This is a genomic window from Paracidovorax anthurii, from assembly GCF_003269065.1.
GTDB classification, from domain to species: domain Bacteria; phylum Pseudomonadota; class Gammaproteobacteria; order Burkholderiales; family Burkholderiaceae_C; genus Paracidovorax; species Paracidovorax anthurii.
This window is the reverse complement of record NZ_QLTA01000002.1, coordinates 1-55,197: the sequence shown is the minus strand read 5'-3', so window position 1 is coordinate 55,197 and position 55,197 is coordinate 1. Positions and strand designations below refer to the sequence as shown.

The 55,197-nt window shown below is 66.3% G+C and carries 60 protein-coding genes and 1 pseudogene; 40 read left to right on the top strand and 21 right to left on the bottom strand.

The window, feature by feature from the left end:
* Window positions 1–107 precede the first annotated feature (107 nt).
* The 17 genes from AX018_RS24555 to AX018_RS24535 form a co-directional block, all read right to left on the bottom strand.
* A complete protein-coding gene (locus AX018_RS24555) occupies window positions 108–416 on the bottom strand; it encodes a hypothetical protein (protein ID WP_146749194.1) in 309 nt (102 codons plus the stop codon).
* 1 nt (window position 417) lies between these two features.
* Window positions 418–942: a phage virion morphogenesis protein gene (locus tag AX018_RS01370; RefSeq protein ID WP_111875466.1), complete on the bottom strand. Its 525-nt coding sequence runs from the start codon at window positions 940–942 to the stop codon at window positions 418–420.
* Window positions 943–1,048: 106 nt separating this feature from the next.
* Window positions 1,049–2,251: a phage minor head protein gene (locus tag AX018_RS01365; RefSeq protein WP_111875465.1), complete on the bottom strand. Its 1,203-nt coding sequence runs from the start codon at window positions 2,249–2,251 to the stop codon at window positions 1,049–1,051.
* Entirely contained in the window at window positions 2,244–3,755 is a 1,512-nt protein-coding gene (locus AX018_RS01360) for a DUF935 domain-containing protein (protein ID WP_111875464.1), read from the bottom strand. Before AX018_RS01360 ends, AX018_RS01365 begins: the two co-directional genes overlap by 8 nt.
* Window positions 3,752–5,224: a terminase large subunit domain-containing protein gene (locus AX018_RS01355; protein ID WP_111875463.1), complete on the bottom strand. Its 1,473-nt coding sequence runs from the start codon at window positions 5,222–5,224 to the stop codon at window positions 3,752–3,754. Before AX018_RS01355 ends, AX018_RS01360 begins: the two co-directional genes overlap by 4 nt.
* Complete coding sequence (locus tag AX018_RS24550) at window positions 5,224–5,442, bottom strand: hypothetical protein (RefSeq protein WP_146749193.1); 219 nt, start codon at window positions 5,440–5,442, stop codon at window positions 5,224–5,226. Before AX018_RS24550 ends, AX018_RS01355 begins: the two co-directional genes overlap by 1 nt.
* Window positions 5,442–5,987 carry a phage protein Gp27 family protein gene (locus AX018_RS01350; protein ID WP_111875462.1) on the bottom strand — a complete coding sequence of 182 codons (546 nt, stop codon included), beginning with the start codon at window positions 5,985–5,987 and terminating at the stop codon, window positions 5,442–5,444. Before AX018_RS01350 ends, AX018_RS24550 begins: the two co-directional genes overlap by 1 nt.
* Window positions 5,988–5,992: 5 nt before the next feature.
* Complete coding sequence (locus tag AX018_RS01345) at window positions 5,993–6,304, bottom strand: hypothetical protein (RefSeq protein ID WP_111875461.1); 312 nt, start codon at window positions 6,302–6,304, stop codon at window positions 5,993–5,995.
* Window positions 6,301–6,648 (bottom strand): hypothetical protein, encoded by a 348-nt coding sequence (locus AX018_RS01340; RefSeq protein WP_111875460.1) that lies wholly within the window; start codon window positions 6,646–6,648, stop codon window positions 6,301–6,303. Before AX018_RS01340 ends, AX018_RS01345 begins: the two co-directional genes overlap by 4 nt.
* Entirely contained in the window at window positions 6,638–7,222 is a 585-nt protein-coding gene (locus AX018_RS01335; RefSeq protein ID WP_111875459.1) for a DUF2514 domain-containing protein, read from the bottom strand. Before AX018_RS01335 ends, AX018_RS01340 begins: the two co-directional genes overlap by 11 nt.
* Complete coding sequence (locus AX018_RS01330) at window positions 7,219–7,752, bottom strand: lysozyme (RefSeq protein ID WP_111875458.1); 534 nt, start codon at window positions 7,750–7,752, stop codon at window positions 7,219–7,221. The genes AX018_RS01335 and AX018_RS01330 overlap by 4 nt, the downstream gene beginning before the upstream one ends.
* 162 nt (window positions 7,753–7,914) lie before the next feature.
* Window positions 7,915–8,166 carry a hypothetical protein gene (locus tag AX018_RS01325; protein ID WP_111875457.1) on the bottom strand — a complete coding sequence of 84 codons (252 nt, stop codon included), beginning with the start codon at window positions 8,164–8,166 and terminating at the stop codon, window positions 7,915–7,917.
* Between the two features lie 3 nt (window positions 8,167–8,169).
* Complete coding sequence (locus tag AX018_RS01320; RefSeq protein WP_111875456.1) at window positions 8,170–8,526, bottom strand: DUF2513 domain-containing protein; 357 nt, start codon at window positions 8,524–8,526, stop codon at window positions 8,170–8,172.
* Complete coding sequence (locus tag AX018_RS01315; RefSeq protein WP_111875455.1) at window positions 8,523–8,717, bottom strand: hypothetical protein; 195 nt, start codon at window positions 8,715–8,717, stop codon at window positions 8,523–8,525. The genes AX018_RS01320 and AX018_RS01315 overlap by 4 nt, the downstream gene beginning before the upstream one ends.
* Window positions 8,718–8,782: 65 nt before the next feature.
* Window positions 8,783–9,304, bottom strand: coding sequence for a DUF4124 domain-containing protein (locus AX018_RS24545; RefSeq protein WP_146749192.1), 522 nt, complete (start codon window positions 9,302–9,304; stop codon window positions 8,783–8,785).
* Window positions 9,301–9,705, bottom strand: coding sequence for a hypothetical protein (locus tag AX018_RS24540; RefSeq protein WP_146749191.1), 405 nt, complete (start codon window positions 9,703–9,705; stop codon window positions 9,301–9,303). Before AX018_RS24540 ends, AX018_RS24545 begins: the two co-directional genes overlap by 4 nt.
* A 2-nt stretch (window positions 9,706–9,707) precedes the next feature.
* On the bottom strand, window positions 9,708–10,115 hold the full coding sequence (locus AX018_RS24535; RefSeq protein WP_146749190.1) for a helix-turn-helix domain-containing protein: 408 nt from the start codon (window positions 10,113–10,115) through the stop codon (window positions 9,708–9,710).
* 99 nt (window positions 10,116–10,214) lie between these two features.
* Between AX018_RS24535 and AX018_RS01310 the strand changes: the two genes are divergently transcribed.
* The 34 genes from AX018_RS01310 to AX018_RS01150 all read left to right on the top strand — a co-directional run bounded on the left by AX018_RS01310 (window position 10,215) and on the right by AX018_RS01150 (window position 38,058).
* Window positions 10,215–10,454 carry a helix-turn-helix domain-containing protein gene (locus AX018_RS01310; RefSeq protein WP_111875454.1) on the top strand — a complete coding sequence of 80 codons (240 nt, stop codon included), beginning with the start codon at window positions 10,215–10,217 and terminating at the stop codon, window positions 10,452–10,454.
* Window positions 10,451–10,729: a hypothetical protein gene (locus AX018_RS01305; protein ID WP_111875453.1), complete on the top strand. Its 279-nt coding sequence runs from the start codon at window positions 10,451–10,453 to the stop codon at window positions 10,727–10,729. Before AX018_RS01310 ends, AX018_RS01305 begins: the two co-directional genes overlap by 4 nt.
* A complete protein-coding gene (locus AX018_RS01300) occupies window positions 10,726–11,061 on the top strand; it encodes a winged helix-turn-helix domain-containing protein (protein WP_111875452.1) in 336 nt (111 codons plus the stop codon). Before AX018_RS01305 ends, AX018_RS01300 begins: the two co-directional genes overlap by 4 nt.
* Window positions 11,062–11,084: 23 nt before the next feature.
* Complete coding sequence (locus AX018_RS01295; RefSeq protein WP_146749189.1) at window positions 11,085–12,119, top strand: hypothetical protein; 1,035 nt, start codon at window positions 11,085–11,087, stop codon at window positions 12,117–12,119.
* A 39-nt stretch (window positions 12,120–12,158) separates the two neighbouring features.
* Window positions 12,159–13,961, top strand: a complete 1,803-nt coding sequence (locus AX018_RS01290; RefSeq protein WP_170146158.1) for an integrase catalytic domain-containing protein — start codon at window positions 12,159–12,161, stop codon at window positions 13,959–13,961.
* Complete coding sequence (locus AX018_RS01285) at window positions 13,961–14,977, top strand: ExeA family protein (RefSeq protein WP_111875449.1); 1,017 nt, start codon at window positions 13,961–13,963, stop codon at window positions 14,975–14,977. Before AX018_RS01290 ends, AX018_RS01285 begins: the two co-directional genes overlap by 1 nt.
* 2 nt (window positions 14,978–14,979) lie before the next feature.
* Entirely contained in the window at window positions 14,980–15,288 is a 309-nt protein-coding gene (locus AX018_RS24530) for a hypothetical protein (protein WP_146749188.1), read from the top strand.
* Between the two features lie 175 nt (window positions 15,289–15,463).
* On the top strand, window positions 15,464–15,676 hold the full coding sequence (locus AX018_RS01280) for a hypothetical protein (protein ID WP_111875448.1): 213 nt from the start codon (window positions 15,464–15,466) through the stop codon (window positions 15,674–15,676).
* Window positions 15,673–15,861: a hypothetical protein gene (locus AX018_RS24525; RefSeq protein WP_146749187.1), complete on the top strand. Its 189-nt coding sequence runs from the start codon at window positions 15,673–15,675 to the stop codon at window positions 15,859–15,861. Before AX018_RS01280 ends, AX018_RS24525 begins: the two co-directional genes overlap by 4 nt.
* Window positions 15,862–15,872: 11 nt before the next feature.
* Window positions 15,873–16,133 (top strand): hypothetical protein, encoded by a 261-nt coding sequence (locus AX018_RS01275; protein WP_146749186.1) that lies wholly within the window; start codon window positions 15,873–15,875, stop codon window positions 16,131–16,133.
* 15 nt (window positions 16,134–16,148) lie between these two features.
* Window positions 16,149–16,763 carry a DUF3164 family protein gene (locus AX018_RS01270; RefSeq protein WP_111875446.1) on the top strand — a complete coding sequence of 205 codons (615 nt, stop codon included), beginning with the start codon at window positions 16,149–16,151 and terminating at the stop codon, window positions 16,761–16,763.
* Window positions 16,760–17,140 carry a DUF2528 family protein gene (locus tag AX018_RS01265; RefSeq protein ID WP_111875445.1) on the top strand — a complete coding sequence of 127 codons (381 nt, stop codon included), beginning with the start codon at window positions 16,760–16,762 and terminating at the stop codon, window positions 17,138–17,140. Before AX018_RS01270 ends, AX018_RS01265 begins: the two co-directional genes overlap by 4 nt.
* Window positions 17,137–17,745: a hypothetical protein gene (locus AX018_RS24520; RefSeq protein ID WP_146749185.1), complete on the top strand. Its 609-nt coding sequence runs from the start codon at window positions 17,137–17,139 to the stop codon at window positions 17,743–17,745. Before AX018_RS01265 ends, AX018_RS24520 begins: the two co-directional genes overlap by 4 nt.
* Window positions 17,742–18,173: a hypothetical protein gene (locus AX018_RS25115; protein WP_170146155.1), complete on the top strand. Its 432-nt coding sequence runs from the start codon at window positions 17,742–17,744 to the stop codon at window positions 18,171–18,173. Before AX018_RS24520 ends, AX018_RS25115 begins: the two co-directional genes overlap by 4 nt.
* 9 nt (window positions 18,174–18,182) lie before the next feature.
* Complete coding sequence (locus AX018_RS01245) at window positions 18,183–19,076, top strand: recombination-associated protein RdgC (RefSeq protein ID WP_111875442.1); 894 nt, start codon at window positions 18,183–18,185, stop codon at window positions 19,074–19,076.
* Window positions 19,073–19,561 carry a hypothetical protein gene (locus AX018_RS01240; RefSeq protein WP_146749184.1) on the top strand — a complete coding sequence of 163 codons (489 nt, stop codon included), beginning with the start codon at window positions 19,073–19,075 and terminating at the stop codon, window positions 19,559–19,561. The genes AX018_RS01245 and AX018_RS01240 overlap by 4 nt, the downstream gene beginning before the upstream one ends.
* Window positions 19,558–19,809, top strand: a complete 252-nt coding sequence (locus tag AX018_RS01235) for a hypothetical protein (RefSeq protein WP_111875440.1) — start codon at window positions 19,558–19,560, stop codon at window positions 19,807–19,809. The genes AX018_RS01240 and AX018_RS01235 overlap by 4 nt, the downstream gene beginning before the upstream one ends.
* Window position 19,810: 1 nt before the next feature.
* The gene (locus AX018_RS01230; RefSeq protein WP_111875439.1) at window positions 19,811–20,254 is read left to right on the top strand and encodes a regulatory protein GemA; all 444 of its coding nucleotides are present in this window, start codon (window positions 19,811–19,813) and stop codon (window positions 20,252–20,254) included.
* Entirely contained in the window at window positions 20,247–20,678 is a 432-nt protein-coding gene (locus tag AX018_RS01225; RefSeq protein ID WP_111875438.1) for a Mor transcription activator family protein, read from the top strand. The genes AX018_RS01230 and AX018_RS01225 overlap by 8 nt, the downstream gene beginning before the upstream one ends.
* Before the next feature lie 47 nt (window positions 20,679–20,725).
* Complete coding sequence (locus AX018_RS01220; RefSeq protein ID WP_146749183.1) at window positions 20,726–21,901, top strand: peptidase; 1,176 nt, start codon at window positions 20,726–20,728, stop codon at window positions 21,899–21,901.
* A gap of 34 nt (window positions 21,902–21,935) precedes the next feature.
* Complete coding sequence (locus tag AX018_RS01215; protein WP_111875436.1) at window positions 21,936–22,874, top strand: major capsid protein; 939 nt, start codon at window positions 21,936–21,938, stop codon at window positions 22,872–22,874.
* Window positions 22,874–23,362 (top strand): hypothetical protein, encoded by a 489-nt coding sequence (locus AX018_RS01210; RefSeq protein ID WP_111875435.1) that lies wholly within the window; start codon window positions 22,874–22,876, stop codon window positions 23,360–23,362. Before AX018_RS01215 ends, AX018_RS01210 begins: the two co-directional genes overlap by 1 nt.
* Window positions 23,352–23,678 (top strand): capsid cement protein, encoded by a 327-nt coding sequence (locus tag AX018_RS01205; protein ID WP_111875434.1) that lies wholly within the window; start codon window positions 23,352–23,354, stop codon window positions 23,676–23,678. Before AX018_RS01210 ends, AX018_RS01205 begins: the two co-directional genes overlap by 11 nt.
* 5 nt (window positions 23,679–23,683) lie before the next feature.
* Window positions 23,684–24,190: a phage protein Gp36 family protein gene (locus AX018_RS01200; protein ID WP_111875433.1), complete on the top strand. Its 507-nt coding sequence runs from the start codon at window positions 23,684–23,686 to the stop codon at window positions 24,188–24,190.
* The gene (locus tag AX018_RS01195; RefSeq protein WP_111875432.1) at window positions 24,190–24,654 is read left to right on the top strand and encodes a phage tail terminator protein; all 465 of its coding nucleotides are present in this window, start codon (window positions 24,190–24,192) and stop codon (window positions 24,652–24,654) included. Before AX018_RS01200 ends, AX018_RS01195 begins: the two co-directional genes overlap by 1 nt.
* An 18-nt stretch (window positions 24,655–24,672) precedes the next feature.
* Window positions 24,673–25,440, top strand: a complete 768-nt coding sequence (locus tag AX018_RS01190) for a phage tail tube protein (RefSeq protein ID WP_111875431.1) — start codon at window positions 24,673–24,675, stop codon at window positions 25,438–25,440.
* 88 nt (window positions 25,441–25,528) lie between these two features.
* Window positions 25,529–28,912 carry a tape measure protein gene (locus AX018_RS01185; protein ID WP_111875430.1) on the top strand — a complete coding sequence of 1,128 codons (3,384 nt, stop codon included), beginning with the start codon at window positions 25,529–25,531 and terminating at the stop codon, window positions 28,910–28,912.
* A complete protein-coding gene (locus AX018_RS01180; protein WP_111875429.1) occupies window positions 28,912–29,334 on the top strand; it encodes a hypothetical protein in 423 nt (140 codons plus the stop codon). Before AX018_RS01185 ends, AX018_RS01180 begins: the two co-directional genes overlap by 1 nt.
* Window position 29,335: 1 nt before the next feature.
* The gene (locus AX018_RS01175) at window positions 29,336–32,938 is read left to right on the top strand and encodes a hypothetical protein (protein ID WP_111875428.1); all 3,603 of its coding nucleotides are present in this window, start codon (window positions 29,336–29,338) and stop codon (window positions 32,936–32,938) included.
* Between the two features lie 8 nt (window positions 32,939–32,946).
* Window positions 32,947–34,113, top strand: a complete 1,167-nt coding sequence (locus AX018_RS01170; protein ID WP_111875427.1) for a hypothetical protein — start codon at window positions 32,947–32,949, stop codon at window positions 34,111–34,113.
* Window positions 34,114–34,139: 26 nt separating this feature from the next.
* A complete protein-coding gene (locus tag AX018_RS25400) occupies window positions 34,140–35,516 on the top strand; it encodes a hypothetical protein (RefSeq protein ID WP_211322344.1) in 1,377 nt (458 codons plus the stop codon).
* Entirely contained in the window at window positions 35,513–35,941 is a 429-nt protein-coding gene (locus AX018_RS01160) for a hypothetical protein (protein WP_111875426.1), read from the top strand. Before AX018_RS25400 ends, AX018_RS01160 begins: the two co-directional genes overlap by 4 nt.
* A gap of 10 nt (window positions 35,942–35,951) precedes the next feature.
* Window positions 35,952–37,844, top strand: coding sequence for a hypothetical protein (locus AX018_RS01155; RefSeq protein WP_111875425.1), 1,893 nt, complete (start codon window positions 35,952–35,954; stop codon window positions 37,842–37,844).
* On the top strand, window positions 37,834–38,058 hold the full coding sequence (locus AX018_RS01150) for a hypothetical protein (protein WP_211322343.1): 225 nt from the start codon (window positions 37,834–37,836) through the stop codon (window positions 38,056–38,058). The genes AX018_RS01155 and AX018_RS01150 overlap by 11 nt, the downstream gene beginning before the upstream one ends.
* On the opposite strand, the gene AX018_RS01145 is transcribed toward AX018_RS01150, so the two are convergent.
* Window positions 38,055–38,291, bottom strand: coding sequence for a hypothetical protein (locus AX018_RS01145; RefSeq protein WP_111875424.1), 237 nt, complete (start codon window positions 38,289–38,291; stop codon window positions 38,055–38,057). The genes AX018_RS01150 and AX018_RS01145 overlap by 4 nt on opposite strands.
* Window positions 38,292–38,422: 131 nt before the next feature.
* On the opposite strand from AX018_RS01145, the pseudogene AX018_RS01140 reads away from it, so the two are divergent.
* From AX018_RS01140 to AX018_RS01125, 4 genes and pseudogenes are all read left to right on the top strand, one after another.
* Window positions 38,423–39,046 (top strand): annotated as a pseudogene (locus AX018_RS01140) (substrate-binding domain-containing protein); the annotation flags it as partial.
* Between the two features lie 194 nt (window positions 39,047–39,240).
* Window positions 39,241–40,101 (top strand): putative hydro-lyase, encoded by an 861-nt coding sequence (locus AX018_RS01135; protein ID WP_111875423.1) that lies wholly within the window; start codon window positions 39,241–39,243, stop codon window positions 40,099–40,101.
* A 45-nt stretch (window positions 40,102–40,146) separates the two neighbouring features.
* Complete coding sequence (locus AX018_RS01130) at window positions 40,147–41,394, top strand: MFS transporter (protein ID WP_111875422.1); 1,248 nt, start codon at window positions 40,147–40,149, stop codon at window positions 41,392–41,394.
* A 118-nt stretch (window positions 41,395–41,512) separates the two neighbouring features.
* On the top strand, window positions 41,513–43,135 hold the full coding sequence (locus AX018_RS01125) for a methyl-accepting chemotaxis protein (RefSeq protein ID WP_111875664.1): 1,623 nt from the start codon (window positions 41,513–41,515) through the stop codon (window positions 43,133–43,135).
* A 123-nt stretch (window positions 43,136–43,258) separates the two neighbouring features.
* Here AX018_RS01125 and AX018_RS01120 read toward each other — a convergent pair whose 3' ends face one another.
* Window positions 43,259–44,686 (bottom strand): diaminobutyrate--2-oxoglutarate transaminase, encoded by a 1,428-nt coding sequence (locus tag AX018_RS01120; RefSeq protein WP_111875421.1) that lies wholly within the window; start codon window positions 44,684–44,686, stop codon window positions 43,259–43,261.
* A 274-nt stretch (window positions 44,687–44,960) separates the two neighbouring features.
* On the opposite strand from AX018_RS01120, the gene AX018_RS01115 reads away from it, so the two are divergent.
* Complete coding sequence (locus AX018_RS01115; protein ID WP_111875420.1) at window positions 44,961–46,637, top strand: cyclic peptide export ABC transporter; 1,677 nt, start codon at window positions 44,961–44,963, stop codon at window positions 46,635–46,637.
* Between the two features lie 9 nt (window positions 46,638–46,646).
* On the opposite strand, the gene fhuF is transcribed toward AX018_RS01115, so the two are convergent.
* Window positions 46,647–47,498, bottom strand: coding sequence for a siderophore-iron reductase FhuF (gene fhuF / locus AX018_RS01110; RefSeq protein ID WP_146749182.1), 852 nt, complete (start codon window positions 47,496–47,498; stop codon window positions 46,647–46,649).
* Between the two features lie 696 nt (window positions 47,499–48,194).
* Here fhuF and AX018_RS01105 point away from each other — a divergent pair.
* Window positions 48,195–50,357: a TonB-dependent receptor gene (locus AX018_RS01105; RefSeq protein WP_111875418.1), complete on the top strand. Its 2,163-nt coding sequence runs from the start codon at window positions 48,195–48,197 to the stop codon at window positions 50,355–50,357.
* A gap of 232 nt (window positions 50,358–50,589) precedes the next feature.
* Here the strand turns inward: AX018_RS01105 and AX018_RS01100 are convergent, their stop codons facing one another.
* Window positions 50,590–55,191 carry a non-ribosomal peptide synthetase gene (locus AX018_RS01100; protein ID WP_281269530.1) on the bottom strand — a complete coding sequence of 1,534 codons (4,602 nt, stop codon included), beginning with the start codon at window positions 55,189–55,191 and terminating at the stop codon, window positions 50,590–50,592.
* Between the last annotated feature and the right edge of the window lie 6 nt (window positions 55,192–55,197).

Below are 55,197 nucleotides of genomic sequence, written 5' to 3'. Positions count from 1 at the left end.
GCTGAAAGTTTCTTTCCTGTGGGAAAACTGGCGGGGCAAAAGGAAATCAGCGCTGAAAAGGTTATCACCTGGCGAGCTACCTGCCCCGGTGTCGCGTCGCAGAGTCGTCAGAACGGGATCTCGTCTGCCCCATCGCCCACCTGCATCAGTCTTGGCAGTTGTCGATCAGCGAACACCAGCCCGCCCAGCGTGACGTGCGTTGGTACGGCCACCGTACGGGCTGCGGTCACAACCTCCATCACGGCGAACATGCGGCCGGGATGAGTCCGGGCCAGCCTCAGCGCCTCTTCTTCGGCCACTTCGCGTGAGGGATGCAGCACGGTGGGCCGGCGATCGGGTGGCAGGCGTTGACAGCCGCGGAAAGGCTCCCATTGATCGTGATCGGAGACTTCCAGGATCAAACAGGGATTGCTCATATCAGCCCTCCATCAGGTAAGACCGCACCAGATTGACGATGTTGGCCTTGTCGTCGGCCGACGCGCCGAGGAATGGGCGACCGGGAATGTCGCCCCATGGAATGGGAAAGCTGCCGTTGCGGGTGGCGTAGATGCCAAAGCCGAACTCGCCGGACTTGGCGCCGTAGTGAAAGGTGCCGGCGTACACCATGGGGCTACCGATAGAAACGGCATCACCGCTGGGCAACTGGTAGTTGATGGTGGTGCCCAGCATGCGCGTTTCGCCCGTGCCCGGCTTCTTGCCGGCGACCTTCTTTGCCGCCGTCTTGGGGGCGAACATCGAGCCGTAGCGCGCCAACGTCAGCGGGCTGTTGGGCGCCCATGCCGAGCCATCTGGCGCGGTGGCCGAGGCGAAGCGGCCCTTGGTGGACTCCACCATGTCTTCGCCGATCTCAGCCAGCACGGGGCGCATGTCCTGTGCCCGCCCCACCAGCTCGTGCAGATAGTCCAGACCGCTGCGGTCGGTCAGTTCGATCAATTGCGGCATCGCGGCCCCCCGGATAAAATCGAAGCGCCTTGCACGGCATCAACCCCCGGGTGTTCAAACCCGGATTCGTCCACAGACGTTCTAGGTTGGGGAGTGCAAGGTTTTTTCATTTGGCGGTCTTGATCACCAGACTGCTGAGCTGCAGAGAGCGGTTGCGCTTGCCCGCCAGCACTTCCCACACCGCACGAAACGTTTCCCCACCGATGGCCTTGGTCGCCACCACGGTGGGGTTGCCTTGTCGCGACATCTCGCCCGGGCGCAGCTGGTCCGGGTCGTTGAGCACGCTCTCGATCTGCGCGAAGTCCTCGGGCACCGGCGGGCGCTGGCCACCACCATCGAAGCCATGCGACGCCTGCACGTGGCGGGGCGCATCCGCGGGCAGCAGCAGCGTGTAGCCCTGCGTGTCCACATCCGTGGCCTTGGCGAGCCAGTCAGGGCGCTCCACGAAGCCCAGCCAGAGGGGATCACGGCGCTGCCGGTCGCCGAGCACGTCGCGCACGAAGTCGGGCACCAGTTGCTCGGCGTTGATGTAGCGGTTCACGTCGCGCGAGAGCGCGGTGCTGATCGCCGGGGGATAGCTGATCAGCTTCTCCTGCACAAAAGCGCGCAGATCGTCGTCCGTGCGGGCGCCGGGCGCATAGTCCCAGCCCTCATCGATGCCGGCCTCCGCGCCCGTGCGTGGGTCGATCGCATCCCAGCCAGCTGGCGGAGCGATGGCGTCGCTTTCAGTGGGCGCTGCGGCGGCCACCACGCGGCATTTGCAACCCCAGCCATTCGGCGGGAAGTGCGTCGTCCAGAAGGGATGGTCATGGCGCAGCGTGAGCCGCATGTCGCCCCATCGCTTGTGGAGAGGCCGCGGATGCGACACGCTGTCGTTGTGCACATACCGCCAGAACGGGCGCCGGGACAGCAAGGCCGGGTCCAATAGCTGAGCGCGGCGCCCCGCGGCATAGGACGTGGCCACGTTGGTCTGGTAGATCACCCGGGTGCGCCACGCCTCGCCGGCCTGGCTGCCCTCGCCGGTCCAGCCCGTCCAACCGCGCTGCGCGACGATGCTTGCGAACTGCTTTCGGAACTCGCCGATGCTGCCGCCCTGCACGGCCTTGTCCATCGCCTGGCGCAGATCCGCCAGCAGATCCGCCCGGGCCGTGCCGGCCACCATGAACGCCCTGTCATGCGCCGCGCGCTGAATGTCGCGCCAAGTCTCGCTGGGCAGATTGAGCTTGCGGCGAAAGAAGTCGATCTGCTCCTGGAACTGCTGGCGCACTCCGTCGACCGTGAACCGGGCACCGTCTCCGATCTCAGCCATTGGCGGCCTCCCTCGCGACCTGGTCGCGGCCCTGCAGGTGGGCCAGTTCGAAAGCCAAGGCCATCAGCTCGGTCAGCGCGTCGGTCGGCAGCTCACTGAACGCATCCAGCAGGGCCGCCTGCAGCTGCTCTGCGTCGCTGTACGAATCCACCAGTTGGCGCACCTGGCCGACCCACTGCGCCACGATGGGAGCGGCTGCGGCCGAGAGCGTGGTGACCGTCGCGTCTGCCACGGCGGCCGTAGCCGCCGCTTCCGCGAATTCGACGGAGGCCGCACCTTGCGGAACGGATTGCAGGCCGGGAAGCGGAGCTTCTTCGATGTCGCCGGGCTCCAGCTTGTAGGTGCGCATCCAGTACTGCCGCGAGAAGTTGACGCCTGCGCCCTTGAGCGTGGAGTCGCGCTCGGCCTGCTGGGTGTTGACGGCCTTCTCTTCGTACAACTCCACGGTTGGTGCAGGAGCGCTCTCGCCCTCGTTGAGGTCCGTGACCCAGCGCAGCATCTGATTGAGCGTGGCCTCCACCATGCGGGCGTCACCGTCGCGGATTGCGTCCGCCACTTCCAGGCCCGCCATGGCACTCGCGTGCGTGCTGCTGGCCTCGGTGCTCTGGTTCTGCCCCAAGAGCGCGATGCTGACCTCGCTGCGGCAGAACATCAGCAGCTCTTTGTACAGGTCCGCGCTCGCGCCCTTGTCGCCAGCCTCCAGGATGTCGATGCTGGAGTCATCGGGAATGGCGGCCACGGCGTCCTGGATCATGGCCTCTAGCTTGTCCAGCATCGCGACGACTTCCGGGCCCGGCGTGCCCCGCGGCTGCTTACCGACCAGCCATGGGGTGCCATATTTCTCGGTGAAGGTCACCCAGAACTTGAGCCCCCCGCGCTTGAACACGGTCGGCCAGAAGCACATGGAAAGGTCCGCGAACCCGTATGGGTTGGCATAGCTCGCCTCCTGGCGGGCCAGCAGAAACTTGCGCGGCTCCAGCGCCTCGCCATGCAATGGCTGTTCGCTGGATCGGAAGCGCAGTTGCGCCTGGCTGTCGAAGGTAAACCACTCGCCCGGCTTGCCGACGACATCCAGCGGCATCAACGCTCCGCTGCGGTAGCCCCACATCAGCTCCATCGGCTGCCAGCCGTACAGCACGCCGTCCAGCAGCTCGTTCATGACGCGGTCCATGTCCAAGGCCGCGAACAGGTCTTCGGCCCGCCGCGTGGCGCGCGCGCCGGCCTTGCCAGAGACCACGCGCCGCTCCAAGGCCTTCACCGAGGCCTTGCGCCGGCGGATGCAGCCGCCCACGTGGGCATCGCTGCGCAGGTCACGGTAGACGCGCATGTCCTTGCCCTGCCGCTTGAGGATCGGGTCCGGGTTGGGCAGCAGGAACGAGAAGCCCGCCACGTCCATGGAACGGGCGCGCGTGGCGATTTCTTCGCCCAGCGTGGCGGTGCGGCGCCGGGACTCGGCGAACGAGACGAACTCGGTGGGGGTGACGTAGATGCCTTGCTTCTTCATTCGTGATAGCCCTCCAGGGGCACGCCCAGGCGGCTGCGGCGCGGGCGGCTCTCGACATGCACCGGCCCCCAGTCCATCCGCGCGGCGGCGTGCGAGTAGATGCAGGCCATGGTGCTGTCGCCGTGGCCGATGGCCTTATCCGTGGAATCGGGCATGCGCGGCACGCCGCGCACCAGGCGGATGGCGCGATGGCCCTGCAGCAGGCCGTCGTGCTTAGGGACCAGGAGGGTGCCGTCTTCCAGCGCGGCCTTGTAGGGCGGCATGTTGTCGCGGTACCAGCCTTCGGTGGGCATCAACCGCTGCACCACGGAACCGTACTTGTCGTGAGCGGCCTCGCCCACGTAGCTGCCGTTGCCCCGGCTGTCGATCACCATGCCGCACTTGCGCGGCAGGGCATCGCCGATGGTGAAGAACACCTGCAACTGCTGGTTGTACGGCACGTTCTGCATCTCCACGAGGAAGGGGATGCGCTGGTGCAGGTTGGTCTCGATTTCGTTGGGTGCGATCGACGAAAGGTCGCCCGTTCGCGCGAAGTCCATGCCGAGGGCATGGCGCAGGCCCGTCTCGAACTTGAGCAGCGGCTGCAGCACGTCGCCGATCCAGTCACCCATGATCCGCTTGCGCAGCTCTGGCGTTGCGTTGTTGAAATCCTGGGTGCCCGTGAAGCGAACGACGGGCCACTCGCGCATCCGGCTCTCCACCAGCGCGCGCGTCAGCCAGCTGCCACCCCCCTGGGCGGGGATGCAGAACAGCTCCTCGTCTTCGTTGGGCCGGTAGCGGTCGATGGTGGCCTTGCGCCATGCTGCCTCGGCCTCGCTCGACCACACACGGCCCGTGACCGCGCAGATCTTGCGATACAGGCCATCGCGCAGCGCATCGTCCAGCGTCACGCGGTGCAGGCTGTAGTCGTAGCGGCCCGCGCGCACGTCGTTGATCAGCTCGGCGAACGGGTTGTCGGCCCCGTCGTGCGTGCTGATGATGCGGATCTGGCCACCCCACATCGTCATGGCCATAGCCGCCTTGAGCAGCTCCTTGATGTCATCGACGAATGCGGCCTCATCGATCACCAGGCGCTCCCCTGGCCGCCCCTTGGAACGCAGGTTGCGCGGGTTGCTGGTGAAGGCCTGGATCATGTGCCCGCTGTCGAACTTGATCGTGTACGTGAGGATTTGCTTGTCCTCTTCTTCGATCACTGACTCTTCGATCTGCCCAGCCGCAGCGTTGAACGCCTTCGCCCACGTGGCGCAGTCGTTGATGAACCCCGCCGTCATGTCCTTGTTGTAGGAGATGTAGTAGACGTTTGCTCCGCTCGCGCTTGCGGCATACAGCACGTCGTCGGCCGCCTCGGCGTAGCTGATGCCGATGCGGCGCGACTTCTCGATGATCTTCACTGGCGACTGGTCGGCAATCCAGTCCACCTGGTACTGCATCAGGATGCGCGTGGCCTGGGCGACGGCTGTCTGCTCCATCACGCCGCCTTCCGTACCAGGGCAGAGACGCGGTGAAGCATTGGACGACAGCAGCGCGCAGCGTGCGCAGCAACACGCCGTCGATCGCTCTTGATGAACTCGTCAAGGATGATCACCGTACCCGCGCGTTGGGGCTGGCTGTAGTGCTCCATGGCTTCCAGCCACAGATGTTGATATTCAGACAGGCCAATACGGCGTGCGCGCGAGATCACCAGCATCACAGCGCTCCCGCGATCGCCTTACGCAAGGCTTCCACACCCGCGTCGGAAAGCCCCTGCTGCTTGGCCGTGGCTGTCGCCGTGGCGCTGGCATCCTCCAGCGCTTTGCGACGCGCCTCGGCCTCAATGGCCGCGCGTGCTTCCATGCTGAATCTCTTCTGCGTCACGCTGGCCTTGCCGATCTCGGCCGCGTTCTTGAAGAGTTTGTTGATGTCGACATCGTCGGCATCTATGTCGATGTCCATCAAGAGGTTGAGAATCTTCTCTTGCGTGACCCGGATGACAGCAGAGCTGAGCTTGTCCTCGTCATCGGGCGCTGCATCCACTATGGCGCGGGCCTGCTCGCTGGCCATCTTGACTTTTGCCAGGCTGCGCTCGAAAGGCGAGCCGTAGCGCTGCAGCGCGGACTTGGACACGTCCGCGCCGCGCGCCTTCAGGTCGGCGGCCAGTTGCTCGTAGTCGCCGAAGCCGCGTTTGACCAGCTCGGCATCCAGCCATTCCTTCAGCGCGGGCGGCAGAGAGTGGACTTTGCTGCGTGGGGGCATGCTGGTCAGGCCTGGGTGATGCGCGGACGCGAAACACCCGGCTGCGCGTCGATGCTGTACTCAACGAAGTCGATACCCGTGCGCGTCAGGTCTACCATCCAGCGGTCCATGGGGTCCTTGGCGATGCACACCATTTCACGGGCTTCGAGGTAGTCCAGGTTGACCCGCACCTCCTGGTGCGTGGCGTCCGGATACACGGCGCGTACGATGGCCAGCAGCGGCTCTGTGTAGATGCCCTCCGGCCGGCTCAGGTTGACGGCCGACAGCAAATGCCAGCGCATATCCTCGCGGCGGGTCTTGGCCATGTCGATGCTCATTGGCGTCCTCCCATCAATTGATTGAGCGCGCGCTCCACGCGCAGCGCGAAGTTGTCGATGCGCGTTTCAAGGCTCCCGATGCTTCGCAGGAAGTCCTCTCGTCGCACGTATTCCCGGGCCAGATCCACCTGGTGCTGACGGAACTCGCGTTCGAGCTTGGCTGTGGCGTCCGCATTGCTCTGCTGCGACGTGTTCACCTTCTCCAGCGCTTTGGTCAGTGCGTCGAAACGGTCGATCAATCGCTTCTCCTGCTGCATGCTCACCAGCTTGAACAAGGCCCACAGCGCCGCGACCATCAGCGCCACGATCGTGATCACATTGCCCAGCGTCACCTCAAACACCATCGGTCGCTCCCACGGTTGCACCTGCCGCGGGCTGCTGCACCGCGCGCACGAAGTCCAGCAGGCCCGTCACCTGGTTGGCGAGCCGGTCAGCGTCTGCTGCCACTGCTGTGTATCGGCGGCTGCACTGTCCGAGTAGATCGCGGGCGGTGCGGGCTGCATCAGCGAGGGCGGCGGTGCCGGCTGCCTCGGCGGTGCCGGACACATCGCCGGCATCGCGGGCGTTGAGCTCGGAGATGGTGTCGAGCAGGCTGCGATTGCGAGCGTCAGCGCGAGCAACGGCACTGCGCAGCGCGCCTTCACGGTGGGCTTGTTCACGGGCGATCCTTTCGGCTTCTTGCTGTTTGGCCTGTTCGGCCTGGCGGGCGATGCGCTCTTCTTTCGCGCGCGCAAGGGCTGCATTGGCCCTCGCATCGGCCTCTTGCTTGAGGCGTTTGCCGTCTGCGATGGACCATTCGGAGCGCACCCGCGCAGCGCCTTGGGAATCGCCCTGGGCTACGAGATGCGCGTTCCATGCACGCACTCCCAGGATCACGGCAATGGTGGCCACCACGGCCAGCGTGACGCGGGCGCTCATGGCATCGGCTCCCCGAGGCACATGGCGCGCAGGCGCTGGCGGTCGGTCCAGACGCCCCTGCAGGTGCGGTTGTCAGGGTGGCTGCAGCGGTCCTCGGGCTTCTTCACCGGGCCGGCGCGGTCATAGAGCAGGATCGCGTTGCACGCGCCTGGATAGTCGCCCACCTGCAGGCGCTGCACGATGGTGCTCGGGCCGGTGCGGTCGTTGTTCTTGCAGACCGAGGGGGTGCCCACGTTGTAGGCCAGGCCGACGAAGGCATCCCACTCGTACTGGTACATGGGCGCCGAGATGCAGCGTTTGAGCGCTACCTCGTACTCGGTGGCATCGGCGCGCAGGCGTACCAGGGCGCGCACGGGTGTGGTCTTGTCACCCATCTTGACGCCAGCGGTGGTGCCGAAGCCTACCGTGGGCACCTTGGTGCCGTGGGCCGGGTCCGGGTAGGCTTGATCGCTGTAGCCCTCGCGCTGGGCTATGTAAACCAGCCCCGTGGCGGACAAGGCCAGCGTGGCAATGGCGAGGCGTTTATCCATGAGGGCTCCCGACGCGAGGGAACCCATGGAGGGCAGATTGGTGTGGCATGCGCGGCAGGATGCCGCGCGCGCGCGAGAGTGACTAAATAAACCGTTTTAGTTATTGGCCCGGGGAGCGAAGACTACGCTGCAGGGATGAAACGCTTGCCTCTCAGCCACCGTTCAGCAGTTTCTTACCCTTGGAAGCGCCGTCGTGCCGAATACGCTTTGAAGCAGCTTGAGGACGTAAAAGTTCAGCACGCCGAGATATCTTTCATTGGCCTCGCCGAGGGCGTGGTTGCAAAAATCCTGCACGAGGAATTGCGACTGGCCGTCGAGGAATGGGTTCGTGGGCCGCAGGAATTCGAGGTCGGTGCACGCGAGCGCATCAAATCGGCGATAGAACGATCGTACGCGGCGCTGCGGTATGTGCATGCATTAAAGGGGCAGGCTGGGCAGGCCGCGCGTGATCTCAGCCTTGAGGTAGTCCAGCAGAACGCCGAACGTCCATGAACCTGTGGGCTTGATCACATTGTCCTTGGCCTTGCGCCACAACGTGTCTTCCTTGATGGCGTCAGCGAAATCCTGCCCCGCCCACGTCAAGCGCCAGGCAATGGCTGCTGTGGTGCGTTGCTGCACCACCTGAACCGCCGCAGTCACCAAGCCCGCCTCATCGAGCAATCGGACATGTTCGGCGAATACGGCAGGGTCAACGCCATCGACGCCATTCACCGCACGCTCCGATTCCCGCACCGCCAGCACGATCTGGCGGATCACATCCATGTCGCGCTTCATTGCGGATCGCCGGGCTGTTGTTGCCGAACTCCTTCCCGATACCCCGCCTGCCAGGCAGCCCACAGGGCATCTTCCAGAAGTGTCTGCATGGCATGCAAACCATCCACGTCCTTGCGTTGCTCGGGCAGGGAGCCGGGCTGGAGCATCCAGGTGCGGAACTTGAGGTATTGCTGTTCGTCGGCCTTGAACATAGGCACTCCTAAACTTGTCTTGCAATCCGTGGCTTTGCCATCACCCTGCTCACCAACACTGCGCATCAGTTGATAGAAGATAAGACTCCATCCTTCAAACATGCCGCCTGCACATCACCCATCAGCAAGGTCATGTTGCTGTTGCGTTCGTAGTGGTTATAAGTCTCCGTGAAAACACCGTCGTAGACCCAGAATGGTTTGGAACCAACGTAGCCGCCATAGCTGTTCTTCGCGTTCAGTTCTCCGCACGTCATCACGTATGTTTTACCCCGACCGTTAAAGCTGTAGGCGCGCACGTTCGAGAACTTCGCGCTGTCGGGATCCTTTAGGCGCTGCTTTGCCAACACCATGCCAGCGTATGCAATTTCTTGCACACGTTCAGGCGGCAGTTCTATGGACTTGAAGGGCATCTGCTGGGCTTGGCCGCTGCCGTTCTGCTGTTGCAGTTTTAACGCTTGAACGGTCTCACTGGCCGAACATGGGCCATCTTGGTACACGGTCTTTCCATCGGGCCCCTTGCATTTGTTGATAGCCCATGCGGGTGCAACGAGCAGCATGGCACTCACGACGATGCTCTGCTTGATCATGTTCTTTCCCTCCCTCGTTCTTCGTTGCGCCTGACTGTTTCGACATAACTGCGAAGCCGTCGCAATTGTTCGGGCGTCAACTCCACCACCATTGCAGTTTGAAATTCTCGGCGCATGAAGTCCAGAACCCGCACCCGCACCTTGCGATCGAGTGGCTTCATGAGAGTCAGCACTTCTTTGTGCGCCGCAGTGGCTGCTGGCCGCGATTCGTCGTTCTTTGCTGGCGATTGATTTTCTGCCTGCACAGACGACGGCGCATAGAAATGGTGATGCGTGACATGTGTCACGTTTTGAACGGGCCCTTGCACCGTGCCCATTTGTACCGATCCGCTGCCGGTGCTTTCTTGTTTCGGCATCAGGCTGGCGATCCAGTCTCTGAGCCACTTTGGAATCAAACCCACTCCTACCTCCTACGTTTCACCGGCGCCCTTTCAATGCTGCCGATTTGAATCGCTCCATTACCGCTGCTGTGCTGGCTATGACTGCCTCCAACTTGAGTGGGCACAGGGGCACCAAGCAACGCACCAAGTGCTGCACGGCGCGCGTCTTTTGATGCCTCACGGAAGTACTCCAGCATCAGTCTCTCTTCAGCAGAGAAATCGTTGTCACGTCCACCAGTGAGTACGTAACGGACATCCACGCCAGCCAGCACCATGCCAGCAAGCGTCTTCGCGCCAGGTTCAGCGCCCGCCTCGTACTTCGCCCACATCTCGCGCCGAACGCCCGCCATGTCCGCAGCCTTCTGCTGGGAAAAACCTAGGCGGCCTCGCTCTTCGCGGATACGCGCCCCCATTTGCTCATCAAGATGCACAAAAACCCCTTGACTTGTGCATCTCAATGCACAAGAATTCAACTTAACCCAGCAATTTACTGCTGCCAGCTAAACAAGTTGAGTGAAGGGTAACAGACCATGCACCCCGAAGAAATCAAAGCGGCAATCCGAATGAAGGACACAACGCCTGCGGCGATTGCCGATGAACTGAATGTGTCCCGATCGATGGTGTCGCACGTCATCAACGGCAAGGCCAAAAGCGCACGTATCGCGCGTCGGATCGTGGATATCACCGGCCTCTCGATGGACAAGCTCTGGCCGACCAATGTCAAGACCTCGAAGCTCCGCCGCGCTCGCGCTGCGGGAGCAGTGGCATGAGCCCCGATCTGCGTGCCTTGCGTCGCCGGCTCAATGCCGCTGCCTACGCGCTGCTCAACGAGGAAATCGTCCGCCTCGACTGCGAGTGCGAGCGCCTGCGCGCCGAGAACGAATCGCTCAGAACCCAGCTTTCATGGGCCGAGGATTGCGCTGAGCGCTGGCGGGAAGACGCCATCGAAGCCATCAATGCGCAGGCCGATTTGGAAGGTGGCGCAGTGGGCCTCACGCAGGCTGGCCAGTTGGTGGTGATCCCCACCGCCGGAGCACATGCATGACCCGCGCCACCAACTACACCAACGCAGCCCAGCAGCGCCTGCTCCAACTCATCGACCTCTTGGCCGGACATGAACTGCAGGGCCTCGCGCCTGCGGAAATCGCCAAGGCCCTGAACGTCAGTGCCAGCGTCGTCACCCGTGACCTCGACAACCTGCGCACCGCCGGCTGGGCCGAGCAGACGCCCCAGGGCCGCTGGCGCCTGGCGCCCCATGTGATCGAGATCAGCGAGCGCTATGCCGCCGGTGTGCGCGCCAGCGTGCAGGGCCTGCTCGATACCACCCAGCGCTACGGCCAATCAGCCGGCGTGCGCGGCATGTTCGCCGCCCCTTGAGTCCCATCGAAAGACCCCCGTATATGACAAGACAGCAGATGACCGGCGCGCAGATCGAAACGAAGTCCTTCAAGGACAAGGCCGGGCGCAAGCCGTCGCCTGCCGCCGCACCCGTGGTAGTGGAAACCGATTTGGCGCCCGTGACGCAACTGGTGGCCGCAGCCGATGCGCGTGCCGAGCGCGTGCGTGCCATTGCAGCGCAAGTAGGTTATCAACTGCCTGGCGATGCCACCGAACCCGACCTGATCCAGCGCGACATTGCCGCGAACATGCGCCGCAGCGTGGAGGCATGCTTGGAGGTGGGGCGCGGTCTGGCAGCGCTCAAAGCGGCATGCGATCACGGGGAATTCGGCAAGCGACTGCAGGTGCTGGACATTGACGGGCCGGTGGCGTCCCGGTTCATCCTGGCTGCCTCACGGTTCTCAAATTTGCCGCTGGCGACAAATTTGACCAAGGCCATAGGCACCCAATCCAAGCTGTTCGAGCTGCTAGTGCTGGATGCCGAAGAGGTGCAGGAGTTGGCTGCAGGCGGCGAGGCGCGCGGTCTGGACGCCGACGAAATCGCAGGCATGACGCGTAACGAACTACGCGAGGCGCTCAAGGAGTCAAAGGCGGTGCTCGCCGCTAAGGACAAAGTGCTGGCCGACAACGCCACCAAGATCAACGAGCAGGCCCAGGCGCTGGAATTGGCACGCAGCGAGAAGTTCACGCCCGCGCCCGGCAGCGTGGCCCGCACCAAGGCAGAGGCGGTGCTGCTCAAGGAGGTGTTCACGCAGAGCTTGCGCATCAACGCGCGCATGCGTGCCCTCTTCGGTGCCGTGGATGGCGCTCTAAGCGACAGCGGGGGCAACGCCAGCGAAGCCGTGCAGCAGGCCGCGCGCGCCAGCGTTCAGTACCTAGCGCAGCAGTTCGCAGACATCGCGCGGGAGTTCGACATCGCGATCGATCTGGATGAACGCATCGACCCGCCCTGGACTGCGGAAGACGAGGCCGCCCTGCAGCTGCTTGCGGCCAAGAACGCCGCAGAAGACCAAGCCGCTCGCCGCCCCACCAAGTAATGGCCCTGGCCCATTCCAAGCCCCATGGAGACCCTCCGCATGGAAACCCTGATTGCCGCCGCGCATGAATGCGCCGCCGCCAAGCATGGCGAGCTTGGCGGCATCATCGACCGCGCTGCGCGCGTGCTGGATCTGTCGCCCCAGCGCACGCACACCCTGGTGACAAAGACGGCCCGCAGCCTGGGCCTGGCCACGCCGCGCAAAAAACGGGTGGATGCGGGCGAGAGCTCGGTGACCGACGCGGACCTGGACGCCATTGCCGGTGTGCGCTGGAAAGACCTGCGCAACGGCAAGCGAATGATCACGCTGGAAGAGACGATCAACATGCTGCACCAGGAGGGCAAGATCAGTGCCCGCCTGTCGGCCAGCCATGTGGGCAAGCTGCTGCGCCAGCGCGGGCTGGACGTGGACAGCTTGGCCGCCCCCGCGCCGCACGTGCGCATGCGCACCGAGCATGTGAATGCGGTGGTTCAGGTGGATGCCTCGGTCTGCGTGCTGTACCGCGCGCCGAGCGGCGAGCTGCGCCTGATCGAGGAAGGCGGCGTCCACTACAAGAACAAGCCGCAGAACCTGGTGCCGGTCTTGGACAAGCTGCTCACGCGCTTCGTGGCCGTGGAGCATGCCAGTGGCTGCATCGCAGCGCGCTTCTATGTGGGCGGTGAAACCACCGAGAACCTGCTGGACTTTCTGATGTGGCTGGTCACCCAGCGCCACGGCCCCCAAGGCGAGCCCATGCCCTTCCATGGCGTGTTCTACACGCTCTACAGCGACCAGGGCGGCATGTTCAAGAGTGGCCCCGTGCGCAGCTTTTGCAGCGCGATGGGCATCCGCCAGCAGTGGCATGCCCCGGGCAACAGCCGCGCCACGGGCAGCGTGGAAGTGGCGCAAAACATTTTCGAGCGTGGCTTTGAGAGCCGCCTGCGCTTTGTCGACCGCGCCAGCATGAGCGTGCCCGTCCTCAACGCCCTGGCCGAGCAGTGGATGCATGCCTTCAACGGCACCAAGAAGCACAGCCGCCACAACATGACGCGCTATGCCGCCTGGAGCACCATAGGCGCGGAGCATCTGCGCCTGGCGCCGAGCATGGAGGTGATGCGCAGCCTGCCCGCCAGCCTGGCGCAGCCTCGCCAGGTGAGCGGCAACAGCACGGTGAGCTTTGCCCTGAAGGGCCAGGGCAGCCGCGATTACGACGTGCGCTACGTGCCGGGCGTGAGCCCGCGAGACAAGGTGCTGGTGTGCGTGAACCCGCTGGCCGCACCCGCCGTGCGGGTTGGCGTGACGGACCGCGACACGGGCGAGATCGTCTGGCACGACGTGCAACCGGTGCCAAAGGGCTTCATGGGCTACCAGGCCAGCGCCCCGGTGTTGGGCCAGGATGACTACCAGGCGATGCCCGCCACTCCCGCGGATGAGCGGCGCGCGCGCATCCGGGCCAAGGCCTATGCCAAGGATGGCAAGCCTGCCACGGCGACCGAAGCGCAGGCTGCGGAGAAGGCTGGCGCCACGCCCTACCAAGGGCAGTGGAATCCGTTTGCCGACATCCAGGCGCGTGCGGCCGGCCTGCCGCAGTTCCTGCAGCAGCGCGGCACACCGCATGTTCCCCATTCAACCGAAGTGCAGCGGGCTCGCCTGCCCGTGGCGGCCGCTTGCCAGCGCCTGCGCGCTGCGCTGGGTGATGCATACGACGCCGGCACCTACGCCTGGTTGACGCAACAGCATGGCGATGCAGGCGTACCCGAAGACGTGGTGGATGGCCTGATCGCCGCGCATGAACAGCGTGTCGCTGCGGCCTCCGAGGTCACGCCCGCCGCGCCCGGCCTGCGCGCAGTGGGAGGCATCTGATGCGCCCCAAAAAAGTTGACCTCGCCAGGTTGCAGCCCGGCGAGGTCGCCCCCGAGAGCCCCGTACCCAACGAAACCCGACAGGAGGAAGAGCCGATGTTAATACCCGAACCCATTTTGAGCGCGCAGGCGGTGGAGCACTTCAGGCTGCACGCGCGAAATCCCTTCCAGGGCGAAGTCCTGGCCGACGCCGACATGTTCACGAGCGGCGAGATCGGCTACATCCACCAGGCCGCCTGGCAGGCCGCCATCGGCGGCGGCGTGGTGGCCGTGGTCGGCGAGAGCGGCGCGGGCAAGACCACCATGCTCGATGCCATGCGCGAGAAGATCGTCCGCGAGCACCTGCCAGTGGTGTGCATCCGCCCCAGCGTGGCGGCCATGGAGGAGAGCGAGTCCAAGGGCTCCCCCCTGCGCACCGCCGATCTGTACGTCGCCATCGCCTACGCGCTGGACAAGAAGGCGCGCGTGCCGCAGAACGCCCAACGCCGCAGCCAGTTCGTGCGGGAGCTGCTGGAAGAGAGCACCAAGCAGGAGCGCCAGCACCTGCTCATCATCGAAGAAGCGCATGCCACCCCGGCCACCACGCTCAACCAGCTCAAGCGGTTGAACGAGGAAATGCGTCTCGGCCGTCGCTACATGCTGGGCGTGCTGCTCATGGGGCACCCCGAGCTGGAAAAGAAGCTCACGCGCCATGACGTGCGCGAGAGCATGCAGCGCACGGCCATCGTGCGGTTGAACCCGCTGGGCGCGCACCTGGCAGCGTACCTGCAGCACCGCGCCAAGGCAGCGGGTCGGGCGCTGGACGAATTCATCACCGCCGAAGGCGTCGATGAACTCAAGTCCCGTCTGACCGTGCAACGCGGCCCCCGCACCGCGCCGCTGTCCATGCTGTACCCGCTGAACGTGAACAACTGGCTCACGCTGTGCCTGAACACCGCCGCGGCCATTGGCGCGCCGCGCGTGGACCGCGACGTGGTGCGCGTGGCGCAGCCCGACGTGCTGCAGGAGGGGAGCTGACCATGGCCGCAAAACGCAAGCCCCGAGGCCACGAGCGCCTCTTCTCGCTCTCGAACGGCACCAGCGTCAGTCTGGAATGCGCGCATGCGTTGCTGGGTGGGCGATTCACCAAGTTTCTGTGGGCCAACCTCTATGACCAGGCGGGCCGTGAAGTTGCCAGTGCGTGCAAGTTGCTCCCAGGTGAAACGCGCTGGCATTCGTGCCGGGCCATCGATGCCAGCGGGCCGATGCAGGAACTGCTGCGAGATCTGATGCCCCATAGAGGGCAATGGGTTCGCATTCAGTTCGCCTACCGGGTGGGGGGCGCTTGACCATGCGCTGCTACCTCGTAGAAGTCCGATTTTCGGACGGCACCGTGTGCACGCTCCACGGCATCTTTCCTTCGGACGGTGCCGCCATCCTGGCAGGGCTGGGCCTGCCAGGCGACCCCCAGCGCGCGGTGGTGCCGCATCGGGAGGCTGCATGAGCCGGCGCCGCAAACATCCCTTGGCGGCATTCGTGCTGTGGCTCGGCGTCTCGCTGGCCTGCAGTCTGCTGGCCCTGGCGCTTGTGCTGCTGGGCACCTATGACCATGGCGACCAGCTCGACAACGCTCACCGCGCCGGCATGGTGCTCGGGCAGCAGCTGTGCCAGGGCTTCCGTGCCGAGGCCGAGCGCGCCCCCAGCCCGGCGGCGCGCCGGCAGAAAGGCCTGCTGTGACCCGAGCCCCCACCGGCCGCCCGCGCGGCTCCCGCAATCGACCAAAACCGGTGCAGAACAACCTGGTCGAGCCCGCGCAGTACGACCGCATGCGCGCGCCGATCTGGACCACCAACCCGGCACCGGCAACGCGCGCCGGGGCCGATGACCACAAACACATTGCCAGCCGCGGCTGGCGCTGCTGAAAGGACCGCACATGGATCAATCAACACCTGAGCAGCGCGAGGCCTTTCGGGCTGCTGCTACCGACATGGGCCGCCAGATCGTCCAGGCCATCGAGGGTCCGCAATCCCCTTGGATTGTGATGGAGGCGCTGTTCCTGGTCCACCGGATGACCGTCTTGCAACTGTCGCCCGAGCAGATCGGCATTGCAGCGATGGCAACGGCCTCCTACGCCGGCGAATTGATGAAGGCCAGCGCCAGCGGTGGCGCCCCGCAGAACCAACCCATCCACTAACGAACGGAGCGAGCAATGGAAGCAAGCACCCTCCCTGCCGGCTACTGGCAAGATGCCAACGGCAACCTCATCCCCGAATCCAAGGTCAAGGACATCGACAAGCTGCGCCACCAAGTCGTGGTGGATCTGTGCCGCATGGCCGAGCAGCACCAGTCCAGCCTGTCCCTCTTCAAGGCCCACGCCATGCAGGAGGTCGCCGCCCTGGTGGCGACCAGCATGGAGCAGTACGGCGTGCGCGCCGGCGGCGAGAAGGGCAACGTCACCCTGCCCAGCTACGACGGGAAGTACAAGCTGGTGCGCCAGATGCAAGACAAGATCGTCTTTGGCGAGCAGCTCATGGCCGCGAAGGTGCTGATCGACGAGTGCGTCCACGAATGGGCCGAAGGGGCCAACGACAACATGCGCGCACTGGTGAACCACGCCTTCCAGACCGACAAGGAAGGCAAGATCAACACCGGTCGCGTGCTGGGCCTCCGCCAACTGAACATCACCGACACGAAGTGGCAGAACGCCATGCAGGCGATCTCTGACAGCATGCAGACGGCCAGCACCAAGCCCTACGTGCGCTTCTACAAGCGCAACGATGCCGGCGGCTACGACCCCATCACTCTGGACGTGGCGGCCGTATGAGCAATCAATGCACCTATACCGTGCGCGCCACCTGGTTCGGCGACGCGGAGGTCACCCTGCAGGTGGACCTCGACATCCTTACGCCTGAGCTGGCCGCCGAGATCAACGGCTTCTGGTCAGAGGATGACAGCCGGCTCGCGGCCGAGGACGGAAACGTCCTGCTCGCGGTCGTCCGCATGTTCGGCCAGGCCGCCATCCGCTATTACATGGGAGACGGCGGCGCCTCCTTCGGGCCAACGGCCGATCCGTACCACACGGCTGCCGTGATCGAGCACGAGGGCGAGGGCTGGCCTGAGGTGGATAGCCTGGGCATCCTCATCACTGCGGCAGAGGTGTCGGTGGTGGACTATGACGACGTGACGCTGGAGGCCGCATGACCAGCGCGACCTACACCCCCCGCTCAGGCAGCGTGGTATCGAGGGTGATCGAATTCCTCGAAGCCAATCCCGATGAGCAGTTGGATGCGGATCTGATCTCCGCAAAGTGCGAATGCGATCGGCGCAATGTCCACACCCTGCTCGGTCCAGCGGTCCAGGCCGGGCTGCTGCGCCGCACGGAAGAAATACCTACGGGCGAACTGGTCTACACACTCGGCACAGGCAAGCCGGTGGCCGAGGGATCGCCAGCAGGCAGCGGCTTCCACGGCTGGCTGGATCGCAAGGGCCAACAGTCCGAAGAGGGGCGACCGAAGCGCAGTCCGGCTACACCGGCGCCGGCACCAGCCGCACCGCCTGCCGTCCGGAGGTCGCCCGCTGCGCCGTTCCTGATCAAGGTGGACAAGGACGTGCCGCTGCCAAGCCGGCGCCCGGCCATGGATTGGACGCCGCTGCTCGACAGGCTGGAGGTCGGCGATTCGTTCACGGTGCCCTATGCCGCCCGCTCGTCCATCAGCAGCGCCCTCAAGGCTTACAAGGATGAGACGCAAAAGGTCTTGGCCAGCCGCACGCTGGGCTCGGAGATCCGTGTGTGGAGGACCAAATGATGGACAACCCTTTCAAGGCCGGCATCCATGCCGGTGTCCAGACCTACTACGGCACGGTCGAGGATCGGGTCAACGCCGTGGCCCGCTTTGACCGATCACAGTGCGAGGCCGCCCTGCAGGTGCCCGCGCTGCAGAAGACCGTCGCCGCTGCAGTGCAGCGCCGGATTCGGTGGCTCGACAAGGTGGTGACCCGCATCCACTTTGAGGACTGTGGCCAGGACTTCCTTCATTGGGAGCTGGACTCCAAAGGCAAGGTGATCGGCTGCGAGCCGTTCCAGGCATCCGTGTGGTGCGGTAAAGAGGTCGTGCAACCCGGTCGGCTGGCCGTGGGTGACCTCGTCCATTTCTACGAATCGCAGGGCAAGACCTTCCGCCACATCCGGTACCGCGTCGCCAAGGTCGAGCGCTTTTCCAAAAACCCGAGCTGAGGCACCACCATGTTCAAGGAAATGATCATCTACTCCCTCGGCACTTTGGCCGCCACGCTCGACCAGGCAGAGGAAGCATTGCAGCGCACGCCGTTCGCGGAATGTGGGCCCACGCAAGAGAAGTCCATCGGCTGGGTGGCGCCGCGCGGCGAGCTGCACGGCGCGCTGGTGGAATCCATCAATGGCCACTGGATCATGCGCCTGATGGTGCAGACCAAGACCGTTCCCGGCAACGTGCTGGCCGCCAAGGTCAAGGAAAAGGCCGAGCGCATCGAGCAGGAGACCGGCCGCAAGCCCGGCAAGAAGGAAAGCAAGGAGCTGAAGGAAGAGGCCCGGCTGGACCTGCTGCCCATGGCCTTCGCCAAGCAGGCCGCCACCTGGGTCTGGATCGACCGCGAGGCCAGCCGCCTGGTGGTGGCCACCAGCAGCCAGGCGCGCGCCGACGAGGTGGGGACCCTGCTGGTGGAAGCGCTGCCCGGGCTGTCGCTCGCGCTGCTGGACACATCAACCTCGCCGCAGGCCGCGATGGCGCACTGGCTCACCGAGCATGAGCCGCCCGAGGGCTTCAGCATCGACCGCGAATGCGAGCTGAAAAGCGACGACGAGTCCAAGGCCGTGGTGCGCTACGCCCGCCACCCGCTCGACATCGACGAGATCCGTGAGCACATCGCCGCCGGCAAGCTGCCCACCAAGCTCGCGATGAGCTGGGACGACCGCGTCGCCTTCGTGCTCACCGAAGGGCTGCAGATCAAGAAGGTGTCGTTCCTCGACACGGTGTTCGAGGGCCGGGGCCAGGACGACAGCGGCTTCGACGCCGACGTGGCGATCGCCACGGGCGAGCTCTCCAAGATGATCTCGGACCTGGTCGAGGCGCTGGGCAGCGATGCAGGAGGTCGCGCATGACCGCATATGCCGCTGGGTACAAATTGGAACGGGGTACAGGCGCCTGGGAGTGGCTGGGTAATACCACGGCCACCCCCCGGGCTGAAAATGGCCTGTACGGCCCAAAATCGCCGCCGGCCGATTTGCTGGGCTTCGTGCGTGATTGGTCGGTGTCCGAGGCGTCGCTCATGCTGGGCCTGGGCCGCGGCACGGTCGCCCGGCTGCGCCACGGCTATTGGCCCACCGACCCGCGCAAGATCGAGCGGGCGTGGAGCCGTTACAAGGCCCAGCGTGGCGTGATGGCTTCTTGGTTCCTGCGCCGGGTCTACCCCGGCGGCATCGTGCGGCACGCTGGGCGGGCCTGGGGTGGCATGCCGCTGGCCGGTCGCACCGGCCAACTGCTGGCCGTAGCCCGTGAGGCTGGCGGTGGCCTCGTGGCACAAACGCTGGAGTTGCCGGCCGAGCGCCTGCCCCTGTTGCTGGTGCAGAGCGGAGGCGCAGCATGACGCGGAGTCTCATCGTGCGTACTGCCTCGGTGACGGGCGCGGCATGCGGTGTCCTGGGTGCGCTGTTGCTCGCAATGCCTGCCTTGCCTGGCTGGGGATTCGGAGCGTTCACCGCGAGCAATGTGGCCTGGCTGGTTGCGAGCCGGCTTCAGAGGCAGACTGCGTTGCACCTGCAGCAGTGGGTGTTTCTCGGCTGTTCGCTGCTGGGCCTGTGGAACTGGTGGCTGGCGCCGCTGCTGGGGCGCTGACATGGCAGACCACACCGCCGCCATCCACGTCCTGAAATCCAAGTTGCAGTTCACGGACGATGACTACCGCGCGCTGATCAAAGGCCTCACGCTCAAGAGCAGCAGCAAGGAGATGACGGATGCAGAGCGCCGCCAGGTGCGTGATCACATGCAAAACCTTGCCGAGCGCATGGGCGTGGTGCCGACCACCACGCGCCGCCGCCCGCTGACGCGCGAGCAATTCGCCCAGACCAAGGCCGCGGCGAGCCCGCGCGAACGCAAAGTGTGGGCGCTGTGGCACCAACTGCACCGCGATGGTCTGGTGGACAACCCCAGCCGCGCCGCCCTGGACGCATGGGTGCAGCGCCAGGTCGGCGTGTCGTCGCTGCGATTCGCCTCGGGCGCACAGTTGGACACGCTGATCGAGGCGCTCAAGGCTTGGCAGCAGCGAGGGGCACATGGCTGACCTGGCCGCGCTGCACGCCATCCTGCCTCTGGGTTTTCCGGCGGCGATGGCGGAGATCGCCGAGCAGCTCTACCTGCAACTGCTGGAGGAGCCGATCGCGCGCGACCGCGCCGACCGCGAGCATGCGATGGCAGCCACGGCCTTCCGCCTGGTCGAGCGTCTCAGTGCCGAGCTGGGTGGAGTGAATCTGTACCTGCACAAGGGCGTGGGCTACCGTCTCACGCCGCGCAACCGCCAGATGTGCGATGAGTTCCGTGGCGACTACAAGGCGCTGGCGCGCAAGTACAAGCTCTCCGAGCAGCAGGTGCGCAACATCGTGGATACGTGGCAGCGCGAGGCCTTCCTGCAAAAGCAGCGTGATATGTTCGGCGCGCAGTCCGAAACCCGCCCCTCGCGCGCGCGTGGGTCGAGGCAGAAACACTAAAACGCTTTATTTAGCGCGGCCGGGCGCAACGCCCGACATTGGCGGCCATGACGCAAGCCGCCGCACCCGCCAAACCCCTGCACATCTTCAGGCCCGGACGTTGGACCACCACGCACGGTGAGCCCATCGAGTTCAGCGCCACCGACCTCGCCGCCACCGCGGCGGCCTACGACCCCAAGGTTTCCAAGGCCCCGTTGGTGGTGGGCCACCCCAAGACCGATGACCCGGCCAAGGGCTGGGCGGTTTCCCTCACCTCCAACGGCCGGGGCCTGTTCGCTGCCGCCGACAAGGTCGACCCCGAGTTCGCTGCCGCCGTGCGCAGCGGTGCATACGGCACCGTCAGTGCCAAGTTCTATCGCCCGACCGACGCAGGCAATCCTGTCCCGGGCGTCTGGTATCTGCGCCACATCGGGTTCTTGGGCGCCCAGCCACCGGCGGTCAAAGGCTTGGACGATCCCGAGTTCGCCGAGGACGACGGCTGCGTCTGCTTCCAGGAAGGCGTGGCCTTCGGTGAATGGGACGGCATGACCAACGCCAACCTCTGGCGCAACCTGCGCGAGTGGATCTTGGGCAAGTTCGGCCAGGACGACGCCGACAAGGTGCTCCCAGGCTACGACGTGCGCGCGCTGGAGCTCGGCGCGCAGGAAGACATCAACGGGCACCGCGCCGAAGCCGACCTTGCCCCGGCCTTCGCCGAAGGCGCCGCATCTCCCTCAACCACCACCCCAAAGGAGTCCCCAGTGACCGACCAGGAAGCCGCGCAGTTGCGCGACCAGAACGCCGCGCTGCAGCGGCAATTGCAGGAAGCCCAGCGGCGCGAGAAAGATCGCGCGACCGAAGCCGTGAAACAGGGGAACGCCGAGTTCGCCGAGTCCATGGCACGCGAAGCCCGCATCCCGTCCTCGATGCGCGGTCAGGTGGCGGCCATCGGTGCGTACCTGCAGGCCACGCCTAATGTGGAGTTCGGCGACGGCACCGACAAGAAGCCGATGCACGAGGCGTTCCGCGACCTCGTCCGCGCACTGCCCCCGGCCGTGGAATTCGGCGAGCAGGCGCAGCGTGCGCGGGCCGCAGACGACGCGGATGACGGCACCCCGGCCGCAGAGTTCGCCGAAGGCGCCGATCCCGCGCGCGTGGCGCTGGACAAGCGCATCCGCGCCCATGCCAAGCAGAACGACATGAGCTACGCCGCCGCGGCCCACGCCGTGATGCGCAGCAAGTGACCCGATCCGAACCCAACCCCCAAAGGAGCGACACATGGGACGTTTGAGCAACCTGCGCGTGGTGGACCCGGTCCTGAGCGCGCTGGCCCTGGGCTACAGCAATGCCGAATTCGTCGGCGACCAGCTGCTGCCCTTCGTGGAGGTGGACAAGGAAGGCGGCAAGATCCCGACGTTCGGGCGCGACGCCTTCAAGGTCTACAACACCGAACGCGCCTTGCGCGCGGAATCCAACCGCATCGTGCCCGAGGACATCGGCGGCATCACGGTGTCGCTGGATGAGCACGATCTGGAGTACCCGATCGACTACCGCGAAGACGCCGAGGCGGCCTTCCCCCTGCAGGCGCATGCCACGAACCGGGTGGTCGAAGGCATTCGGCTGCGCCACGAAAAAATGGTGGCGGACATGGCGCAGAACCCGGCCAGCTACCCCACCGGCAACAAGATCGCGCTCTCGGGCAGTGACGTGTTCAGCGATTCCGGCTCCGATCCGGAGGGCGTGGTGGATGACGCCAAGGCCGCCGTGCGCAACAAGGTGGTGAAGGAGCCGAACACGATGGTGATCGGCTACCGCAGCTGGCGCGCGCTCAAGCGGCACCCGAAGCTCAAGGCCATTCTGAGCGACACCCGGTCGCGCCTGGTGCAACTGGCCGACCTGCGCGAGATCTTCGAGATCCCGAACATCGTGGTGGGCCGGGGTGTGTATGCCAGCGATGCCGGCACCGTGACGGACATGTGGGGCAACACGCTGGTGCTGGCCTATGTGCCGCAGGCGGCACCGTCGAAAGCGGGCGATGCGCCCGTGCGATCGGCCTACGAGCCGAGCTACGGCTACACGCTGCGCAAGAAGGGCAACCCGGTGGTGGACACCCGCCTGGGTGGTGGCGGCAAGCTGGAGCTGATCCGCAACACGGACATCTTCAAGCCCTTTCTGCTCGGCGCCGAGGCGGGCTTTCTCGTGACGGGGACCGTGTGATGGCCGCGGCAAAGAAGACCCCCCCGCCGGCGCAACCGCCCGTCGCAGACGATGCAGCCCCTCCGCCCGAGCATGTGGCCCAGGACGACGGCGCCCAGGCGCTGGCCTCGCAGGCCTCCACACCGTCCCTGGAGACGCCGCAGGCCGCGCCGGCAGACGCTGAGCGCGATGGCGCTGACGAGGCTCCCGCCACCCAGCCCGAGCACGTGGCCCAGGACGACGGCGCCCAGGCGCTGGCCCCGCAGGCCTCCACACCGTCCCTGGAGACGCCGCAGGCCTCGCCGGCAGACGCCGAGCGCGATGGCGCCGACGAGGCTCCCGCCACCCAGCCCGTGACGCGGACCTACTTGGTGAGCGCCGTGCCGATCCGCCATGACGGCCGCAGCTACGACGTGGGCTACGACATCGAACTGACCGATGCCCAGGCGCAGCGCCTGGGCGGCCTCGTGATCCCGATCCCTGAAGGAGCAACCACCCATGCTGACTGAAAAAATCCTCATGGCCACCTCCGTGCCTGCCACCACGGCACTCGTGCGGCAGCGCCTCGTGAACTTCGACGGCGGCCAGGCCGGCGCGGCCGATGCTGCGCTCGGCGTGGCGAACGCCAACTACGACCCGGGCGAGCAGGCCGGTGTGGGAACGCATGGCGAGATCCTGGTGGAGGCTGGCGCGGCAGTCGCCAAGGGCGCGCAGGTCCAGCCCGACGCGCAGGGCCGTGCGATCACGCTCGCCTCGGGCGTGGCCTTCGGCCGGGCCCGTGACGCCGCCACCGCGGCGGGCGAATTCATCCGGGTGCTGCGCTGACCACCATGGCTGCCTACGCATCGACCATCGACCTGGTCAACGCCGCAACCGAGGGCTGGCGCGAGTTGGCCCAGCGTGCGGCGCCCGAGGCCGTGCTCGATGCCGACCTGCTGCGCCTGGTGGCGACCGCCGGTGACGTGAGCGACTGGAATGCCGACGCGATCGCGGTGGCGGCAACGGCCCTGGCACGTCTTCAGGATGCCCTGGAGCGTGCCAGCCGCCATGCCGACACGTACTTGTTCCCCCGCTACCGCGCCCGCATGCCGCTGCCCGCCGACCTGGTGCAAGGCAGCAGCTTGCCCGGTGCCGTGGCCGCCATCGCGCTCAAACGCCTCTACGGCACCTCGGTGCCTGAGGACCTGCGGCGCGGTTCTGCCTGGGCCGACCAATACCTGACGGATCTGAGCAAGGGGGTGGTGAGCCTGGGCGGCGCTGACACCGAGGTGGCGCAACCGGCGGGCCACATGGTGACGCGGGCGCCCCGCGGCACGTTCGACTGGGAGCGGTACTGATGTCTTCCCCTGCACCGCACCCCAACAACTTCCTTGCGCCCGAGCAGCACATCGTGGCCGAGCTCAAGGAAGCGCTGGCGGGCCTGGACCCTGCCGTGCACGTGCTGACGGCAAAGGACCTTGCAGCAATCAAGGAAGAGCACCAGCCCACCCCTGCAGTGCACGTGGTCTGGAACGGCTTCAAGGTGCTTGAGGCCCGTGCCGATGGCGCCGCTGCGCGGCTGGACCACACCTGGTTGATCGTTACCGCCGTCAAGAACGTGCGCACGCTCAAGACGGGCCAGGCCGTGCGCGACGAGGCCGGCGAGCTGGCCGCGCGGGCCGGTGCGGCGCTGATGGGTTTCCGCCCTCCGAACGTCGCCGGCCCCATGCGCTTGGCACCCGCGCCAGGCTCGGGCATCAGCCCGGCCGGCTTCATGTACTTGCCGCTCGCCTTCCTGGTCGAGACGGTCTTTCAACGTTGAATTTTCCAAGGAGCCATCATGGCCGTCGAAGTCATCCAGCAGATCTACAAGCCCTCCATGACCGTGGGCCAGGTGTACGCCAAGTCCTATGGCTCCGCGGCTGCCCCGGCGCCGATCGGCAACGTCCTGGAGCTGGGCCTGGAGCACACCGAGGACGTGCAGCGCCAGGAGGACATGACCGTCCTGGGCGGAGGCACGCATGGAGAAGTGCGCCGCGTCACCGATGTGAAGGTGAAGATGAAGATCGCGGACCTGAACGTCGTCAACCTGGCGCGTGCAACGCTGGCCACCGTGGCGGGCATCGAAGCCGGCACCGTGACCGATGAGGCCTTTACCGTGAGCGGCCTCGGCACGCTGCTGCCGCTCATGCACATCGACCCCACCGCGGTCACCATCAAGAAGGGGACCGTCGCGAACTCGGCCACGGCCGTGACCATGGCAGGCAACTATCTCGTCAAGCCCGAAGGCATCGTGCTGCTGGACGGTGCACCGGATATCGCCCTGGCCGACAAGCTGTGGGTGAGCTACAGCTACGGCGCATATGCCGCCATCGAAGCACTGACCACCAAGGCCCCCGAATTGCAGCTCCTCTTCGGTGGCCTCAACGAGGCCGACTCGGGCAAGCCCGTGGTGGTGGATATCTGGCGGGCCAGCCAGGGCGTGACGAAGGCCCTATCGCTCATCAACAAGGGCTTCGGCGCCCTCGACGTCGAAGGCACGGTGCTGCAGGACCCGACCAAGACCGGCGCGGGCATCAGCAAGTACTACCGCACGCGTCTGAACTGATCCAGCCGCCCCGAGAGAGGGCCGCCCACCGCTCCAACAGGCGGCGCGCGGCCCTCACTTTTGCCGCCTCTTCCTGACCGCATCCGACATGTCCAACGAAAACCAGATCGACTTCACCGTCCGCCTCCAGCGCGAGGGCGTGGGCGAGCTCGCCGGCGACTTGGGCAAGGTCGAGCAAGGCGTCAAGGATCTGGGCACTGCGTCCACAGCGGCGGGCGCTGGCCTGGACAAGCTCAGCAATGCGGCGGGCCAAACGGGCGGTGGCTTGAATCAGTTGGCGGGGGCCGAAGCCCAGGCCGAAGCGCAAGCCCGCGAGCTGGGCACTGGTGCATTGGCTGCGAGCAAAGGCGTAGCCGAGGTCGGCCAGGTCGCCAGCCAGGCGGGCAGCGAATTGCTGGAACTGCGCCAGGCCGTGGATGCGAAGACGGCGGCGATCAAGGCCGGTCTGCAGGCCGAGCAGTCCGAGATCGAGCTGCAGCGTCAGCATCTGGTTGCTGCCCAGGCCGAGCAGCAGGCGCGTTTGAGGGCAGCGCAGGCCCAGGGCGATGAGACGGCAGCCACCCGCGCGCAGAACGCGCTGCGGCAGATCGAGTCGGACCAATTGCGGCTCGTGGCCCAGGCGAAGCGGGCGGAAGCCACGGCCGTGTCGCAGGCCACCGATGCCCGCCGCGAGGAGCTCGCCGCGCTCGGGCCGCTCACGGCCGCGCAAGCCAACGAGCTGCGCGCGGCCGACAACCATGCGCGCGCGCTGCGCGTGGAGGCTGCTGCTGCGGACCAGGCCGCACAGCGGGTGCGCGCGCTGGAGACGGCCCACCAGGGTGGTGCCGCAGCGGCCGATCAGATGGGCAACCGGGTGCAGGGCCTGTCCCAGGTGCTGGGTCAGTTGGCAGGTGCATTGGGCACGGCCTTCACTTTCCGTGAACTGGTCACGGCCGCGGCGCAGATGGAGCAGCTGCGCTCCGGCCTCACCGCCGTCATGCAAGACGCCGGCAAGGCGGGCCAGCAGTTGGAGTTCGTGCGCACGGTCGCCACGCGCATCGGCGCCGATGTGACCGAAGTGGGCCGGGCCTTCCTGGGCCTGGCTGCCGCCACGCGCGGCACTGCGGTGGAGGGCGAGCCGACCCGCCAGGTGTTCGAGGCGGTGGCCAGCGCCATGGGCAAGGCGGGCAAGAGCAGCGCCGAAACCTCCAATGCGCTGCAAGCGCTCGCGCAGATGGCCAGCAAGGGCGTGGTGCAGTCCGAAGAACTGCGCGGCCAGCTCGGCGAAGCATTGCCGGGGGCGCTGAATGCAGCGGCCAAGGGCATGGGCATCACCACCCAGGAGCTGATGAAGCTGGTGGAGGAAGGCCAGATCACGGCGAACGATCTGTTCCCGGCGCTGGCCAAGGGCCTGAACGATCTCTACGGCACCGCGCCCTCTGCCCAGACGCTGAGCCAGGAGATCACGAACGTCAAGAACGCCTTCACCGAGATGGCAGCCAACATTGGCGAGGCGGGCGGGCTGACGGCGCTGAAGACTGGGGCGGAGGTTGCGCAGACCGCCATCGTGCTGCTGGACGATGCACTGGTCACCACGGGCAAGACCCTGGGCGTGGTGATGGGGGCGTTGACCACGCTGGACTTCAGCGGGGTGAAGCAGGCCTTCACAAACATCGAGACGGAGAGTCGCGACAAGCTGCTCAAGGCCGCCCAGCACAACGAGGTGCTGCGCAACTACATCGGCGCCGTGGGCAACGAGGCGACCAAGACGGCCCTGGCCCAGCAGCAGGCGGCCGCGGCTACCGAGGCGGCCGGTGCGGCCACGCAGGCCGCTGTCTCGCCCCTGGTGCAGATCACCAATGGCTACACGAAATACCTCACCAGCCTGCGGGAGCAGATCGCGCTGACCGAGCAGGCACGCGCCGCGCGTGAAGCCGAGGGAAAGGCGGCCGTGGCCATCGCGCAGGCCCTGGGCACGGAGAAGGACCAGCGCATCGCCCAGGCCAAGGCGGCGGCGGTGGATGCCGAGGCGCTGGCCAAGCTGGCACAGCTGCGCCTCAATGAGGTGAAGGTGCTGGAGACCCAACTGGCGGCGACGAAGGCGGTGATTGAGCAGCAGGGCAAGGCCGATGAGCAGCAGACCAAGCGCATGGAGGATCTGCAGAAGCTCATCGCCACGCGCCAGCAGGAGGCGGACAAGGCGATCGCACAGGCCCAGGCCGGTCAGATCGCCGCCGCGGCGGCCAAGGTGGAAGCGGAGGCTTGGCGCGACAACAGCGGCCGGGTCAAGGAGCTCGCCAAGGCCTACGAGGATGCCCGCGTCCGGCTGGAGGAGGTGCGCGCCGCGAAGTCCGCGGGCAAGGCGACCACGGAGGAGCTCACGCAGGCGGAGCTGGCCGCCGGCAGCGCCGCACGCCTCTATCGCGATGCCTTGTCGGACCAGCAGCAGGCCTTGCAGGTCAAGGCCAATGCCCAGCAGGCCGCCAACAACCTGGAGCAGGCCACCGTGCAGTTGGCCATCGAGCAGCAGCGTGCCATCTACGAGGTCGCCAAGGCACGCGGGGATGAGCGTGCGGCGATATCTGCCCAAAACGAAATCCGCAAGCTGGAGATCCAACTGCTGGAGCTGACGGCCCAGGCGAAGCGCGCGGAGGCGCAGGCCGCATTGGCGGGCATTGAAGTCAAGCGGGCGGAGCTGATTGCAGAGGACAAGCTCACCGAAACGAAGAAGCTCGAACTGGACGCTGCCACGAAGGCCGCGAAGGCCAAAGAGATCGAGGCCAAAGTAGCAGAAGTCACGGCTCAAAAATTGCGAGATCTCTCCAGTGCCGGCCAGGCGGCAGGCACGGCGATGCAAGCGGCAGGCTATGCCGCCGCATCGAGTGCTTCATCGGTACTGGCATTGGGAACTGCCTATAGCGATGCCGGCGCAAAAGCTCTTGCAGCATCAGGTCAATTCCTGGCTGCCGCAGCAGCACAACGCTCTGCAGATACCTCTGCATCCAGCATTGCCAACCGGGCACAGAGTGAGAGCCAGTTTGCATGGAGCCGCCTCGCAATCATGGACTGGCTCAAGCAGGCCGGGCTGGATGAGGAGACGGCACGGCGGGTATCGGGGGAGTTCACCGACGCCAGCGGCAACGTGCCCTATAGCAACAACGCCGGTCAAATCAAGTACGGCGGCCGTAACAGCACGATGACGCAGGCGCTCTACAAAGCCGCCGAGCAGTACCTCTTCAAGGGCAACTCTGGCGGGACTGCGACGTCGGCCCCATCTTCCAGCCCTGCACCTGCACCTGCACCTGCACCTGCACCTGCGCCAAACTCCGGCACAGGTGGAACCAGCAACACCTACGTCAACAACATCACCATCAACGGCGTGGGCGACTGGGGCGTAGTGCGCGGCACGACCAGCCACACGACAGCGCAGAGTGCCGCCACCGAGGTGGATCTGCTGCAGCAGCTCGCCCAGGCCAAGGGAGCGTCCATCTGATGTCGATCACTCTTACATACAACGGCACCACGGCCCACATCAGTGATCGCCTCCAGTGGACCGATGAGTACAGCTGGAGCCCGGTCGATCAGGCCACCGCGTACAGCACGACAGGCGCGCTGCTGGTGGACGTCGCGCTCAAGCAAGCTGGCCGGCCCATCACCCTGGTGGGCACCGACAGCAAGGCTTGGATTTCGCGCGCGCTGTGCGACACGCTCCAGGCCTGGGCCGCGCTGCCCGGCATCGAACTGGACCTCGTGCTGCGCGGCGCAACCCGCCACGTGCTGTTCGACCACGCTCAGGGCGGCTTTGCCGCACAGCCCATGTGGCGTATCCAGGACAGCCAGATCAGGGCCGTGATGGACGGCGAGATCGACGCCGATCTGCTCTACCTACCCACTTTCAAGTTCATCGAAATCTGATATGGCCAATATCCTTGAAGGCGACATCAAGCTGCTCGCATCCCGCGTGATGGACGACGTGCCGGAGGGCGGCGGCGGCCCCACCGGCACCGAGATCCCATACGGCACCAGCAATGCCATGTTCATGGACCTCACCGAGGCCGGCCGTGCCGGCGGCAACGTGTCCATCCGGCAGGCCCACGTCGGCGTCATGACCGCCAACGTGGAGCCCTACCTCGACGGCAACCTCATCCTGTCGGAGTTGCCCAACGACCCCAACGTGTCCATTACGCTGGCGCGTTGCGACCTGTTCGCGCGGCGCACGGCCATCGCGGCGGCCATCGCCAACTACCTGATCCAGGGAACGACCTGGTCGGGCGTGCTGCTGGAGGACCATGTCGCCGGGATGCTGTCGATCCAGATCCTGCACCGCCCGGGCACCCCGGCGCCGGACATCGGCCGCACCCTTGTGCTCGTGTACCAGCAGGGCACATCGGGCGAGCGCATCCAGTACGTGCGCGTGACGCGCACCGAGACCGAGGCGCGGACCTTCACGTACGGCAGCGGCGGCAGCTTCGTGGACTTCGTGGCCTCGGTCACCAAAGTGGACCTGCAGGACGCGCTGCGCTACGCCTTCCCCGGATCGCCGCCCGCCCGCGACTTCGCGGTGGCCACCGGCAAGACAGTCATCCGCGATACCACGGTGGCGGACGCCGCCACCTACTACGGTGCCTCGCCCATCGTCGGCACCGTGGCGCTGGGCGACAGCGTGTTGCGCGTCGCGAGCATCTACACGCAGCTCGTACCCAACTCGCGCACCGAGACCAGCACGCTCGATCAGCGCCCGGCTGCGGAGCGCACGCTGGTGCTTGCCGAGGCCCCGAGGCGCGTGGAGGTGCCCGTGGCGGGCCACAGCCGTCGCATCCGCATCAACCAGAGCAACCGTGGCTCAGCCTACGTTGCGCTGCTCAAGCCGTTGCCCGAGCCTGGCACGGTGGTGATCAGCTACCGGGCGCTGGGCAACTGGTACACGCTGACCGACGACGGCAATGGAGTCCTCACAGGAGCTGGGTCGGGGCGGGTGATCTACACCACGGGCAGCATGGACATGGCCCTGCAGGCGCTGCCCGACGACGCCAGCTCCATAATCGTCCAATGGGCCGAGCGCGTGGCATACACCAACCGCGCGAGCCAGGGCGCGCAGATCCGGCCGCCCGAGGTCGCCTGGCAGCTCGCGCGCCGCGGCACCGTGCCCGGCACCTGGACCGTGCGGTGGCCCTCGGGCGGCGTGATCCGCACCGCCACCGATAACGGGTCCGGCAAGATCATCGGTGATGCCGTCGGCGAGATCGACTACCCCTCCAGCAGCGTCTTCATGCGGCCGGGGTCGATGATCGACCCGGGCGGCGAGTACGAGGTGACCTACGACGCGGGCGGCCAGCAGGAGGAAGTGATCGCTGCGCCTGCGCTCGATGCTGCAGGCCGAGCCACCTTGGTGCTGGCGCAGCAGCCGGTCGCGGGCAGTGTGGAAGTGGCATGGATCACCGCGCAGGAGGTGTCGACCACCAGCGGCACGTCGCTCACGGCGTCCGATGCCGCCAAGAGCGTGGGCGAGACCCGGAGCGTGATGGGGTATGTCGCCCAGGTGGTCTACGGTCGGTACGCACAGCAGGCCGGTGCCGGCGGCGGAAACATCAGCCAGCCGCCCGTGGCGGACGTGCAGGCCCCGGTCGACGTGGTGCAGGTGCCCATCTACCGTGTATCGGCCAACAACACCACGAGCACCTGGTCGCGCATGACCGCCCAGGACGCGACCGACAGCCGCCGCGTGCTCACCATGCACAGCGTCACCGACGATGGTGCGGGTGGCTTCGTCGGCGGGCTCGGCACCGTGTCCTACCCCACAAAGACCATCGTCCTAAAGATGGTGTCGCTGGACCGGTCCACCACCAGCTACAAGAGCGACCATGAGGACGCCAAGGCGTTCGACGACCCGAGCGGACCGCAGCCGTCCATGAGCAGCTCCGCGAAGGGCGGCGAGTACGGCACCACGGCGATCGGCGAGCAGCAACTGGGCACCGTGGTCGTGCGCTACAAGGTCGCGCCGCTCGCGGCCACCACGGCGACCGAGACCTTCGCCGGCGCGGAGGTCGTGATCGACTTGCTTCCGTACACAACGGATCGGGCCGTGCCGGGCAGCGTGCGCTTTGGGTGGATGGGCGAGAGCTACGAGGACTTCGAGGGCGTCCTGTACCGCGGGCGGACCAGCGTTGCCCCCGGCATCGCCTCGGGCACGGTGGACTACGCCAACGGCCTGGCGCGGATGACCGACTATGTGGTGGGCCCGTCGCCTGCTGCGGTCACGCTGCAGAGCCTGTGGACGCGGCGCGTACCTTGGTGCACGGCCAGCGTGTTTTTTCGTACGCAGAGTGCACCTTTAAGGCCCGGGGGTGTGGTGCTGTCGGTGCTGGACCTGCAGGGCAACGCGCTCACTGCGACGGCTGGCACGGATGGGGCGTTCACGGGGACGCACATGCGCGGGCGCATGGACTTCCAGGGTGGTGTGGGCGAGCTGCAGTTCGGGGACTTCATCGACCCGGCGACCTTGAGCGACGCGCAGAAGGCGGAGTGGTGGTACAGCGCGTCAGACGTCGGCGCGGTGGAGCCGGGCAAGATCTGGCGGCCCTGGCCGGTGGACCCGACCACGCTGCGGATCAACTCGGTGGCGTATTCATACCTGCCGATCGACGCCGACATCCTGGGCCTCGATCCGGTGCGACTGCCACCCGATGGCCGCGTGCCGATCTACCGCAAGGGCACCTATGTCGTGGTGGGCCACACGGGCCGCGTGCCGGCCGCGACGTACAGCGCTGGCATGACCATCAACTGCGGCCGCGAGCGGCTCTCGCGCGTCTACCTGGTGGGCGCGGACGGCAAGCTGATCCGCAGCGGCTACACGCCCGACCTGGATGCCGGCACCATCGCCGTCACGGACGTCACCGGCTGGGTGCAGCCCGTGGTGGTCAAGCACCGGATCGAGGAGATGGCGCGCTGCACCGACGTGCAGATTGACGGCACGCTGCACCTCTCCAAGCAGTTGAGCCATGCCTACCCGGCGGGCGCCATTGTTTCCTCCGCCGTCATGGCCGGCAACCTGCGGGCGCGGGCGCTACCCGTGTTCGACCAGGGGAGCTGGGACGGCTTCACCTGGGCCGATGCCACGATCGGCAATCCAGCGCCGGCCACCTACAACGATGGCGCCTTTCCGCCCATCGTGACCAATGCCGGCGCGCTGACCGAGCGCTTCGCCCTGCGCGTGCTGTCCAACGGGACGGATGTCGAGGTCTTGGGCGAGCACGTGGGCAACGTGGGCACGTACAGCCGCAATACGGACATCGCGCCGATCAACCCGGTCTCTGGCGCGCCGTATTTCACGCTGCGGGCGGCCGGCTGGGGCAGCGGCTGGGCGGCCGGGAACGTGCTGTTTCTCCCGACCGTGGGCGTGTATTTCCCGTTCGCCGCGATCCGCACCGTGCAACCGAGCGAGGCCGTGGGCACGGACTACGCCTTCGAGATCACGGCCCGCGGCGACGTGGACCGCGCCCCCACCAACCCCGTCATCTGAGCCTCACCATGATCTACACCTACGACTCCACCATGCCCGGCGCGCCGGTGCTCTCCGGCTCCGCTGGTGCCTTGCGCACCGTACTCAAGGCCTGCCTGGTCGATGGCTTCGGCGCTGGCGTCGTGTCCACGCTCGCCGTCGCTGGCGGCGTGGCCACGGCAACGTTCCCGGGCGCCCATCCGTACAGAGTCGGCTCCGTGGCGCAGATTGCGGGCGCCACGCCCGCGAGCCTCAACGGGCAGCAGCGTGTGCTGTCCGCGACGTCGGCTGCGATCACGTTTGCCGCGCCTGGCACCGTCGATGGAGCGGCCTCGGGCACGATCACGCACAAGGTCGCGGCGGCGGGCTGGCAGGAGCTGTTCGCCGGCCAGCTCGCCAACGTGATCGCGCTGCGCCCCACGGTGGTGGAGGCGTCCGGGTGCGTGCTGCGCATCGACGACACGGGCACCACCAATGCCCGCGTGCGCGGCTACGAGGCCATGAGCGACATCAGCTCGGGTGTCGGCCCGATCCCTCTGGATTCACAAGCCAGCGGCGGCGCCTACTGGCCCAAGAGCGGCACGGCCAACAGCACGGCACGGCCCTGGCTGGTAGTGGCCGATGAGCGCGGGCTCTTCCTCGCAGTGAGTCCGCAGGGCGGCGACAGCTACACGCTGCTCTATGCCGGCGACATCGCCAGCTTTCGGAGCGGTGACCCCTACGGCTGGCTGCTCACGGGCAACCTGTCCGACCAGACCGCCTCGTCGGGCGTGCCCGATGGGTGCTGCGGCTACAGCCATCGGAGTGCGCGCGGCGGGGCGTACCTGGCGCGTGCGCACACGGGCGTGGGTCAGGCGATCGCCGCGCAGCGCATCGGATCGCACCACACCGGCACGGCGGCCGATGTCTACGCGGGCACCGCGGGCTATGGCTGGGGAAGCTACCCCAACGGCCCCAACAACGGTCTCATGGCGGGCCGCCTGGAGCTGTTCACCCTCGGTATGCGCGGCATGCTGCCAGGCCTGCTGCACCCGGTGCAGGACGTCGGCAATGCGATGGCCACGGGCAGCATCATCGCCGGCACGGACGCCTATGCGGGTCGCGTGTTGCTCGCCGTGCGCACCGGGCCGGCGGCGGCTGGCGGCGTATCGAGCGGCACCGTGTTCATCGACACGACGGGACCCTGGGGGCGCTGATGGCAGCGGCGCGATACTGGCGGCTGGTGGCTCTGCGCGCCTGGGGCCTCGGCGGCATCTCGATCAGCGAAACGGCGCTCTACACCGCGTCGGGCCGGGCAGACGGGGCGGCCACCCTCACGTCCCGCATCGCGCCGGCATCTGGCAGCGTGAGCGCGCTGCAGGACGGCCTTGCGGCCGTGGCCGTCTCGTGGGACGCCGCGCAGATTGCGGCACCTGGCTGGGCCTTGGTGTGGGAGTTCCCCGCTCCGACCGAGATCGTCTCCGTGGGTATCGGCAGCGGAGCAGACCGCGCGCACTACCCGACCGAGTTGCGCGTCGAGTCATCGCTGGATGGGGTCGCTTGGTCGGTGCTCGGCGAGGTCGCCGGGTTGTTGTACCCAGGCCCCTACACACTCGGTTCCGTCGATGACCTTCGCAAGCACGTGCTCGCACTCGACTTCAACGGGTCGGCGATCTCGGACACCTATGGCCACGCCGTCACGGTCTATGGCGGTGCGCGCATCGCCAGCTCGGCACCGCTAATCGACGGCACGCCCTACCTGGACCTGGCCGGCGGCAACGACTACATCGAGGTCGCCAACGCCGCGGATCTCGACCTCGGCAACAGCTACGAGATCGGCTTCGATCTCTTCGTACCGACGGGTTCCACGGTGGGCGCGATCTGGCACCAAGGCTTTTACAGCGCTGACCAGCTGAATTGGCCGTCGCCCGGCGTCTCGATCCGTCTTCTGGACGACCGGATTCGCTTCTACTTTTTTGCCACAACGTACGCCGACGAGCAGTACCTGGATGTCCAGTACGCGCCCAACACCGCTCAGCGTTGGCGCATGGTCCGCTCAGGCACGGACGGGACAATCTGGCGCGACGGCGCCCAGGTCGCCACTCGGAGCGGTCTAGGCACGCTGCCCGCTCCAACGCGCCCGCTGCAGATCGGCCGGTGGACGTTCTCGCACGGGACGCCGGCGATGCAGGCCCGCATCGACAACCTCTATGCCGATGCTGGTCTGCAGCTTGCCGCCACGGGCGCGCAGCGCGTGCAGCCGGTACACGTATCCGGTGTTGCAGTCGGCGCGGCTGCCGATGCGGCACAGGGTTTGAGCGCCCCTGCGCCAAGCGGGGCACATCTCGCGCACGATGCCGAATTCGGTGGCGTCGGCCGCATCTGGGGCACCACCAAAACCAAGGGCACTGCCGTCAACGTGCCGACCAAGGCACGCGTGGTGCTGCTGCACCAGCGCAGCAAAGTGGTGGCCCGCGAGACCTGGAGCGACCCGTCGACGGGCGCGTTTGCGTTCGAGAGCATCGACACCCGGCAGGAGTTCGTCGTCCTGGCCGAGGACGCCGCAGGGTTGTTCCGGCCTGTAGTCGCTAACCGCCTGGTGCCGGAGGTCGCAGCATGATGGATTGGGAGATCGGCCCCGAGCTGGCCCTGGCCCAGCTGCTCGCCACTATCGCGCGGGCCGACCAGGGGGCGGGCAATGCGCGCATCCGCATCTACGACACCGAGCGGCCGGCCTCGATCGCCTCGGTGCATGCGGATACCCCGCAAGCCGAGATCGTGCTCTCCAAGCCTTGCGCGTCCGTCGTGGACGGGGTGATGGTGATGCACCCACTGGAGGGCGCGTCGATGGTCATGCACACCGGCCTGCCGCGCTGGGGCGACTGGGTCGCTGCGAGCGGCGTGGTCCTCGCGCGGGCCGATGCCACCGATATGGACCACACGGGCGGCTGGCGCCTGCAAGGCGGCGACACCCCACCCGGCGAGACATCTCCGCTGCTGCGTGCCGGCGGGCTGGTGCAACTGGGCGCCACGGCGCTTGCATGAGGGCCCACGTGTGGCAAGCACCGAACTACTCTTCGGCCAAGCGCCGCTGCCGCCGGGTGGCCCTGTCGAAATCGTCTTCGGTGACGACGACGGCCCTCTGCCCGGTGGCGTCGAGCTGCGTGCCGCAGGCCGGATCACCGGACTGCGCGGCTACGTGGCGGTGCGGACCGTCGTGCGAGCGGCGGCATCGGGCAGGATCACCGGCATCCGAGGGCATGCGCCCGTGCCATATGACATCAACGTCGAGCGCCCTGTGGCCGGCGCTGTCTGCACAGGCTGGCAGCAGGGCTCCCGCATGCATGCGGGCACGGTCCTGCGCTATGAGCAAGGTCGCCCACTGCGCGTAGGTGTTGCGCCGGCCTGGCAGGACGCGCGGGGCGTTGCCGCAGCCCTGCAGGTGCAATGGCAGCAGGCCGCGCGCCTAGCCCACGCGGGCCGCGCAGGATGGCAGCAGGCCGCACGGCTCGGCTCCTCGCCCGTGCTGCAGCGCCTGGAGGATGCAGGCCGCTTGCGCGCGGGCGTGCTCCAGGTCATCCAGCAGGGCCTGCCGCGCAGCGCGGCCACGCGGCAGGGCTTCGAGGAGGCACGGCGCCTGCGCCTGGCCGTGGTGCAGCGGCTGCAGGAAGCCGAGCACGTTGCTGCATCCGTGCGGTCTGGCTTCCGCCATGGGCGGCAGCTCTCGCAGCCCTGGGCCGTGCGCTTTGAGGAGGCCCGCAAGCCGGCGCCAGGCATCACAGCACCGCCCGAGCCGCCTCGGCCAGACCCCTGCTACGTGCCCGAGCTACCCGCGCACCTGGTCTTCGACCAGACGGCCGACAGCAGCCGCCTGCCCATGCACTTGCTCTTCGTGTGCGATCGCCACACGCCGGAGCCGGGCACAACCATCGTCGTTCCGATCAGGAGGACCTACATCGTGATCAACAGCATCAGCCTGCACCGAGTGGACACCGGCGCCGAGCTGCACGCGCACAGCTTCAGCCTGTCGCTGGATTACCAGTCATGGACCTGGTCTTGGTCGGCTTCGCTGCACCACGATGCGGCGGTGCACCTCGGCCGCGATGCTGCCGGCGACCCTGCCGAGGTAGTGGCCATGGTCAACGGCACGCCTTTCCGTCTGCGCATCGAGCGCACCGTGCAGGACCGCCGATTCCTGCCGCAGTCGCGGTGGGCCGTGTCAGGCAAGGGGCGGGCATCAATTTTGGGCGCACCCTATGCCCCCTCCCAGACGTTCAGCAACACGGCCGAGCGCACCGCACAGCAGCTCGCGGGCGACGTGCTCACGGTCAACGGCGTGAGCATGGGCTGGGGCTTGGACTGGCAGATCGCCGATTGGCTGGTGCCAGCGGGTGCCTGGGCGGTTCAGGGCGTCTACATCGACGCGATCAACGACATCGCGACAGCCGCTGGCGGCTACGTTCAGCCGCACGCCACTGACACCATCCTGCGCGTGCTGCCTCGCTATCCGTCCGAGCCCTGGGCCTGGGGCAGCGTGACGCCGGCTTTCGAGATCCCGGCCACCGCAGCGGAGGTGGTGGGCATCGAGCATGTCGACAAGCCGAACTACGACCGGGTGTTCCTGAGTGGCATGGGCACCGGAGTGTTCGGCCCCTTCAAGCGCTCCGGCACGGCCGGGACAGTTCTGGCGTCGGCAGTGACGCACGCGCTAATCACGCACGTCGACGTGCATCGCGCCCGCGGCATCGCGGAGCTGTCCGACACCGGCCGCCAGGAGCACGTCACGCTGCGCATGCAGGTGCTTCCCGAGATCGGCGTGATCTTTCCGGGCCAGTTCGTGCGCCACACCGGCGATCGCACACGCATGGGTATCGTGCGGAGTACTTCCATCGAGTGGAGCCGGCCGTCGCTCCGCCAGATCATCGGGATCGAAACCCATGCTGACTAACCCGTACCGCCAGTTTCTGGCCTTGATCCCAGCCCAGCCCCTACTGGTGGGCGAGGTAACCGCCATCGCTGGCGGTGTGGCCACCGTGCAGTTGCCAGGCGGCGGCCTGGTTCAGGCCCGTGGCGAAGCATCGGTGGGGCAGCGCGTGTTCATCCGCTCCGGCGCGATCGAGGGGCTTGCATCGACCCTCACCTACGTGGAGGGCGAGGCTTAGCAGCCCGGTTTCTGTATCGGCGTCATTCGCCCTATGCCGTCGAGCGACCACTGATTACCCTCGGTGTCCACCAAGATTGTGGGCTGGATCATCGGCGAATCGGGCAGCTCATACACGTAGTCTGAATAAGCACCTTGTCGGCTGTAGGAGCTGAGCTTGCAAACGCTGCCATCCTCGGTCAGTGCGCCCACGATGGGCAGGCCGGTCGGAGCCGTGAGTTGTGTTGAGTCCATGATGGGTTGCGATCTGAATTAGCCCATCGTACTTGGCTGGATTTCCGTGGCGCAAATATCTTTTCCTATGCGAAACAACCAAGCGTAGGATTTATCGCAGCGACGGCGGCTCAAATATCGCGCCGCGCTTCACCATCGAATCGGTGGTGCACAGCTGGCTCACCGGCTGGCTGAAGGAGATGCGCAAGAGCCGCCCCGACTTCGAACTGGAGCTCACCGTGGAAACCTCGCCGGTGCTCGTGGACCAGGTGCGGCGCGGAGCGCAGGACCTCGTCTTCACGGCGCTGCCCGTGGCCGACACCAGCGTGCGCAGCCGACCCATGGCGCCGATGGAGATGGTCTTCGTGGGCCACCGCGCCCTGCACACCGAGCGCCGCTACGACCTCGCGCGGCTCGCGCAGCACGACCTCATCACCTTCCAGCGCGGCTCGCAGCCGCACCAGACGCTGCTGCAGCTCTTCCAGGACGCGGCGCTGCCCATGCCGCGCATGCACGCCGTGTCGTCGATCTCGGCCATGCTGCAGCTCGTGGAGGGGGAATTCGGCATCGCCCTGCTGCCCCGCGCCGTCACGCGGCGGCTGTCCACCCGCATGCCCCTGCGCATATTGCGGACCGATTGCGAGATCACCCCCCTGCCCCTGCACGCAAGTTACCGCGAGGACCCCGGCTCGGGCATCGCCGAAACGGTGCTCGAATCGGCCCAGGCCTACGTCGCGCGCACCACGGCGGTTCGCCGGCGGCGCACGGCGGACTGACCGCACCGGCGCGGTGCACCACCCCTCGGGAAAGTCCTGATGGCGGTGGCACGCTTTTCGCAATATTGAAAATTCAGATGATCCCATCGATTTTTTCGATGGACTGAGCGCAAGATTTTGCGTTGGATTCGTCCGGGGTGCGGCTTCCACAATCCGCCGCATCGCAACAGCCGCTTGCCGCCGGCGGGGTCCCCATGACGACGACTTCCACACCCTCTTCCGCTCGCGCCGAACACACCGATCGCACCCCCGACGCAGATACGACCGAACTCAACGCGCAATCGAGCGGCCGCGAAGTGCGCGCCGCAGCGCGCGCCGGCCGGCTGCACAGCCACACCAGCGGCCTGGCCAGCGAGCACGTGCAGGTCAACCTGGCGATCCTGCCACGCGCGCTCGCCGCCGACTTCCAGCGCTACTGTGAACTCAACCCCCGTCCCTGCCCGGTGCTGTGCGTGAGCGAGCCGGGATCGCCCACACTGCCCGCGCTGGGCGAAGGCATCGACCTGCGCACCGACGTGCCCCGCTACGGCGTGTGGCGCGACGGCGTGCTCGTGGATTCGCCCACCGACCTGTCGGCCTGGTGGCGTGACGATCTCGTCGCCTTCGCGATCGGCTGCTCGTTCTCGTTCGAGCATGCGCTGCTGGCCGAAGGCATCGCGCTGCGCCATGTGGACGAGGGACGCAACGTGGCCATGTACCGCACCAACGTGCAGACCGAGCCCTGCGGCGTATTCCACGGGCCGATGGTGGTCAGCATGCGCCCGCTGCCGGCGGCCGACGCCGAGCGCGCGGCACGGATCACGGCGCGCACGCCTCAGGTGCACGGTGCGCCCGTGCACATGGGCGACCCGGCGCGGATCGGCATCGCCGACCTCTCGCGCCCCGACTATGGCGATGCCGTGGCGATCCACCCCGGCGAGGTGCCCGTCTTCTGGGCCTGCGGCGTCACGCCCCAGGCCGCGATCGCCGCGGCGCGCCTGCCCTTTTGCATCACCCACGCACCGGGCTGCATGCTGGTCACCGACCTGCTCAACCGCGACCTGGCCATGGCCTGACGCCCGCCCGCCCCGTCCCGCCTCCCACTCCGAAAGGCTCTTGCCATGTGGCTCAAACACACCTCCCCCACCGAGCGGCGCACGCTGGCCGCCACCTTCGCAGGCTATGGCGTCGATGGCTTCGACTACATGATCTACACCTTCCTCATCCCCACGCTGCTGGTGGCGTGGAACATGACGAAGGCCGAAGCCGGCTACATCGCCACCGGCGCGCTGCTCACCTCGGCCATCGGCGGCTGGGCCGCGGGCGTGCTGGCCGACCGCTACGGCCGCGTGCGCGTGCTGCAGTGGACGGTGCTGTGGTTCACCTTCTTCACCTTCCTGAGCGGCTTCACCGAATCGTTCGGGCAGCTGTTCTTCACGCGCGCCATGCAGGGCTTCGGCTTCGGCGGCGAGTGGGCCGTGGGCTCGGTGCTGATCGCCGAGACCATCTCCGCGCGCCACCGCGGCAAGGCCGCGGGCCTCGTGCAGAGCAGCTGGGCCGTGGGCTGGGCCGCCTCGGCGCTCGCCTTCTGGGGCATGTATTCGATCCTGCCGCCGGAGCTGGCGTGGAAGGTGCTGTTCTGGATCGGCATCCTGCCGGCGCTGCTCATCATCTACATCCGCCGCAACATCGAAGAGCCGCCCGTGTACCTCGCCGCCCAGGCCCGCGCCCGCGCCACCGGCCAGCAGGGCAGCTTCCTGCGCATCTTCCACCCCTCGCTGCTGCGCACCACGGTGCTCGCCAGCCTGCTGGCCACCGGCATGCAGGGCGCGTACTACTCCGTGACCACCTGGCTGCCCACCTTCCTGAAGACCGAGCGGCACCTGTCCGTGCTGGGCACGAGCGGCTACCTGCTGGTGCTCATCACCGGCTCGTTCGTGGGCTACCTTGCAAGCGCCTGGCTCTCCGACGTGATCGGCCGGCGCCGCTGCTTCATCCTGTTCGCGGCCATGGGCATGGGGCTGGTGCTGACCTACACGCAGATCCCCATCATCGATGCCTGGATGCTGGTGCTCGGCTTCCCGCTCGGGTTCTTCCTGTCGGGCATCTTCTCCGGCATGGGCGCGTTCCTCTCGGAGCTGTTCCCGAGCGACGTGCGCGGCTCAGGCCAGGGCTTTTGCTACAACTTCGGCCGCGCGATCGGGGCGATCTGCCCGGCGCTCGTCGGCATGCTCGGCAACACGCTGCCGCTGGGCCAGACTATCGGCTGGATCACGGCCGTGTGTTATGGCCTCGTCATCATCGCCGCGCTGGCGTTGCCCGAGACCCTGGGGCGCGAACTCAGCCCGGACCTCTCCACGTCCGGCTGAGCGACTCACCGCGGAACACCCCTGGCGGCATCGCACACGCAACAGGCCGACCCGCCGGCCAATCGGCTCACGGTGCATGCCCCCGCGTCTCTCCACGGTGCCCATCAAGGCCCACTCCATGAAAAAACTCACCCTCCGCCAAAAGCTCTGGCTCCCGTTGGTCCTGGCCCTGCTGGGGCTGCTCGCGATGACCTTCGTGAACGCCTGGCAGACCCGCACGCTCCAGTACGAAGCACGCCAGACCGCCCTCGCCGACATCACCGACATGGCCTTGTCGCTGGTTGCCGACTATGAGAAGCAGGCCCAGGCCGGCAAGATGCCCCAGGAGGAAGCACGCCGCGCCGCGATGGCGCGCGTGGCGGCCCAGCGCTATGGCAAGGACGGCTACGTGACCCTGGTCGGGGCCGACTCCGTCATCGCGATGCACCCCATCAAGCCGGAGCTCGACGGCAAGAACATGCGGTCCTTCAAGGATGCCAAGGGCACGCCGCTCTACGTGAACATCGCGGCCGCCGGCAGTTCCGCGCAGGGACGCGGCTTCCTCGAATACTGGTGGCCCCGCCCGGGCAGCGACACGCCCAGCCCGAAGATCGGCTATGCCGTGCGCTTCAAGCCCTGGAACTGGGACCTCGTGGCCGGCGACTACGTGGACGACATCGAACAGACCTTCCGCAACTCGCTCTACCGGGCCGCGGGCCTGCTGGCGCTGCTGGGCCTGGCGATCTCGGTGTTCACCGGCTTCATGGTGCGCGGCATCGAGCGCTCCGTGGGCGGCGAACCCGCCGCCGCCGCGCAGGCCGCGCTGCGCATGGCCGAAGGCGACCTGCAGGCCACGATCGCGCTGCGCCCCGGCGATGACCGCAGCCTCATGCATGCCATCGGCTTCATGCGCGATCGCCTTGCCGGCATTCTGCAGCGCATACAGCAGGCGACAGGCACCATCGACCACGCCGCGGCCGAGATCGCGCAGGGCAATGCCGATCTCTCGCGCCGCACCGAGCAGCAAGCCTCCTCGCTGCAGCAAACGGCCTCCAGCATGGAGGAGCTGACGGCCACGGTGCGCCAGAATGCCGACAACGCGCGCCAGGCCGCGCAGTACGTCTCCAGCACCGCGCAGACCGCCACGCAGGGCGGCGAGGTGGTGCAGCAGGTGGTGGGGAGCATGCGGGCCATCAGCGCCAGTTCGCGCAAGATCAGCGAGATCATCGGCGTGATCGACGGCATCGCCTTCCAGACCAACATCCTCGCGCTCAACGCCGCCGTGGAGGCGGCCCGTGCCGGCGAGCAGGGCCGCGGCTTCGCCGTCGTGGCCGGCGAGGTGCGCAACCTTGCCCAGCGTTCGGCCTCGGCCGCGCGCGAAATCAAGACGCTCATCAGCGAATCGGTGAACGAGGTGCAGAGCGGCTCCGACCTCGTCGAGAAGGCCGGCCGCACCATGGGCGAGGTCGTCGAATCGGTGCAGCGCATCTCGGGCCTCATGGAAGGCATCGCCTCGGCCAATGCGCAGCAGACTGCGGGCATCGAGGAAGTGAACCGCGCCGTGACGCAGATGGACGAGATGACGCAGCAGAACGCCGCGATGGTGGAGCAGGCCAGCGCCGCGACGGCCGCCATGGCATCGCAGGTGTCGGTGCTGCGCGATGCGCTGTCGGTGTTCCGGTTGCACGAGGAGTGTGCGAACGCCCGCGCAGTGGCGGAGCCCGCACGGCCCTCCATTCAGGCGCCGCGGCGGGTCGCTTGAAGGATGCCGGCTCCGTTGCAATGGATTGACGGGTCAATACGTTGAAGCGACTGCCAGCATCTCCTGGTTTCCACCCGCACCGAGGGTGCGCGGTCGCCGCACATCCGGTGCGGCATTCACGGATCAATCGAGCGCACTGCTCAGCGACTCGTCAAGAACCGCCACCACACGGTCGATCTCTGCCGCCGTGATGATCAGAGGCGGAAGCAGCCGCAGAACGCTGGAGTGTCGCCCGCCCAGCTCCAGGATCAGGCCACGGCGCAGGCACGCCTGTTGCACCCGGGCTGCCAGCGCCCGGGCCGCAACGCTGTGGCCCAGGTGATTGGGGGGAGCCGCCGGATCGATGAGTTCCAGCCCCGCCATGAGGCCCCGCCCCCGCACGTCGCCAATGACGGGATGGCGCAACTGCAGTTGGCGCAGCAGATCGCGCAGATGGCGCCCCACCGTGGCCGCATGTTCCACCAGCGCTTCCGCCTGGATGTGGCGCAGCGTGGCCCGGCCTGCCGCCATGGCGAGCTGGTTGCCACGGAACGTGCCCGCGTGCGCGCCCGGCTGCCAGAGATCGAGCGTGTCCCGATAGACCACCACCGACAGGGGCAGACTGCCCCCGATGGCCTTGGACAGCACCACCACGTCAGGCACCACGCCGGAATGCTCAAAGGCGAACATGCGCCCGGTGCGACCGAAACCCGTCTGCACCTCATCGACGATGAAGGGCACGTCGTACCGCTCCGTGAGGGTGCGAATGCCGCGCACCCAATCGTCGGCCGCGGGGATCACGCCCCCCTCGCCCTGCACGATTTCCGTGATCAACCCTGCGGCGGCGGGCACGCCCCCTTCCGGGTCGCTCATCACGCTCTCGATGAAATTCAGGCTGTGCGCCACCGTGGTGGCCGCATCCGCCCCGAACGGGCTGCGGTATTCGTAGGGAAACGGCAGGAACTGCACCGATGCATTCCCACCGCCCAGGGCCGTCTTGGGGCCCAGGTTGCCCATCAGGTCCAAGGTGCTCTGCGTCATGCCGTGGTAGGCGCCCTGGAAGGCCAGCATCGTGCGCCGCCCTGTCGCGATGCGCACCAGCTTGAGCGCGGCTTCCACCGCATCGGCGCCCGTGGGACCGCAGAACTGGATGCGGGCATGGTTGGCCAGATCTGGCGGAAGCAGGCCAAAAAGCGTATCGATGAATGCATCCTTGACCGGCGTGGTCAGATCGAGTGTGTGCAGCGGAAGCTGATCGCGCAGCACCTCCCGAATCGCCTCGACCACGACGGGATGGTTGTGGCCCAGGGCGAGCGTGCCCGCGCCGGCCAGGCAATCGATGAACACCCGGCCCTCGATGTCCTCCACATAGATGCCATGGCCGCGGCGCAGCGCGATGGGCAGCCGGCGAGGGTAGCTGCGCGCATTGGACTCCCGCGCGGCCTGCCGCTCCAGCAGCGGATTGCTGCGCAGATCGTAGGGATGCAGCAGGGGATCCTTACCCTTGACCCAGGGATGGGCGATAGCGTTGTCGTGTGCGGCGGGCAGCTCGGACAGGATGGTGGAGGACATGGAGTCTTGCCTTTTGGACAGGAGTGAATGGGCCCAGGCCTCGGCCGGAGCACGGACGGCATCCAGTGCGTTCGCACAGGCAAGACGGATCAAGTGCAGGTTTGTTTAGCGCCCCCGGTGGATAGAACCATGCAGTTGCCCCACCACTCAAGCGAGTGTCTCGGTTGGCGGATGCGGTCGCCCGTTTTTTGGATGGGCGGATCGTGAGAGCGCCTAAACATTCGGCGGGGCCAACCGTCTTGATGCAAGTTCTCCTTGGCCGAGAGGTTCATCCATGCTCTATTTCCTGATCCGGCGCTCCCGTGGGCTCGTGGCCGCCGCAGCCCTTTTCAGCGTCGCCGCCGGCCTGTGCTCGGTCTGGCTGGTCACGCTCATCAACACCGCGATCACGGTGGACGCGGCGGCGCGCACCGCATTGGCCTGGCGCTTCGCGGGGGTGGTGGTCGGCGTGCTGATGTTCAGCATTGCGGCCAACGTTCTGTTCCAGATACTTCGGCAGAAAGCCGCTGCCGACCTGCGCGCCAAGGTGGCCGAGTGCGTGATGGACGCCCCCTTTCGCCACCTTGAGCGCACCGGCGCAGGAAAAGTGCAGTCGGCGCTGGCGGACCACGCCATCCATGTCGCGCAGTTCTTCGTCAGCCTGCCAGGGGTATTGACCAACGGCGTCATCGTGGTCGGCTGCATGGTCTACCTGGCATCCTTGTCGTGGTATGTCTTCCTGGCCGGCGTTGGCGTCCTGCTGTGTGGCTCCATCGGTTACTGCTATGCCTACGCCAAGGCCATCGATCATCTTCACCGCGCCTCGGAAATGCAGGACCAGCTCTTCGGCAACTTCCGCTCCTTGACCGACGGTGCGAAAGAATTGCGGCAGAACCGGGGCAAGCGCACCCGGTTCGCGGTGGAGGTGATGAACCGCGCCATCCGGCAGGTGAGCCACCAGCGGGTGATCGGCATGTCCATCTTCGAGGCGGCGGTGGGCTGGGGGAGCTTCCTGATCTATGCCTTCATCGGTCTCGTGCTTTTCGTTCTGGCGACCGATGCACCGGACCAGACCCGCGTCATCACGGGGTTCGCGTTGATCTTCATCTACATGATCTCGCCGCTGCAGTCCCTGCTGAACTCGCTACCCGAAGCCAACATCGCACGCGTGGCATCGCACCGGATCGATGAATTGACCGCCAGCATGGCAGGAACCGAGCAGGCGGCCCCGGAGGGTGGCGCGACCGCGTTCCAGCGCATTGACCTGCATGCCGTCAAGCACCGCTACTACCATGAACAAAGCGGTGAGTTCTTCGAACTCGGCCCGATCGATCTGAGCTTTCGCCCTGGAGAGCTGGTGTTCCTGGTGGGGGGCAACGGCAGTGGAAAGACCACGCTCGCCAAGCTGCTGGCGGGCTTGTACCCGCAAGATGCCGGGGAGGTATTGCTCGACGGACAGCCCGTCGATGACCGCAACCGCGATGCTTACCGGCAATTGTTCTCCACCGTCTTCTCCGATTTCCACCTGTTCGACAAGCTGCTGGAAGCATCGACGGTGCTGAGTGACGACATCGGCAACCGCTACTTGGAAAAACTGCACCTTCACCACAAGGTGCAGATCCGAGACGGCGCCTTCAGCACCCGTGAGTTGTCCCAGGGGCAGCGCAAACGCCTGGCGCTGGTCGTGGCCTACCTTGAGGATCGGCCCTTCCTGGTGTTCGACGAGTGGGCCGCCGACCAGGATCCCGTGTTCAAGCGCTTTTTCTACCAGGAAGTGCTGCCCGAGTTGCGCGCGCGAGGCAAAGCCGTGCTTGTCATTTCGCACGACGACCGCTACTTCCACGGCGCTGACCGACTGATTCGATTGGAAGAGGGAAGAATCGTTGCCCAGGACGCCTCGCGACCCCAGCCAGCGGCTGAGGTCGCGGTGGGCCGGGCGATGGCAGCACCATTCGCCGAGTCGCCCGCTTGAGCACACCCTTCACAAGTTGCACTGTGCCTTGCGGGAAGGGATGTTCTCAGGGTCCAGCGGGCAGGCGGAGCAATAGCGCGGTTCATCCACCTGGTAGAAGAGGCAGCACGAGCGGTGCACCTGGATCGTCCTGTGGACACCGCCCTCTCCCTGCAGATGCACGCTACGCGGGGGATGGAAAAGAGGGTTCTCGCAAGGCTTTTGAAAGAGCGTGCCGGGCGTGTCCCATCGAGGCGTCTCCAGCAGCATGCGGCGCTCCATGGATATCGCTGGGGCCAACGCCGGGTCCTGCAGCCCGTGATCGAATATCGCCTGCACATGCCTCACCACATTGACCCAGAGAATGCGACGCGATAGACGCGTCAATGCATGGATCGCTTCCACCAGGGGCTGCAGGTGATCGAATACCAGGGGAGCATACCGTTGCTGCGTGGATGCCTCTCCGCTGGCGGCCGTGCCGGCCGTGGAGACCACGAAGCGCAGGGGCTGCCCCTGATCGTCAAACTGGACCCAGGTTTCCCGGGGAGTGATGGGAAGGATCTGTCTTAACAGGGTTGCAGCGACCATGGCATAAGGCAGCACCACCCAGCAATACCGCATGCTCCACATCGATGCAGAGGCCCGGAGATCCGTGCCCTTTGCCCGCAAGTGCGCGTGATTGCGCTCCAGCAGATCGCGGAGCACCTGGGGCTCCTCCAGCACGCGCCACAGGGCAATCGAATCGGGCGGCGGGGATGGCGAAAGGATGAACGTTTGTGCGCATTCAACCAGGGCACCGCTGAAGAATGCATCCAGTGTTTCGAAAATGCGCATCGATCCTGCCAGTGCATTGCCGTTGCCGGTGTGTAAGGGGGCGGTCAACGTAGTGACTCCAGTTCGTCATTCGTGTGTACACCGGGCCTGCCGCACAGGCGCATATCCGGTCGGAAGCCGAGGCGCTCCATGGCCGAAGGCCATGGGCATGGATGAGAGCCTCCCCCACTGAAAAGCCCACCATGCCGGCGCGCTCAGGGGAAATCTCCTCCACGGCATTGGGTGCCGGCCTCGCATGGCCCTAGACGTACGGTGGCCGGCTTTGTTTAGGGCGATCGACACCACGGCGAGAACGCGTGCGGCTTGCTCATGGCTTCATCCTCTCCCGGATGGACGTTCCCTCGAAAGCAGCGATGCCTCCATGTGAGTACGCCCTGCCGAAGCCATCAAATGATATTGAGTCTCAGTTATAATTAATAGTCTCAGACTGCACACCTACCTGATTGACCCGGTGGCTTGGTCATGTGCACCGCAGTTCAATGCCTGGACAGCAGACAGGCCCGCTCCCCGTGGGTTGCACAGCATGTTCCTGTGCTGGCGCCACGCACAAAAACGCAGTGACTCCTTCCATCGAGCCTGAAGTGCTCGATGGTGTGACGACGCGATGAATCAGTGCTGCGCCAAACCGGGAGATCGTGGATCGGACTTGGAAGAGCCCTGCCAACAGCGTGGCCGGCAAGGCTTTGCTTTGGTGAAAGCGTTTCTCATCAGACACCCTGCATTTCCCTCAGAACGGAGCACTCTATGCAATTTCCCTTCCGCAAACGCAGACTGATGGTCGCGTTGTCCATGGCTGCGGGCCTGCCAGCCGGAGCCTGGGCACCGATGGCATTGGCACAGTCCGGCGAAGGCACTGTGGTCCAGCAGTTGCCTTCGGTCACAGTTTCAGGTGCGGCCGATGCCAAGCCGGACGACACGCCACGGTCCTATGCGGGCGGCCAGGTAGCACGCGGTGCCCGCCTGGGGCTGCTCGGCAACGTCGACATGATGGATGCTCCATTCAACGCCACGTCGTACACGTCGGAGCTGATGCAGAACCAGCAGGCACGCAGCCTGAGCGACGTCATGGCCAACGCCCCTGGCGTGGATGCCGGCGGACCGTGGTACTTCGACAATTTCTTCATCCGAGGCTTCGCCGTCAACCGTGCGGAGATCGGCTTCAACGGCCTGTACGGCATTGCCAGCTCCGAAGGAGCGCAGCTCGAAGGCGTCGACCGGGTCGAGGTTCTCAAGGGCCCCAGCACGCTGATCAATGGCAGCTCGCCGCGCGGCACGGCGGGTGGAACCATCAATCTGGTGCCCAAGCGCGCATCGGATACACCCCTCAACCGCGTGGGCTTCAATTACCTGAGTGATGGCAATGTGGGCGTCAATGCGGACATCGGCCGGCGCTTCGGCAAGGACAATGCATTCGGCGTGCGCTTGAACGCAGCGCACCGCGATGGCGATTCATCCATCGACCACGAGAAACAGCGGGCGACCAACCTGGCACTGGGCCTGGATTACCAGGGCGAGCGCCTGCGCGCCAGCGCCGATGTCGGCGCGAGCAGCCAGAAGATCACGGGGGCCAAGAGCAACTTCTTTGTGTCCGCAGCGGAGTTGCCCAAGGCCCCGCCGGGCAATACCAACGTGTGGCCGACTTGGTCGTATCAAGACAAGGAGCACACCTTTGGCATGGTCCGTGCCGAATACGACGTGACCGACGCCCTCAGCGTGGGTGGCGCATTCGGTGCGGCCGAGACGCGGCGCAAGATGAACACCCCCTTCGGCGTGCTGCAGAACGCAGCGGGAGACATCAGCTTCTTCCCCAGCGCTCTGGAGGAAAAGAACAGAACCCACAGCGGCGAACTGAATGCGCGACTGCGGTTCCATACGGGGCAGATCAAGCACAACGCGGTTTTCGCCCTGACCGACTACCACTCGAAGATATCGAACTACCAACCACAGACGAATTATTCGGCGGCCAGCAATCTGTACAACCCGGCCAATCTGCCCGAGCCTGTCGGCCTGGATTTCAACCGCGCGCTCACTCCGTTGTCATCGATGCAGTTGCGCAGCTACGCCGTCACCGACACCCTGTCGGCGCTGAACGACCGCGTGATGCTGACCATGGGGATGCGCCACCAGCAAATCGACGTGAACGCCTACAACTGGCAGACCGGCGCATTTGAATCGAACTACAAGAAGAGCGCCAACACGCCCTCCGCGGGCCTCGTGATCAAGCCGCGAGACAACCTTTCGCTGTATGCCAACTACGTCGAGGCCTTGTCTCAAGGCGATGTAGCGCCGACCACGGCGGTCAATGCGAATGAAGTCTTTGCGCCATTCGTCTCCAGGCAACTGGAAGTCGGCACCAAGATCGATTGGGGTGACTTCACCACCACGCTGAGTGTGTTCCAGATCAAGCGGCCCAGTGGCTTCCTCGGCACCAACAATGTCTACAGCCTCGCAGGCGAGCAACGCAATCGGGGCGTGGAACTGCAGGTGTTCGGCGAGCCCGTGCGCGGCTTCCGCTTGCTGGGCGGTGCTGCCTGGACCCGCGCCATCCTGACAGAGACACCCAACGGCCAATACAACGGCAACAAGGCCGCCGGTGTGCCGACCTGGTCGATCAAGTTGGGCGGTGAGCTGGACATCCCCCAGGTGCAGGGGCTGACCACCACGGCACGGATGCTCCACGCCTCATCGATCCCGTTCAACGCGGCCAACACCGCGACGGTTCCCTCCTGGACACGATTTGACGTGGGCGCACGCTACGCCACCAAGATCTCCAGCAGATCCGTGGTGTTCCGAGCCACGATCGAAAACCTGTTCAACCGCCGTTACTGGGATACGTCGCCGTCCTATCAGACGGTGACATACGCTGCACCACGCACCTACATGCTCTCGGCCAGCGTTGACTTCTGATCACACAGCCGGTCCCACGCTGGCGCCGGCTCCTGCCCGGTCGCCAGACGTGGGGCTGGGTGCGTCGCCATGCAGGCCTGCACCGAGCGGTGGTACGCTGATCCGAGTCCGACCACGCTACACAGGCCCCCCATTGCGCTTTACTGGCGTCGTCCTTGGGGAGAAGAAGCGCCGGTCCCGCACGCTGGCGGGCCGTCGCTCCATCCGATCGGCCTGAATTTCCTCCTGCGCGTCATCCGTTGCCCGCGGCCGCGCTGGAGACCCAGTCATCCACCACACCAACGGCTTGCGTCTGGCCCGCCGACGCAATGCAGTCTTCTTGCACAGCCTCGCAGACCGCCCGAGCCAGTGCTTCAACCAAGCGACGATCGCGCGGGATGTCGGCGTGCCGGGTTTCGATCTCATGCTCGATGCGATGGCATTGCCTCATCTGCGCATGCAGCACATCGCGATCTTCTTTCGACCGGGATGCGATCCACCAGCAATGCACGGGCCTGCTCAGTTGCTGCGGCAGCGCTTCCTGGGGACCATGGCTTGCACGCGCCAGAGCCCGGCCCGTGATGAACATCCGGGCCACATCCTCAGGGCTTGCCAAGCCATAGCGGGAACTCCGCGGTCCACGGGACTGCACGTAAACCTGATCCAGCACCGCTCGCACGGCTTGCTCGTCAAGGCGCGCATTTCTGGTCTCGGCCGGCAACGTCCAGGCATGTGCCTGTTCCGGAAAGAGCAGGCCCGCTGCTTCATTGAAGGCGCTGTCCCAGGACCGTGCGGCCGCCCCATCCTGGCCGGGAAGCGCAGGATCCACCAGGGCGAGCAGGGCCACACGCGCCCCCTGCGCCTCCAGCCTTTGCGCAACCAGTCCGGCCAACGCGCCTCCGAGAGACCAGCCAGCCAGCAGATAGGGGCCCTCCGGCTGATCCCTGCGAATCAGGGCCGCATAGTCATCGGCCATCCGGGCAAGGCTGCGGTCCTGATGGTCCACATCACGTAGCGTGCGGCACACCAGTCCTTTCACCGAGCACCGGCCGTTCAGGCGCTGCGCGAGCGGCAGGTAATCCATGACGGTGCCCATGCCAGCGTGCAGGCAGTAGAGCACCGCGCCCGGCGCCACTCGGTTCAGCAGCACCAGGGGCGAGGAACTCTGCGCGGCCAAACCCGCCACGGTGGGCGCATGCATGAGATCCTGCAAGGAAAAATTCAGACCCGTGCCCAGGCGCTCACGCGCCAAGGCCAGCACCCGCATCGCGGCAAGCGAATGCCCCCCCAGTTCAAAGAAATTGTCATGGCGACCCACCCTCTCGCATGCCAGGACCTCGCTCCAGATACCGGCCAGGATCTGCTCGTGCGTGCCCTGTGGCTCCACGTATTCCCGCGGTCGCGCCTCCGGCTCCGGCAAGGCCTTGCGATCCAGCTTGCCATTGGGTGTCAGTGGCAGATGTGGCAACACCACCAGCATGCTTGGCACCATCTGCTCAGGCAGATGGCTGGCCAGTTGCGCGCGCAAGGCCTCGGTATCCAGGAGGACGCCAGCCTGGGCTACCACGTAGCCAACCAGTCGCTGAGAACCACCCTCCTGTCCGCGTGCCACCACCACGGCCTGGGCCACACCCGATAGCTGGGTCAGCGCGGCCTCGACCTCGCCCGCTTCGATCCGGTATCCGCGCACCTTGAGCTGCTGGTCGGTCCGCCCGAGGTATTCGAGCGCCCCGCCCACTCGCCGGCGCACGAGATCGCCGGCTCGGTAGAGCCGCTCGCCCGCAACGAAGGGATCGGCCACGAAGCGCTCGGCGGTCAGACCCGCACGCTGCCAATAGCCACGCGCCAGGCCTGCACCCCCGATGTAGAGCTCACCCACCGCCCCCGGCCACACAGGGCGCAGGTTCTCGTCCAGCACCCGCAGCGCGGTCGCATCGATAGGGCGACCCATCTCGATGGCATCGGCCACCACGGGTGCGCAGGCCGACCAGATCGTGGTTTCGGTCGGGCCATAGAGGTTGCACAGATCCACCCCGGCACCGATCAGCGCACGCGCCAGATCCACCGGCAGTGCCTCGCCACCGCAATAGCCCTTGAACCCGGGCCGAGGGCAGCGCCAGCCGCCGGCCAGCAATGCCCGCCAGCCGGCGGGAGTGGCCTGGAAAGCGCTGGCACCGGAGTCCGCCAGCAAAGCCGCCAGCGCCGCTCCGTCGCGTGTCGTCTCGCGCCGGGCCACCACGCAGTGCCCCCCCGTTACCAGGGGCAAATACAGTTCGAGCGCAGCGATATCGAACGAGAGCGACGTGGCCGCCACCAAAGTGTCGCGCTCCGTGAGGCCCGTCGCGCCGCGCATCGCTCCCAGGAAGTTCACCAGCGCCCCATGCGGAATCATCACGCCCTTGGGCTTGCCCGTGGACCCCGAGGTATAGATCAGGTAGGCCAAGTCCTGTGCGTGCAGCGGTATGTCCGGCGCTTGTATCGATGCACCGGACAGGTCCAGGCTGTCCAGTTCCAAAGGCCTCACGCCGGCCACCTGCGGCAATCCGGCCACGAGGACCGCTTGCGTCAACAGCCAGGAGGCCTGGCTATCCGCGAGCATGTCGCGAACGCGCTGGACCGGGTAATCCGGATCAATGGGAACATAGGCCGCCCCGGCCTTCAGAATGGCCAGCAGACTCACCACCATGTCCACTCCGCGCGTGACGGCCAGGGCCACGCGTGCCCCGGGCTCCACGCCCCTTTCGATGAGCGCATGGGCCAACTGGTTGGCGCGCTCTTCCAGGGCACGATAGGACATGCGCGTCTCGCCATCCGATACCGCGATGGCCTCGGGCCGGACTTGCGCCATGGCCTGAACTTGCCACGGCAGCGGCGGTGCAGCGGATTCGCCGGGACACACATTGACGTCCCAGGCCTCGAGTACGGCACGTTCTGCTGCACCCACCAGGGATAGCTCGCCCAGCGGAACGTCCTGCGCCTCGCACAGCGTGCGCAGCAAGCGCCGCATGCATGCCGCGTAAGCCTGGATATCGGAGGCGTCGAAATGCGTCTTCGCGTAGACGAAGTCCAGCGCCAGGGTATCGTTGGCGGCCACACTGAGCATCAACGGATAGTTCACCTGCTCGTTCAATACCGGCACTGCAAATGCCAGTCCGTCGTCCGATTGCTCGCGCAGGGCCTGGTCCACCGGGTAGTTCTCAAACACCAGCACGGTATCGAACAAATCCCGGCCGCCTTGCCCCACCCAGCGCTGGATCTCGTACAAGGGCGTGTGCTCATGCTCCCGAGAAGCCAGATTCTGGTCCTGCAGCGCACGCAGCCAGTCTTCCACACGCATTCCGGCCTGCAAACTCACACAAACAGGTAGCGTATTGATGAAAAGACCCAGCATGGATTGCACGCCCGGCAGGTCGTCGGGACGGCCGGCCACTGTGGCACCGAACACGGCGCGCGACTGACCAGTCTGGGCTGCCAACACGATGGCCCAGGCCCCCTGGACCAGGGTATTGAGCGTCACACGCATGCGCCGTGCGGCCTCCTGCAGTGGCGCGCTCTCTATCGCGTCCAGATGCAGGTGCACGCGCCCCTGCCCCGTATCGCTGGCCCGATACCCGTTGGCGAGATAGGCAGGCTCCTCGACACCCGCCAGCAAGCCTTCCCAATAGCGCCGACTCTGGTCCAGGTCGCGCCGCCCCAGCCACTCGATGTGGTCGCGATAGCGAGCAGGCGCAGCAGCCATGGGTAACCCACGGTAGTGGCGCAATACCTCGCCCAACAGCAAAGACACACTCCAGCCATCCAGCAGCAAATGGTGGTGGGTCCAGATGAAATGGTGGCGCCCGTCGGGGCACGCCACCAGCGTGAGCCGCATGAGAGGCGGCGTGCTGACGTCAAAGCCTCTCGCCAGCGCATCGGCCGCCAAGTCGTCCAGGGCCGTGGCGATGTCGTCGCGCCTCCGCCAATCGTGTTGCTCCAGCGGCAAGGGCACATTGCGCGCCACCCACTGCAGCAATGGCTCGCCAGGCATGAAGCCCGTGCGCAGCACGTCATGGCGCGCCAGCGCTTCACGCCAGGATTGCGCAAAGCGCTCCGGATCCAGGCCGTCGATATCGACGCGCAACTGGTTCACATAAGTGCTGCCTGCGGCATCGTAGCGGCTGTGGAACAGCATGCCGTGCTGCATGGGGGAGAGCGGATAGAGGTCTTGCAGGTGATCCGGATCGACCGGCAATCGATCGATCTGGCTCTGTGTCAGGCCTGCCAGAGGCACGTCGCTGGGCGTGAAGCCACGCGCTCCCCCCGTGCAATGCTCCACCAGTACCAGCAGCTCCTCGTGCAGCCCGGCCATCCAGGCCCTCACCCCGGCCGGGTCATGACGCGCAGCGCTGTATGTGACCGAGAGAGACAGCAGCCCATCCAGCACCTGGCCATTGACGGCAAACTCCACGCCCAACGGGGATTCCGCATCCTGGCTGCTTCCCGCCGATTCAGGCGCCGGCTGCCAGGCGCCGCCAACCTCGAAGCTACCGTCAAGCTGCCCCAGATAGTTGAACAACACTTGCGGACGCGGCAGCGCGGCCACCATGTCCCGGTGCGCAGAAGCACCGAGGTAGCGCAACAGTCCGTGGTTCAGCCCGTGGTTGGGCACGGCCCGCAAGGTTTCCTTGATGCGCTTGAGCGCAGCCTCCGGAGTACCACTGGCATCCAGCACGACGGGATACTTCGACGTGAACCACCCCACCGTGCGCGAGAGGTCCATGCCCTCGAACAGGTCCTCGCGGCCATGGCCCTCCAGCTCGACCAGCACCTTCTGCCGGCCGCTCCAGGCCGACAGCGCCCGGCCCAGCGCCGTCAGCAGCAG

Excerpts from the sequence above, each read along its gene's own strand:
- AX018_RS01200 (WP_111875433.1), top strand. The coding sequence starts at position 23,684 with ATGGCTGCCTACGCATCGACCATCGACCTGGTCAACGCCGCAACCGAG.
- AX018_RS01275 (WP_146749186.1), top strand. The coding sequence starts at position 15,873 with ATGGATCAATCAACACCTGAGCAGCGCGAGGCCTTTCGGGCTGCTGCT.
- AX018_RS01320 (WP_111875456.1), bottom strand. The coding sequence starts at position 8,526 with ATGAAGCGCGACATGGATGTGATCCGCCAGATCGTGCTGGCGGTGCGG.
- AX018_RS01225 (WP_111875438.1), top strand. The coding sequence starts at position 20,247 with ATGGCTGACCTGGCCGCGCTGCACGCCATCCTGCCTCTGGGTTTTCCG.
- AX018_RS01285 (WP_111875449.1), top strand. The coding sequence starts at position 13,961 with ATGCGCCCCAAAAAAGTTGACCTCGCCAGGTTGCAGCCCGGCGAGGTC.
- AX018_RS01130 (WP_111875422.1), top strand. The coding sequence starts at position 40,147 with ATGTGGCTCAAACACACCTCCCCCACCGAGCGGCGCACGCTGGCCGCC.
- AX018_RS01355 (WP_111875463.1), bottom strand. The coding sequence starts at position 5,224 with ATGGAGCAGACAGCCGTCGCCCAGGCCACGCGCATCCTGATGCAGTAC.
- AX018_RS01160 (WP_111875426.1), top strand. The coding sequence starts at position 35,513 with ATGATGGATTGGGAGATCGGCCCCGAGCTGGCCCTGGCCCAGCTGCTC.
- AX018_RS01245 (WP_111875442.1), top strand. The coding sequence starts at position 18,183 with ATGTTCAAGGAAATGATCATCTACTCCCTCGGCACTTTGGCCGCCACG.
- AX018_RS01295 (WP_146749189.1), top strand. The coding sequence starts at position 11,085 with ATGACAAGACAGCAGATGACCGGCGCGCAGATCGAAACGAAGTCCTTC.
- AX018_RS01340 (WP_111875460.1), bottom strand. The coding sequence starts at position 6,648 with ATGGTGTTTGAGGTGACGCTGGGCAATGTGATCACGATCGTGGCGCTG.
- AX018_RS01205 (WP_111875434.1), top strand. The coding sequence starts at position 23,352 with ATGCTGACTGAAAAAATCCTCATGGCCACCTCCGTGCCTGCCACCACG.
- AX018_RS01115 (WP_111875420.1), top strand. The coding sequence starts at position 44,961 with ATGCTCTATTTCCTGATCCGGCGCTCCCGTGGGCTCGTGGCCGCCGCA.
- AX018_RS01270 (WP_111875446.1), top strand. The coding sequence starts at position 16,149 with ATGGAAGCAAGCACCCTCCCTGCCGGCTACTGGCAAGATGCCAACGGC.
- AX018_RS01170 (WP_111875427.1), top strand. The coding sequence starts at position 32,947 with ATGATCTACACCTACGACTCCACCATGCCCGGCGCGCCGGTGCTCTCC.
- AX018_RS01365 (WP_111875465.1), bottom strand. The coding sequence starts at position 2,251 with ATGGCTGAGATCGGAGACGGTGCCCGGTTCACGGTCGACGGAGTGCGC.
- AX018_RS01335 (WP_111875459.1), bottom strand. The coding sequence starts at position 7,222 with ATGAGCGCCCGCGTCACGCTGGCCGTGGTGGCCACCATTGCCGTGATC.
- AX018_RS01190 (WP_111875431.1), top strand. The coding sequence starts at position 24,673 with ATGGCCGTCGAAGTCATCCAGCAGATCTACAAGCCCTCCATGACCGTG.
- AX018_RS01360 (WP_111875464.1), bottom strand. The coding sequence starts at position 3,755 with ATGAAGAAGCAAGGCATCTACGTCACCCCCACCGAGTTCGTCTCGTTC.
- AX018_RS01125 (WP_111875664.1), top strand. The coding sequence starts at position 41,513 with ATGAAAAAACTCACCCTCCGCCAAAAGCTCTGGCTCCCGTTGGTCCTG.
- AX018_RS24530 (WP_146749188.1), top strand. The coding sequence starts at position 14,980 with ATGGCCGCAAAACGCAAGCCCCGAGGCCACGAGCGCCTCTTCTCGCTC.
- AX018_RS01235 (WP_111875440.1), top strand. The coding sequence starts at position 19,558 with ATGACGCGGAGTCTCATCGTGCGTACTGCCTCGGTGACGGGCGCGGCA.
- AX018_RS24520 (WP_146749185.1), top strand. The coding sequence starts at position 17,137 with ATGACCAGCGCGACCTACACCCCCCGCTCAGGCAGCGTGGTATCGAGG.
- AX018_RS01345 (WP_111875461.1), bottom strand. The coding sequence starts at position 6,304 with ATGAGCATCGACATGGCCAAGACCCGCCGCGAGGATATGCGCTGGCAT.
- AX018_RS01290 (WP_170146158.1), top strand. The coding sequence starts at position 12,159 with ATGGAAACCCTGATTGCCGCCGCGCATGAATGCGCCGCCGCCAAGCAT.
- AX018_RS01350 (WP_111875462.1), bottom strand. The coding sequence starts at position 5,987 with ATGCCCCCACGCAGCAAAGTCCACTCTCTGCCGCCCGCGCTGAAGGAA.
- AX018_RS01210 (WP_111875435.1), top strand. The coding sequence starts at position 22,874 with ATGGCCGCGGCAAAGAAGACCCCCCCGCCGGCGCAACCGCCCGTCGCA.
- AX018_RS01230 (WP_111875439.1), top strand. The coding sequence starts at position 19,811 with ATGGCAGACCACACCGCCGCCATCCACGTCCTGAAATCCAAGTTGCAG.
- AX018_RS01185 (WP_111875430.1), top strand. The coding sequence starts at position 25,529 with ATGTCCAACGAAAACCAGATCGACTTCACCGTCCGCCTCCAGCGCGAG.
- AX018_RS01150 (WP_211322343.1), top strand. The coding sequence starts at position 37,834 with ATGCTGACTAACCCGTACCGCCAGTTTCTGGCCTTGATCCCAGCCCAG.
- AX018_RS01120 (WP_111875421.1), bottom strand. The coding sequence starts at position 44,686 with ATGTCCTCCACCATCCTGTCCGAGCTGCCCGCCGCACACGACAACGCT.
- AX018_RS01220 (WP_146749183.1), top strand. The coding sequence starts at position 20,726 with ATGACGCAAGCCGCCGCACCCGCCAAACCCCTGCACATCTTCAGGCCC.
- AX018_RS01310 (WP_111875454.1), top strand. The coding sequence starts at position 10,215 with ATGCACCCCGAAGAAATCAAAGCGGCAATCCGAATGAAGGACACAACG.
- AX018_RS01300 (WP_111875452.1), top strand. The coding sequence starts at position 10,726 with ATGACCCGCGCCACCAACTACACCAACGCAGCCCAGCAGCGCCTGCTC.
- AX018_RS01145 (WP_111875424.1), bottom strand. The coding sequence starts at position 38,291 with ATGGACTCAACACAACTCACGGCTCCGACCGGCCTGCCCATCGTGGGC.
- AX018_RS01370 (WP_111875466.1), bottom strand. The coding sequence starts at position 942 with ATGCCGCAATTGATCGAACTGACCGACCGCAGCGGTCTGGACTATCTG.
- AX018_RS25115 (WP_170146155.1), top strand. The coding sequence starts at position 17,742 with ATGATGGACAACCCTTTCAAGGCCGGCATCCATGCCGGTGTCCAGACC.
- AX018_RS01330 (WP_111875458.1), bottom strand. The coding sequence starts at position 7,752 with ATGGATAAACGCCTCGCCATTGCCACGCTGGCCTTGTCCGCCACGGGG.
- AX018_RS01240 (WP_146749184.1), top strand. The coding sequence starts at position 19,073 with ATGACCGCATATGCCGCTGGGTACAAATTGGAACGGGGTACAGGCGCC.
- AX018_RS01135 (WP_111875423.1), top strand. The coding sequence starts at position 39,241 with ATGACGACGACTTCCACACCCTCTTCCGCTCGCGCCGAACACACCGAT.
- AX018_RS01325 (WP_111875457.1), bottom strand. The coding sequence starts at position 8,166 with ATGCACATACCGCAGCGCCGCGTACGATCGTTCTATCGCCGATTTGAT.
- AX018_RS24555 (WP_146749194.1), bottom strand. The coding sequence starts at position 416 with ATGAGCAATCCCTGTTTGATCCTGGAAGTCTCCGATCACGATCAATGG.
- AX018_RS01305 (WP_111875453.1), top strand. The coding sequence starts at position 10,451 with ATGAGCCCCGATCTGCGTGCCTTGCGTCGCCGGCTCAATGCCGCTGCC.
- AX018_RS01105 (WP_111875418.1), top strand. The coding sequence starts at position 48,195 with ATGCAATTTCCCTTCCGCAAACGCAGACTGATGGTCGCGTTGTCCATG.
- AX018_RS01215 (WP_111875436.1), top strand. The coding sequence starts at position 21,936 with ATGGGACGTTTGAGCAACCTGCGCGTGGTGGACCCGGTCCTGAGCGCG.
- AX018_RS24545 (WP_146749192.1), bottom strand. The coding sequence starts at position 9,304 with ATGATCAAGCAGAGCATCGTCGTGAGTGCCATGCTGCTCGTTGCACCC.
- AX018_RS24550 (WP_146749193.1), bottom strand. The coding sequence starts at position 5,442 with ATGCTGGTGATCTCGCGCGCACGCCGTATTGGCCTGTCTGAATATCAA.
- AX018_RS01175 (WP_111875428.1), top strand. The coding sequence starts at position 29,336 with ATGGCCAATATCCTTGAAGGCGACATCAAGCTGCTCGCATCCCGCGTG.
- AX018_RS01180 (WP_111875429.1), top strand. The coding sequence starts at position 28,912 with ATGTCGATCACTCTTACATACAACGGCACCACGGCCCACATCAGTGAT.
- AX018_RS01265 (WP_111875445.1), top strand. The coding sequence starts at position 16,760 with ATGAGCAATCAATGCACCTATACCGTGCGCGCCACCTGGTTCGGCGAC.
- AX018_RS01315 (WP_111875455.1), bottom strand. The coding sequence starts at position 8,717 with ATGTTCAAGGCCGACGAACAGCAATACCTCAAGTTCCGCACCTGGATG.
- AX018_RS01195 (WP_111875432.1), top strand. The coding sequence starts at position 24,190 with ATGTCTTCCCCTGCACCGCACCCCAACAACTTCCTTGCGCCCGAGCAG.